The 56710-nt window shown below is 67.7% G+C and carries 52 protein-coding genes (1 of these 52 cut by a window edge); 17 read left to right on the forward strand and 35 right to left on the reverse strand.

The window, feature by feature from the left end:
* Positions 1-231, forward strand: a 231-nt coding sequence (locus AB9O74_RS16785; RefSeq protein ID WP_369349975.1) for a hypothetical protein, incomplete at its 5' end; no start/stop codon positions are given.
* Positions 232-504: 273 nt separating this feature from the next.
* Here AB9O74_RS16785 and AB9O74_RS16790 read toward each other — a convergent pair.
* The 6 genes from AB9O74_RS16790 to AB9O74_RS16815 form a co-directional block, all read right to left on the reverse strand.
* Positions 505-3327 carry a TonB-dependent receptor plug domain-containing protein gene (locus AB9O74_RS16790; RefSeq protein WP_369349976.1) on the reverse strand — a complete coding sequence of 941 codons (2823 nt, stop codon included), beginning with the start codon at positions 3325-3327 and terminating at the stop codon, positions 505-507.
* Positions 3328-3411: 84 nt separating this feature from the next.
* Positions 3412-3660, reverse strand: a complete 249-nt coding sequence (locus AB9O74_RS16795) for a hypothetical protein (protein ID WP_369349977.1) — start codon at positions 3658-3660, stop codon at positions 3412-3414.
* Positions 3661-3758: 98 nt separating this feature from the next.
* A complete protein-coding gene (locus AB9O74_RS16800; protein ID WP_369349978.1) occupies positions 3759-5069 on the reverse strand; it encodes an ABC transporter permease in 1311 nt (436 codons plus the stop codon).
* Positions 5070-5079: 10 nt separating this feature from the next.
* On the reverse strand, positions 5080-6240 hold the full coding sequence (locus tag AB9O74_RS16805) for an ABC transporter permease (protein ID WP_369349979.1): 1161 nt from the start codon (positions 6238-6240) through the stop codon (positions 5080-5082).
* A 14-nt stretch (positions 6241-6254) separates the two neighbouring features.
* Positions 6255-6944: an ABC transporter ATP-binding protein gene (locus tag AB9O74_RS16810; protein WP_369349980.1), complete on the reverse strand. Its 690-nt coding sequence runs from the start codon at positions 6942-6944 to the stop codon at positions 6255-6257.
* Positions 6945-7109: 165 nt separating this feature from the next.
* Positions 7110-8345: an efflux RND transporter periplasmic adaptor subunit gene (locus tag AB9O74_RS16815; protein ID WP_369349981.1), complete on the reverse strand. Its 1236-nt coding sequence runs from the start codon at positions 8343-8345 to the stop codon at positions 7110-7112.
* 298 nt (positions 8346-8643) lie between these two features.
* Here AB9O74_RS16815 and AB9O74_RS16820 point away from each other — a divergent pair, with 298 nt between their 5' ends.
* The gene (locus AB9O74_RS16820) at positions 8644-9870 is read left to right on the forward strand and encodes a sensor histidine kinase (protein WP_369349982.1); all 1227 of its coding nucleotides are present in this window, start codon (positions 8644-8646) and stop codon (positions 9868-9870) included.
* On the forward strand, positions 9867-10469 hold the full coding sequence (locus AB9O74_RS16825; RefSeq protein ID WP_123731154.1) for a response regulator transcription factor: 603 nt from the start codon (positions 9867-9869) through the stop codon (positions 10467-10469). The genes AB9O74_RS16820 and AB9O74_RS16825 overlap by 4 nt, the downstream gene beginning before the upstream one ends.
* 99 nt (positions 10470-10568) lie before the next feature.
* Here the strand turns inward: AB9O74_RS16825 and AB9O74_RS16830 are convergent, their stop codons facing one another.
* The 10 genes from AB9O74_RS16830 to AB9O74_RS16875 form a co-directional block, all read right to left on the reverse strand.
* Positions 10569-11129: a cytochrome b gene (locus AB9O74_RS16830; RefSeq protein WP_121044183.1), complete on the reverse strand. Its 561-nt coding sequence runs from the start codon at positions 11127-11129 to the stop codon at positions 10569-10571.
* Positions 11126-12238, reverse strand: a complete 1113-nt coding sequence (locus tag AB9O74_RS16835; protein WP_369349983.1) for a catalase family peroxidase — start codon at positions 12236-12238, stop codon at positions 11126-11128. Before AB9O74_RS16835 ends, AB9O74_RS16830 begins: the two co-directional genes overlap by 4 nt.
* 156 nt (positions 12239-12394) lie before the next feature.
* Entirely contained in the window at positions 12395-13762 is a 1368-nt protein-coding gene (locus tag AB9O74_RS16840) for a M17 family metallopeptidase (protein WP_369349984.1), read from the reverse strand.
* A gap of 28 nt (positions 13763-13790) precedes the next feature.
* Positions 13791-14501, reverse strand: coding sequence for an HAD family hydrolase (locus tag AB9O74_RS16845; RefSeq protein ID WP_102788871.1), 711 nt, complete (start codon positions 14499-14501; stop codon positions 13791-13793).
* A 63-nt stretch (positions 14502-14564) separates the two neighbouring features.
* Positions 14565-15041 carry a hypothetical protein gene (locus AB9O74_RS16850; RefSeq protein ID WP_176990930.1) on the reverse strand — a complete coding sequence of 159 codons (477 nt, stop codon included), beginning with the start codon at positions 15039-15041 and terminating at the stop codon, positions 14565-14567.
* An 85-nt stretch (positions 15042-15126) separates the two neighbouring features.
* Positions 15127-16218 carry an AI-2E family transporter gene (locus AB9O74_RS16855; protein WP_176990931.1) on the reverse strand — a complete coding sequence of 364 codons (1092 nt, stop codon included), beginning with the start codon at positions 16216-16218 and terminating at the stop codon, positions 15127-15129.
* A 136-nt stretch (positions 16219-16354) separates the two neighbouring features.
* On the reverse strand, positions 16355-16831 hold the full coding sequence (locus AB9O74_RS16860; RefSeq protein ID WP_369349985.1) for a protein sip-5: 477 nt from the start codon (positions 16829-16831) through the stop codon (positions 16355-16357).
* A complete protein-coding gene (locus AB9O74_RS16865; protein ID WP_176990933.1) occupies positions 16828-17328 on the reverse strand; it encodes a phage holin family protein in 501 nt (166 codons plus the stop codon). The genes AB9O74_RS16860 and AB9O74_RS16865 overlap by 4 nt, the downstream gene beginning before the upstream one ends.
* A gap of 8 nt (positions 17329-17336) precedes the next feature.
* Positions 17337-17702 carry a hypothetical protein gene (locus AB9O74_RS16870; RefSeq protein ID WP_019185548.1) on the reverse strand — a complete coding sequence of 122 codons (366 nt, stop codon included), beginning with the start codon at positions 17700-17702 and terminating at the stop codon, positions 17337-17339.
* Positions 17703-17813: 111 nt separating this feature from the next.
* Positions 17814-19241, reverse strand: a complete 1428-nt coding sequence (locus AB9O74_RS16875) for a Do family serine endopeptidase (protein WP_369349986.1) — start codon at positions 19239-19241, stop codon at positions 17814-17816.
* A gap of 555 nt (positions 19242-19796) precedes the next feature.
* Here AB9O74_RS16875 and AB9O74_RS16880 point away from each other — a divergent pair.
* Together AB9O74_RS16880 and AB9O74_RS16885 are read left to right on the forward strand one after the other, a co-directional pair.
* On the forward strand, positions 19797-20816 hold the full coding sequence (locus AB9O74_RS16880) for a histone (protein ID WP_369349987.1): 1020 nt from the start codon (positions 19797-19799) through the stop codon (positions 20814-20816).
* 241 nt (positions 20817-21057) lie between these two features.
* Positions 21058-21747, forward strand: a complete 690-nt coding sequence (locus AB9O74_RS16885) for a hypothetical protein (RefSeq protein WP_369349988.1) — start codon at positions 21058-21060, stop codon at positions 21745-21747.
* Positions 21748-21759: 12 nt separating this feature from the next.
* Here the strand turns inward: AB9O74_RS16885 and AB9O74_RS16890 are convergent, their stop codons facing one another.
* Together AB9O74_RS16890 and AB9O74_RS16895 are read right to left on the reverse strand one after the other, a co-directional pair.
* Positions 21760-24201: a DPP IV N-terminal domain-containing protein gene (locus AB9O74_RS16890; RefSeq protein WP_369349989.1), complete on the reverse strand. Its 2442-nt coding sequence runs from the start codon at positions 24199-24201 to the stop codon at positions 21760-21762.
* Positions 24202-24362: 161 nt separating this feature from the next.
* On the reverse strand, positions 24363-24722 hold the full coding sequence (locus AB9O74_RS16895) for a DUF1428 domain-containing protein (protein ID WP_369349990.1): 360 nt from the start codon (positions 24720-24722) through the stop codon (positions 24363-24365).
* Between the two features lie 664 nt (positions 24723-25386).
* On the opposite strand from AB9O74_RS16895, the gene AB9O74_RS16900 reads away from it, so the two are divergent.
* Complete coding sequence (locus tag AB9O74_RS16900) at positions 25387-25959, forward strand: Ax21 family protein (protein WP_176990938.1); 573 nt, start codon at positions 25387-25389, stop codon at positions 25957-25959.
* A gap of 128 nt (positions 25960-26087) precedes the next feature.
* On the forward strand, positions 26088-26516 hold the full coding sequence (locus AB9O74_RS16905) for an NUDIX domain-containing protein (protein ID WP_369349991.1): 429 nt from the start codon (positions 26088-26090) through the stop codon (positions 26514-26516).
* Between the two features lie 49 nt (positions 26517-26565).
* On the opposite strand, the gene AB9O74_RS16910 is transcribed toward AB9O74_RS16905, so the two are convergent.
* The 3 genes from AB9O74_RS16910 to AB9O74_RS16920 are packed head-to-tail and all read right to left on the reverse strand — an operon-like array spanning position 26566 to position 29419.
* Entirely contained in the window at positions 26566-27498 is a 933-nt protein-coding gene (locus tag AB9O74_RS16910; protein WP_369349992.1) for an alpha/beta hydrolase, read from the reverse strand.
* The gene (locus AB9O74_RS16915) at positions 27495-28364 is read right to left on the reverse strand and encodes an alpha/beta fold hydrolase (RefSeq protein ID WP_369349993.1); all 870 of its coding nucleotides are present in this window, start codon (positions 28362-28364) and stop codon (positions 27495-27497) included. Before AB9O74_RS16915 ends, AB9O74_RS16910 begins: the two co-directional genes overlap by 4 nt.
* The gene (locus AB9O74_RS16920; RefSeq protein ID WP_369349994.1) at positions 28364-29419 is read right to left on the reverse strand and encodes a sugar phosphate isomerase/epimerase family protein; all 1056 of its coding nucleotides are present in this window, start codon (positions 29417-29419) and stop codon (positions 28364-28366) included. Before AB9O74_RS16920 ends, AB9O74_RS16915 begins: the two co-directional genes overlap by 1 nt.
* 112 nt (positions 29420-29531) lie before the next feature.
* Between AB9O74_RS16920 and AB9O74_RS16925 the strand changes: the two genes are divergently transcribed.
* Positions 29532-30122, forward strand: coding sequence for a TetR/AcrR family transcriptional regulator (locus AB9O74_RS16925; protein ID WP_369349995.1), 591 nt, complete (start codon positions 29532-29534; stop codon positions 30120-30122).
* A gap of 12 nt (positions 30123-30134) precedes the next feature.
* Here AB9O74_RS16925 and AB9O74_RS16930 read toward each other — a convergent pair whose 3' ends face one another.
* Genes AB9O74_RS16930 through AB9O74_RS16955 form a run of 6 tightly spaced genes read right to left on the reverse strand, consistent with a single transcriptional unit; the run spans position 30135 to position 38991 of the window.
* Positions 30135-31238, reverse strand: a complete 1104-nt coding sequence (locus AB9O74_RS16930) for a sugar kinase (RefSeq protein ID WP_369349996.1) — start codon at positions 31236-31238, stop codon at positions 30135-30137.
* The gene (locus AB9O74_RS16935; protein WP_369349997.1) at positions 31235-32416 is read right to left on the reverse strand and encodes a GDSL-type esterase/lipase family protein; all 1182 of its coding nucleotides are present in this window, start codon (positions 32414-32416) and stop codon (positions 31235-31237) included. Before AB9O74_RS16935 ends, AB9O74_RS16930 begins: the two co-directional genes overlap by 4 nt.
* A gap of 30 nt (positions 32417-32446) precedes the next feature.
* Positions 32447-33202 carry an SDR family NAD(P)-dependent oxidoreductase gene (locus AB9O74_RS16940; RefSeq protein ID WP_019185567.1) on the reverse strand — a complete coding sequence of 252 codons (756 nt, stop codon included), beginning with the start codon at positions 33200-33202 and terminating at the stop codon, positions 32447-32449.
* A gap of 43 nt (positions 33203-33245) precedes the next feature.
* On the reverse strand, positions 33246-34538 hold the full coding sequence (locus AB9O74_RS16945; RefSeq protein ID WP_369349998.1) for an MFS transporter: 1293 nt from the start codon (positions 34536-34538) through the stop codon (positions 33246-33248).
* Complete coding sequence (locus tag AB9O74_RS16950) at positions 34535-36748, reverse strand: oligoalginate lyase (protein ID WP_369350015.1); 2214 nt, start codon at positions 36746-36748, stop codon at positions 34535-34537. The genes AB9O74_RS16945 and AB9O74_RS16950 overlap by 4 nt, the downstream gene beginning before the upstream one ends.
* 17 nt (positions 36749-36765) lie before the next feature.
* Positions 36766-38991 carry a polysaccharide lyase 6 family protein gene (locus AB9O74_RS16955; protein WP_369349999.1) on the reverse strand — a complete coding sequence of 742 codons (2226 nt, stop codon included), beginning with the start codon at positions 38989-38991 and terminating at the stop codon, positions 36766-36768.
* A gap of 280 nt (positions 38992-39271) precedes the next feature.
* Here AB9O74_RS16955 and AB9O74_RS16960 point away from each other — a divergent pair, with 280 nt between their 5' ends.
* Positions 39272-42163 (forward strand): TonB-dependent receptor, encoded by a 2892-nt coding sequence (locus AB9O74_RS16960; protein ID WP_369350000.1) that lies wholly within the window; start codon positions 39272-39274, stop codon positions 42161-42163.
* Between the two features lie 89 nt (positions 42164-42252).
* Positions 42253-42996, forward strand: a complete 744-nt coding sequence (locus AB9O74_RS16965) for a FadR/GntR family transcriptional regulator (protein WP_179460437.1) — start codon at positions 42253-42255, stop codon at positions 42994-42996.
* A 21-nt stretch (positions 42997-43017) separates the two neighbouring features.
* On the opposite strand, the gene AB9O74_RS16970 is transcribed toward AB9O74_RS16965, so the two are convergent.
* Positions 43018-43407: a DUF6165 family protein gene (locus AB9O74_RS16970; protein WP_176990945.1), complete on the reverse strand. Its 390-nt coding sequence runs from the start codon at positions 43405-43407 to the stop codon at positions 43018-43020.
* 235 nt (positions 43408-43642) lie between these two features.
* On the opposite strand from AB9O74_RS16970, the gene AB9O74_RS16975 reads away from it, so the two are divergent.
* A complete protein-coding gene (locus tag AB9O74_RS16975; RefSeq protein ID WP_369350016.1) occupies positions 43643-44281 on the forward strand; it encodes a TorF family putative porin in 639 nt (212 codons plus the stop codon).
* Between the two features lie 12 nt (positions 44282-44293).
* Here AB9O74_RS16975 and AB9O74_RS16980 read toward each other — a convergent pair whose 3' ends face one another.
* Positions 44294-45475 carry an MFS transporter gene (locus tag AB9O74_RS16980; RefSeq protein ID WP_176990946.1) on the reverse strand — a complete coding sequence of 394 codons (1182 nt, stop codon included), beginning with the start codon at positions 45473-45475 and terminating at the stop codon, positions 44294-44296.
* A 99-nt stretch (positions 45476-45574) separates the two neighbouring features.
* Here AB9O74_RS16980 and AB9O74_RS16985 point away from each other — a divergent pair, with 99 nt between their 5' ends.
* Positions 45575-46510: a LysR family transcriptional regulator gene (locus AB9O74_RS16985; protein ID WP_369350001.1), complete on the forward strand. Its 936-nt coding sequence runs from the start codon at positions 45575-45577 to the stop codon at positions 46508-46510.
* On the opposite strand, the gene AB9O74_RS16990 is transcribed toward AB9O74_RS16985, so the two are convergent.
* Positions 46476-46946, reverse strand: coding sequence for a DUF1456 family protein (locus AB9O74_RS16990; protein ID WP_176990948.1), 471 nt, complete (start codon positions 46944-46946; stop codon positions 46476-46478). The genes AB9O74_RS16985 and AB9O74_RS16990 overlap by 35 nt on opposite strands.
* Positions 46947-47136: 190 nt before the next feature.
* Here AB9O74_RS16990 and AB9O74_RS16995 point away from each other — a divergent pair, with 190 nt between their 5' ends.
* Both AB9O74_RS16995 and AB9O74_RS17000 read left to right on the forward strand, forming a co-directional pair.
* Positions 47137-47589 carry a hypothetical protein gene (locus AB9O74_RS16995; RefSeq protein ID WP_369350002.1) on the forward strand — a complete coding sequence of 151 codons (453 nt, stop codon included), beginning with the start codon at positions 47137-47139 and terminating at the stop codon, positions 47587-47589.
* 97 nt (positions 47590-47686) lie between these two features.
* Complete coding sequence (locus AB9O74_RS17000) at positions 47687-48436, forward strand: SDR family NAD(P)-dependent oxidoreductase (RefSeq protein WP_176990950.1); 750 nt, start codon at positions 47687-47689, stop codon at positions 48434-48436.
* Between the two features lie 129 nt (positions 48437-48565).
* Here AB9O74_RS17000 and AB9O74_RS17005 read toward each other — a convergent pair whose 3' ends face one another.
* The 5 genes from AB9O74_RS17005 to radC form a co-directional block, all read right to left on the reverse strand.
* Entirely contained in the window at positions 48566-48928 is a 363-nt protein-coding gene (locus tag AB9O74_RS17005) for a VOC family protein (protein WP_369350003.1), read from the reverse strand.
* A 70-nt stretch (positions 48929-48998) separates the two neighbouring features.
* A complete protein-coding gene (locus AB9O74_RS17010; RefSeq protein ID WP_369350004.1) occupies positions 48999-49781 on the reverse strand; it encodes a helix-turn-helix domain-containing protein in 783 nt (260 codons plus the stop codon).
* Between the two features lie 92 nt (positions 49782-49873).
* On the reverse strand, positions 49874-50746 hold the full coding sequence (locus tag AB9O74_RS17015; RefSeq protein ID WP_369350005.1) for an SPOR domain-containing protein: 873 nt from the start codon (positions 50744-50746) through the stop codon (positions 49874-49876).
* Positions 50747-50764: 18 nt separating this feature from the next.
* Complete coding sequence (gene argS / locus AB9O74_RS17020) at positions 50765-52453, reverse strand: arginine--tRNA ligase (protein WP_369350006.1); 1689 nt, start codon at positions 52451-52453, stop codon at positions 50765-50767.
* A 102-nt stretch (positions 52454-52555) separates the two neighbouring features.
* Positions 52556-53245: a DNA repair protein RadC gene (gene radC / locus AB9O74_RS17025; RefSeq protein ID WP_346478396.1), complete on the reverse strand. Its 690-nt coding sequence runs from the start codon at positions 53243-53245 to the stop codon at positions 52556-52558.
* A gap of 194 nt (positions 53246-53439) precedes the next feature.
* On the opposite strand from radC, the gene coaBC reads away from it, so the two are divergent.
* The 3 genes in view from coaBC to AB9O74_RS17040 are tightly spaced (at most 12 nt apart) and all read left to right on the forward strand, a layout consistent with a single transcriptional unit that may run on beyond the window.
* Positions 53440-54699, forward strand: a complete 1260-nt coding sequence (gene coaBC / locus AB9O74_RS17030; RefSeq protein ID WP_369350007.1) for a bifunctional phosphopantothenoylcysteine decarboxylase/phosphopantothenate--cysteine ligase CoaBC — start codon at positions 53440-53442, stop codon at positions 54697-54699.
* Positions 54696-55169: a dUTP diphosphatase gene (dut, locus tag AB9O74_RS17035; protein ID WP_176990955.1), complete on the forward strand. Its 474-nt coding sequence runs from the start codon at positions 54696-54698 to the stop codon at positions 55167-55169. The genes coaBC and dut overlap by 4 nt, the downstream gene beginning before the upstream one ends.
* 12 nt (positions 55170-55181) lie before the next feature.
* Positions 55182-56710, forward strand: partial view of a phosphomannomutase/phosphoglucomutase gene (locus AB9O74_RS17040; protein ID WP_369350008.1) — the 5' portion only. Its footprint extends 814 nt past the window's final position; only the first 1529 of its 2343 coding nucleotides appear in the window; it begins with the start codon at positions 55182-55184; the stop codon falls past the right edge of the window.

Below are 56710 nucleotides of genomic sequence, written 5' to 3' on the forward strand. Positions count from 1 at the left end.
GCAGAGCAGGTCAAAGCAGAGCAGGTCAAAGCAGAGCAGGTCAAAGCAGAGCAGGTCAAAGCAGAGCAGGCCAAAGCAGAGCAGGTCAAAGCAGAGCAGGTCAAAGCAGAGCAGAGCAGATCAAAAGCCCCAGCCGCGGTGCCGCTTTCCCATTGCGCACCAGCCCACTGTCAAAGGGTGGGCACGGGTGGGTTGGCGGGACCATATGCCGCCATGGATGGCGGCATATGAGCTTACATGGACGTACTTGCAGCGGGTCCCGACAACCCACCCGTGCCCGCCCAAGCCAGGGCGAGTCCAGCACTAAAGGCCGTTGCTCTGAGCGCTGTTGCTCCAAGAGCTGTTGCTCCAAGAGCTGTTGCTCTAAGGGCCACTGCTCTAAGAGCCGTTACTCCAATAACGGAGAACAAAAAAAGACGGCGCCCGAAGGCGCCGTCTTACTTCCACTCGACGGCTTGGAGAGAGTAAGCCGTAGATCAGAAAGGGTTGATCAGGCGAACCCGATCAGAAACGCTGCTGGTACTTCATGTACATGTAACGGCCGATATCGAACCCACCGTAGTACGTGAAGCTGCTGTTCGGCTGGCTGTACATGATCGGACCCTGATGGTCGAACACATTGTTCACGCCCACCGACACCGTGCCATTCCACGGCAGCACATAACGCACCTGGATATCGTGGAACGTGTTCGAACCCACCTTGTTGATGCCCTGCTGGCCCGTATAGGCCGAGCTGAAGCCCGGATTGCTGCACTCCGTCGTGTAAGCGCAGTTCTCCTTCATGCTGGAGTAGTAACGCGCCGTCCAGCCCAGGCCGAAGTTGCCGTACTGATAATCCAGATTGAGGTTCGAACGCACGCGGAAGTTGCCTTCCCAGCCCGTGTACTGGCGCACCGGGGTGGTGTCGACGTTGTCGTTCTTGCGCTCCAGGTAATCCACGTACGTGGTGTTCCAGGAGACCGCGAACTTGCCGATCGCCAGCTCCGGCAGACGGTAACGGACCGACAGATCATAGCCGGCCGTTTCCTGGTAGCCCGCGTTCAACAGCGTGCGGTCCAGGCCGTTGACCTGGCCGAGGGTGCGGCCCGACTTGGCACGCGTGAAGCGGTCGCACGCGGCATCCACGCCCAGCACGTAGCACTGGTTGAGCATGTCCGTGGCCGACTCACCGACGATCACGTCGTTGATGCGGATCTTCCACCAGTCCAGGCTCAGGTCCAGGCCCGAGACGAACTCCGGGCTGTACACCACGCCCACGGTCCAGGTCTTGGCGGTTTCCGGCTTCAGTGCGGCGTTGGAGCCCGAGCTGAAGTCCGTGCCACCCTGCTGGCCCGGTACCGTCGCGGCGGTGCCGTCAGCGGCGAGCTGGCGGAAGTTGGCCGGGACACCGTTGGCCAGGCAGCGCGCCAGGACCTGCGGGTTGTTGGCGGCCGCGCCGAAGGTGGTGTCGCACGGATCGGTGTACGAGTCACGCGTGCTGGTGGTGCCGCCGTACAGATCTTCCACGGTTGGTGCACGGAAGCCGGTGCCGTAGGTGGCGCGCACCAGCAGGCTGTCGATCGGCTTCCACTTCAGGCCGAACTTGGTGTTCGTGGTCGCGCCGAAGTTGTTGTAGTCCGAGTAGCGGCCGGCCATGTCCAGCGACAGTTCGCGGGCGAAGGCCATGTCGGCCAGCAGCGGGACCTGCAGTTCCAGGTAGACCTCGTTGAGCGAGTAGTCGCCCTGGGTCGGCTGGCCGGTGGTGCCGGCGATCTGGCCCTTCTGGACCATCAGGTCCGGCGAGTAGCTGGCTTCTTCGCTGCGGTGCTCGACACCCAGTGCACCCAGGATGTCACCGGCCGGCAGGCTGAACAGCGAGCCGGAGATGTTCGCGCTGGCCACCTTGGTGGTGCTCTGCATCTTGTCAGTGAAGCGGGTGAACAGGAAGTCCTGCACATCCTGGTTGCTCATCGAGCCCGGGCCGGTGTACCCCATCGGGGCCAGCGGGTTCCACGGGGTGCAGCCGGCGATCACGTTGCCGACGCTGCCGCAATGGGCAATGCCCTGGCCATCGATGAACGACGGGCCCACGGCCTGGTTCACGTTCGGCTGGTACATGCTGCCCGTGCCGATGCGCTCGCCTTCATTGCGGTTGTACATGTAGCTGACGTTCCAGTCCCAGTAACGCGAACCGGTTTCGAAGCTGCCTTCCAGGCCCAGGCTGGCGCGCTTGGTGGTCAGGTTGTTCTCGGTGCCGCGCGGCAGTTCTTCGGTGCGGTGCGCGAACGCCACGTCACGGCCGAACGGGTTGAACGCGCTGTCCTTGGACAGCAGCGCACGCGAACCGGTGCTCTGGTACGGGTAGCCGGCCAGCTGCTTGCTCGACTCGCGCTCGCTGTACAGCGCATCGGCGACCAGGCGCAGGTCATCGGTGATCGAGAAGCCACCGTTGGCGAACACCGACTTGCGCTGCAGACCGGTGAGCAGGCTCATGTTGGTCTTGGTGTTGGCATCGTTGGCCTTGTCGGCCGGCGTGAAGTTGCCCAGCTGGGTCGGATCGCCGCCCGGGCCCACGCTGAGGTTCCTGCCATCCACGGTCGCGTAGCCCCACGGGGTGACGCCGCTCAGGCCGTCGGCGGTGTGGCGCGGGCCGTTCGGGTACGCGGTGAACTCACGCTCGCCACCCAGGACCGGATCTTCGTCGGTGTACTCGCCACCCACGGTGACCCAGCCGCGGTCGAAGGTCTTGCCGAAGGTCGCGCTGTAGGCGGTCTTCTGGCCGTCGCCTTCGCTGTACTGGCCGACGTAGGCGCTGACTTCCGCGCCGTCGAAGTTCTTGCGGGTGATGATGTTGACCACGCCGGCAATGGCGTCCGAGCCGTACAGCGCCGAGGCACCGTCGGTCAGCACTTCCACGCGCTCCACGATCGAGGACGGGATCGAGGCCAGATCGGAGTAACCGCCGGCGCTGACGCCCATGCGGCGGCCATCGATCAGCACCAGGCTGCGTTCCGGGCCCAGGTTGCGCAGGCTCACGTACATGCCGCCGAAGTCGCGACCGGATTCCAGCGAGGAGGCACGGCTCATGCTCGGCGAACCGGCGGCGGTGACGTCCTGCAGGATGTCGGCGACGTTGACGTAGCCCTTCTTCTCGATCTCGGCGCGGTTCAGCGCGACGACCGGCTGGGCGGATTCGACGCTGGCCTGGCGGATGCGCGAGCCGGTGATCTCGATGCGATCGAGGTTGGTGGTGCCGTCATCGGCACTCTGTGCGAAGGCGGGGGCACTGCAGCTGGCGACAAGCGCGATGGCGATCGCGTTGCGCAGCGGATTGGTCTTCAAATACATCCGTGCGTTTCTCTTTCTCTGTAAAAACATTCGCCCGTTCGGGCGGCGTGGGGAACAACACACCACGACGTGGGGGGCGGGAGTCTAATGACTTTTCAAAATTTTTACTTTCATTTGAAAGCGTAAAAAGCGCTGTAAATGAACGATGGCTGACAAATCCACGCATTCAGACGAAACCTTTTTCGCATCGTCGTGTGGTGCGGAGAAAACAGCACCATCGCGGTGGGCCGAGGCAGCAATAGCGGCGATGCGCGAAGCAACTTGAGTGCGTGACGCGTGGCGTCGCAGCGTGCGTACAGCTGCGCGACCGACAGCTAAACGTGCAGTGAACACGCACGCACAAAAAAAGAACCGCACTCTTGCAAGTGCGGTTCCAGACTTGCTATTCCGCGTGCGCGATCACGCGCACGCGCGTTGTTCAAACGTATCGCTCAGGTCTCGCGCAATGCCGTGGTGATCGGCAGCCGCGCCGCGCGCAGCGCCGGGAACAGGCCGCCGACCAGTCCGATGCCGAGCGCCCACTTCAGGCCCGTCCACAGCAGCTGCGGGGAAACCTGGAACTGGAACACCACCTGGCTGAAGTTGTTGCCCAGCGTGGAGACGGTGTAGTTGTTGAACACCAGCCAGGCCACCAGCCCACCGAGCAGACCGCCCAGCAGGGCCAGCAGCATCGTCTCCAGCATCACCGCCGTCACCACCGGCACGCCGCGGAATCCGATCGCGCGCATGGTGGCGATCTCACGTGCGCGCGTGGCCACGGCCGCATACATCGTGTTGAGCGCACCGAACACCGCGCCGATCGCCATGATCGCGCCGATCACCGTGCCCAGGATGCTGATCAGCTTGCTCAGGCCGCCGGATTGCTTGCGGTAGTAGTCGCGGGTGGTCTCGACATCCAGTTTCAGGCGCGGGTCGGCCTCCATGGCTGCCTTGAACTGCTGGAAGCCCGCCGCCCCTTCGGTGCGCACGTTGACCGACTGGTAGGCACTGCGGTTGTACGTGGTCGACAGCGTCTGGGTGTCCGACCACAGCTCCGACTCGTGCACATCGTTGGAGGCGAACACGCCCACCACCGTCCATTCCTGCTTGCCCAGCTGCAGGGTCTTGCCGATCTCCAGGTCCTCGAACTGCGCCTGCGCGCCCTTGCCGACCACGATCTCGCGCAGGCCCGGTTTGAACCTGCGGCCGGCGATGATGCGCACGTTGTCGCGCACCGCCCACGCCTGCTCGCCGACACCGCGGAACTGCACGTTGGTATCGCTGTGGTCGCTGCGCGAGAGCAGGCTGATCACCTGCGACAGCTCGGCGGAGATCAGCGGCTTGCCGTCGCTGCCGCGGGCCACGCCGGGCAGGTTCTCGATCAGCGGGACCTGGTCGCGCATGATCACCGAGTTGGTTTCGGCCTGCGAGCCGCCGCGCAGCACGATCGCCACGTCATCGCTGCCGCTGCGCTCCAGGGTGGCCTTGAAGCCATCGCCCATCGCCAGCATCGCCACCAGCACGCCCACTACCCCGGCGATGCCGACCACGATCACCGAGGAGGCACCCCAACGCTGCGGCAGGCTGGCGATGCCGATCCGCGCGGCCGCCAGCGACAGCCGGCCAGTGCGGGTGAGCACCAGCCAGGCAGCCAACAGCACGGCGATCGCCAGCACCATCCACCACGGCAGCACGATCCACACCACCAGGGCGACCAGCAGCGCCACCACCGTGAGTACGTTCCACATCCATTGTTTGTTCATGGTGGTCTCCTCAGCGCCCGGCCAGTGCATCGACGATCTTCAACCGCTGCGCGCGCAATGCCGGCAGCAGGCCCACCACGATTCCGATCACCGCCATCAGGCCCAGTGCCATCACCCACGTCTGCGCCGGCACGCCGGGCAGGCTGATCATGCCCTGACTGCTGGCGCTGATCACCGGCATCACGACCGAGGCCAGGCCCATGCCGATCAGCCCACCGAGCACGATCAGCAGCACCGACTCGACCATCACCAGCACCAGCACCGTGCCGTCCTTGAAGCCCAGCGTCTTGAGGATCGCCAGCTCCGGGATGCGCTCGCGCACTGCCTGAGCCATGGTGTTGCCGGTCAGCAGCACCAGGGTGAAGAACACCGCCGCCATGATGCCGGTGACGATCAGGCCGATATCGGCGAACTGCTTGGCGAAGGCCTGCGAGAACGAGGCTTCGGTCTGCGACTTGGTTTCGTGGTCGGAGTTCAGCGACAGCGCGTCGATCGCCTGGGCAACGCGTGAGGCATGCGCCGGGTTGTCCAGCTGCACGGTGTAGAAGCTGACCTGGTTCTTGATGTAATCGTTGGACTCGTCGAAGTAGCTCCAGTGCAGCAGCAGCTGGTTCTCCGCGCCGGCGTTGTTGCGGTCCTTGGCCCGGTAGATGCCACTCAGCTCCAGCGGCCAGTCGTTGCTGCCCTTGCGCGGGAAGATCGTGGCCTGCATCGGAATGGTGTCGCCGACCTTCCAGCCGAAGCGCTTGGCCAGCGCTTCACCGACCAGCGCGCCGGTCCGGGTGTTCTTGAACGCCTCGGCCTGCTCGGGGGGCAGTTCGAACTCGGGGTACAGGTCCATGTAGTTGTCCGAGACCGAGAAGCTCGGGAAGAAGTTCTTCTGGTCCTGGTAGATGCCGCCGAACCACATCGCGTAATTGACCTTGCGCACCCCCGGCGTGGCTTCGATGTCGCGCAGCAGCCGCAACGGCAGGCTCTGGGTGATCGACAGCTTGGAAGACACCACCAGCCGCTTGGCGCCTTCGATGGTGTCACCACCGGAGTTGAAGGCCACCCGGACCGAATCGAGCATGCCGAACAGCAGGAAGGCCGCCACCACCGACAGCAAGGTGAGCAGGGTGCGGGTCTTGCTGCGGAACAGCTGTGCCCAGACCAGCGAGAAGTATTTCATCGCCGCATCCTCCGTCAGTGGGCCGCTGGCGCGTCGGCCAGTTCGCCCTTGTCCAGGTGCACCGTGTGCGTGGCGTACTCGGCGGCCTTGGGATCATGGGTGACCATGATGATGGTCTTGCCGTGTTCGCGGTTGAGCTGCTGCAGCAGCCCCAGGATTTCCTCGGCGGACTGGCGGTCCAGGTCGCCGGTGGGCTCATCGCAGATCAGGAAGGTGGGGTCGGAGACGATCGCGCGGGCGATCGCCACGCGCTGCTGCTGGCCGCCGGAGAGCTCGTTCGGCCGGTGGCTGCGGCGGTCGGCCAGGCCGACCAGGGTCAGCGCGATCTCGGCGTTGCGCTTGCGCTGCGCCGCGCCCAGGTGGGTCAGCAGCAGCGGCAGCTCCACGTTCTTCTGGGCGGTCAGCATCGGCATCAGGTTGTAGAACTGGAACACGAAGCCGACGTGGTGGCTGCGCCAGGTCGAGAGCTGGCCACCGCTCATGCGGTCGATGCGCTCGCCCTCGATCTCGATCTCGCCCGCGGTGGGCGTGTCCAGCCCGCCGATCAGGTTAAGCAGGGTGGTCTTGCCCGAACCGGACGGGCCCATCAACGCGACGAAATCGCCCGACTGGATGTCCAGATCAATGCCGTGCAGCACCTGCACTTTCTCGGGGCCGCGCTGGTAGGTCTTGGTGATGTTGCGGAGCGAAACCAGGGTGGACATGGGTGGTTCTCCGTGGATCAGTGAGAAAAGGCATGCGGCGCGTCCTGGCGAAGGCCGCCGTGTTCCGCGGTGACGGCCAGCCGCCACCGTGCGCGCCGTGACGGCACGAGGGAGTCGCACTTGCCGCGAGCGTGGGGCGGCTCGCGTGACGCAGCTGCTGGCCCGTCAGGGGGTTTCGGTGACCTTGCTGCCATCGTGCAGTTCGGCCGGTGGTGAGGTCACCACGACGTCGCCGGCACTCAGGCCCTGCGTGACCTGGCGGTCGTTGTTGAGCGTGGTGCCCACGGTGATCGCGCGCTGTTCCACCCGCGCATCGTCCTTGACCACGAAGGCGACCGTCTTCTGGTCGCGCTCCACGATCGCCGCCGCCGGTACGCGCACGCCCTGCGGCTTGGCGGCTTCGGTGGGCTGGGCGCTTTCCAGGAAGCTGACCCGCACGCCCATCTCCGGGACGATGCGCGGGTCCTTGGTCTTCAGCGCCACGCGCACCTTCACGGTGGCCTTGCCGCGGTCGGCGGTCGGGATGATCGCGATCACCTCGGCCGGAATCTTCCAGTCGGGGTAGGCATTAAGGGTGGCTTCGACCGGCATCTTCGGCTGCACGCGGCCGATGAAGGATTCACCGACCTCGACTTCGATCTCCAGCGAGTCCATGTCCACGATGGTGCCGATGCCGGTGCGGGTGAAACCGCCGCCGGCTGACAGCGGCGAGACGATCTCGCCCGGCTGCGCGGCCTTGGCGGTGACCACGCCGGAGAACGGCGCGCGCACGATGTTGTTGTCCACGCCGAGGTCGGCGATCGCCAGCGAATCGCTGGCCACGGTGGTGTTGCGTTGAGCGGTTTTGAGCTGGGCGCGGAGGTTGTCGCGCTGGGCGATGGCCAGGTCGTACTGCGAGCGCGAGACCAGCTGCTGGCCGACCAGTGCCTGCAGGCGGCCGGCTTCGGCATCGGCCTGGGCGACCTGCGCCTGCAATCCGGCCAGCTGGCTGCGCGCGGCTTCCAGCTGCGAGGCGGAAAGGCTGCGCTGCGCGTTGGCATCGATCGGGTCGAGCGTGGCCATGATCTGGCCTTCTTCCACGCGCATCCCTTCCTCGATCATCACCTCGCGGACCTTGCCGGTGATCTTGGCCGAGACGGTGGCCATGCGCCGGGCGACCACATAGCCGCTGGCGTCGAGCACCGAGCTGCTGGCACCGCCCTGCTGGATCGCCACCACCGGGGCAGTGGTCACGGTGATCGGGCGCTCGCGGCCGAACACGAACCAGGCCAGCCAGGCCAGCACGATGAGAAGGACGATCGCCAGCACGATCCAGCGGCCACGTCGCGGGGGCGACGGCGGCGGCGAACCGGCCTTGCGGTCGATGCGGAGTTCCTTGAGCAGTTCAGCGGATGCGTTCATCAGTGAGTCTGGACGGGGAATCGGGCCGAGTGTGACCGCATCGGCGGCCGGGGGGCAAACCGGCACGGTGGCCGGGGTAGTGCACAGCATGCCCGGCGGCTTGGCGCGGCGGCAGTGACAGCTGTCACCTGCATGGGCTGACGCCGGCCACTGGGGCTGGCAGCGCGGATGACGGACGCTGTGGGTGTCTTCTCTGGGAGTGCGTCATGACCGAGCCTTCTGTGTTGTCCTTGGCCAGTCTCCAGGACGCCGAGGTCCACTACGGCAGGGTCGCCTGCGACGTGTTGGCTGAAGTGGCATGATCGCGCCTGATCGCTCTGCTTTGGAATCGCCCGTGTCCTCCAGTCGGCTCGCCTCCCTGTTGCGCCCCGCGCCGGATTCGGCCGTGGCCGAGAACCTGCGGCGCGGCAGATCGCCATGGGTCGATGCGATCCACCTGCTGTGGACGCTGTGGGTGTTCCTGACGCCGCTGTTCGGCGGTGGCTACACCTGGCGCTGGGCGGCGCTGACCCTGCTGACCTACCCGGTCTTCCTGGTGCTGTACGCCGGTGTGCTGCTCGCACCGCGTTGCCACGCACCGCGCTACGCCCTGTCGATGGTGGTACTGGGGCTGGTGCCGCTGGCGTGGTACCCCTCGGCGGTGAGCTACTTCATTTTCGGCTGCGTCACCCTGCGCGTCTCGCGCCGCAGTGGGTATGGGCGTTATCTGCTGCAGCTGGTGGGATTGAACGCGCTGTTCGTGGTGGTGGGACTGTTGGCCCACTATCCGTGGCAGGCGCTGATCTGGATCCCGAGCATGGCGATGATCATCAGCCTGGTGGTCAACTTCGAGACCGCCAGCCATGAACAGGATGCGGCGCTGCAGCTGTCGCAGGACGAAGTGCGTCGGCTCGCGGCGACCGCCGAGCGCGAGCGCATCGGCCGCGATCTGCACGATCTGCTGGGGCATACGCTGTCCTTGATCACCTTGAAGCTGGAGCTCTCGCGCAAGCTGGCCGACCGCGATCCGGTGGGCTCGCGCCGCGAGGTGGACGAGGCCGAGACCATCGCGCGCCAGGCGCTGGCCGAAGTGCGCAGTGCAGTCACCGGTATCCGCGCCAGCGATCTGGCGGCCGAACTCGCCTCGGCCCGGTTGCTGCTGGAGTACCAGTATGTGCATCTGCACTACGCGCCGCCGCCGCCGATGCCGGTCGATACCGAACGGGCGTTGTCACTGGTCCTGCGCGAGGCGGTGACCAATATCGCCCGCCACGCACAGGCGCGGCAGGCGTGGATCACCTTCGAGCAGGACGGGCGCAGCCTGTTGATGCAGATCCGCGACGATGGGCGCGGTGGTGTCCACGTCGACGGCAACGGGCTGACCGGCATGCGCGAACGCGTTGCGGCACTGCGCGGCACCCTGGTGATGCAGTCGGCGAAGGGCGAGGGCACCTGCGTGACGGTGCGGGTCACGCTGCCGGCGGCAACTACGCCGGTCGTGGCACCGGTCACGCCCGATGCCCTCCCGGACGGAGCCACGTCATGATCCGCATTGTGCTCGCCGAAGACCAGGCGATGGTGCGCGGCGCGTTGTCAGCGCTGCTCGGGCTGGAACCGGATATCGAGGTGCTGGGCAGCGCCGCCGATGGCGAAGCCGCGTGGCGGATGCTGCAGCAGCTGCAGCCGGACATCCTGGTCACCGATATCGAAATGCCCGGTCTTTCCGGGCTGGAACTGGCGCAGCGGATCGCCCGTCAGGGACTCCCGATCAAGGTGGTGATCGTCACCACCTTCGCGCGCTCCGGCTTCCTGCGCCGCGCGCTGGATGCCGGCGTCTGCGGCTATCTGCTCAAGGATGCCCCGGCCGAACGCCTGGCCGATGCACTGCGCCAGGTGCAGCACGGCGGCCGCGCGATCGACCCGCAGTTGGCGCTGGACGCCTGGTCGCAGGCCGATCCGCTCAACGACCGCGAGCGCCAGGTGCTGCGGCTTTCCGGCGACGGACGCTCGGCCAGCGAGATCGCCACCCAGCTCGGGCTCTCGCACGGGACGGTGCGCAACTACCTGTCCGAGTGCATCGGCAAACTGGGTGTGGCCAACCGCATCGAGGCGTATCGGCTGGCGCGGCAGAAAGGCTGGCTGTAGTGCCGGCCGCTGGCCGGCACTACCGGGGTGCCAGCGATGCATGCGATCCGATCCCACCGACCAACGGTCGGTGGCTACCAGGATGACAGGCAGCCTGATTTAACCGGCATCGTCGTTGCGCTCTTTCTCCGGTCCCTTCGCCATCGCCTGGAATACGCCATCGCGGCGCACCCACAGGTGGAACAGCGCAGCCGACAGATGCATCACCACCGTGGCGAACAACACATAGGCCAGCAGGCTGTGCGCGTTGCGCAGGGCCGCGTACAGCGCCGGGTTGTGCGGCAGGATCGCCGGCAGGTGCACGCCGCCGCCCATGACGATCGGATAGCCGCCGGCGGAGAGCATGCCCCAGCCGACCAGCGGCATCGCCAGCATCAATCCGTACAGCACCCAGTGCGAGGCATGCGCGGCCGCGGCCTGCCAGGCGGGCAGGTCGGCCGGCAGCGGCGGCGGACGGTGGCGCAGGCGGTTGTACAGCCGCACCAGCACCAGCAGCAGGATCGCGATGCCGAGTGGCCGGTGCAGGTCGATCAGCATCGGCCGCCAGTGCAGCGAAGCGACCATGGTCACGCCGACGAACAGCATGGTCAGGATCATCGCCGCCATCAGCCAGTGCAGGACGCGGGCGAGAAGATTGAAATGGCCGGCATCACGGTTCATCGCGCACCTTCCTTGCCCGTGGCGGCGGGCGCTTTGCCGCGGGCGATTTCGCGCTCACGACGATTGAACGATTGCGAATACACCGCCGAACGCGCGGCCAGGATCGGATCATCGGTGCCGGCCACGCCGCTGGGCAGGATCAGCGGATCGTAGTTGAGGTCGCGGCAGGCGCCGGTGGCCTGCGGCTGCATGCTGCTCAGGGTCAGCGTGCCGGCCTTCACCTGGCGGCGGTCTTCCGGCCACACCTGCGAAGGATCATTGACCGGGTCGCCATCGTTGGCGACGGTCACCCACATGTCCCAGCGCACCGGGCCCTGCGCCAGCCGCTGCGCGAACTCCTCACTGAGGAAATCATCGTCGGACTGCGCGCGCTGTTCCGGCGTCATGTCCTCGAACGGTGCCTGCGGGCGCATGCTCCAGCGCACGAAGCGGTGGCTGCCATCGGCGGCGGTGAAGCGGAAACTGTTGACGCCGTTGTAGGCGGTGTTGGCCCAGCTGTTCGACCACGGGGCGGTCTTGGCCCACTGCTGGAAGGCACGCGCAGAAGGGTATTTCTCCAGCACGGCCGCCATCTTCGCCGGATCCGGTTTACCGGTGGCCGGGTCCGGGATGCCCGCACGGGTCTGCTCGAGGAAGGCCTCGGCGGTGGGCACCGCGAAGAACGGGAAGCTGTTCATCGCCATGCGCCATTCCTGGCCGTCATCGCTGACCAGCTGCAGCGCCATGCTGCGCACGCGGGCCTTGTTGTCGGCGCCATGCGGATCGCCGCCGCCGATCGAGAGCCGGCCCAGCACGGGCACCCGGGGCTGGCGGAACACGCGCGCTGAACTCAGCGCCGCGCCCTCCGGCGTGCCCTGGAACACGCCGCTGACGCAGACGCCCTTGGTGTGCGCGCGACGGAAGCCCGGCTGTGGTGGGCCGGTCGCTTCGATGGCATCGGTGAAGGTCTGTGCGGTGACGCGGTCGCGACCGATCCAGCCGGCCAGCCAGGCGAAGGCCAGCACCAGACCACCCGCGATCAGGGCGATCAGCGCGATCCACAGCAGCGGTGATGGAGGGCGTGGGGCGCCCGGTTCGCGACCAGCGCGGGTATAGCCGAAGAGCGACATGTCCGGATTCCTGCCTTCACGATGCGTGTGGGTGGGCGACAGGGGCATGGTGTCAGAACCCGGCGCACGCCGATATTCACATTTTCGACAACTCTTCAGAAACGACGATCCCCGCCGGAGCGGGGATCGTCGGGGTCACACGTGAGACGCGGCGCCTCAGGCGTAGCGCGTCTTCAGCATCGCCCACGCCGAACGCAGCGCCAGCGCTTCGCCACCGGCCGGACGGCCCGGGCGTTCGCCGTCGTTCCAGGCGTAGACATCCAGATGCGCCCAGGTCTGGCCTTCGGCGATGAAACGCTCCAGGTACAGCGCGGCGGTGACCGAGCCGGCCATGCGCGAACCGGCGTTGGCCAGGTCGGCGATGTTGCTGTGCAGGTAGCGCAGGTACGGGCGCCACAGCGGCATGCGCCAGACCGGATCGCGCACCGATTCACCGGCCTCCAGCCACTGCTGGGCCAGGGTGTCGTCGTTGCTGAACAGCGCCGGCAGATCCGGGCCGAGCGCGATGCGGGCCGCGCCGGTCAGGGTGGCGAAATCGAGCACGATCTCCGGCTGCTGCTCGCTGGCATAGGTCAGCGCATCGGCGAGGATCACCCGGCCTTCGGCGTCGGTGTTGTCGATCTCGATGCTCAGGCCCTTGCGGGTGGCGATCACTTCGCCCGGACGGAACGCATCCGGACCGATCGCGTTTTCCACCGCCGGGATCAGCAGGGTCAGCTGCACCGGCAGCTGCTGGGCCATGATCAACCCGGCCAGGCCCAGCGCGTGCGCGGCGCCGCCCATGTCCTTCTTCATGTTGCGCATGCCATCGCCCGGCTTGATGTCCAGCCCGCCGGTGTCGAAGCACACGCCCTTGCCGACCAGCGCCACGTGCGGCTGGCCTGCGCTGCCCCAGCGCAGCACGATCAGCCGCGGCGCGCGATGCGAGGCGCGGCCCACGGCGTGGATGGACGGGAAGTTCTGCTCCAGCAGCGCATCGCCGGTGATCACCTCGATCTGCGCGCCGTGGGCCGTGGCCAGTTCACGTGCGGCATCTTCGAGCTGCTGCGGACCCATGTCCTCGGTGGGGGTGTTGACCCAGTCGCGCACGCGCAGGCTGGCCGCGACCACGTCGCGCACTTCGGCCGAGGGGGTCGTGGCCAGCTGGGCCGGCGCGCGGTTGGGCTTCCGGTAGCGCGCGAAGCGGTAGCTGCCCAGGCCCCAGCCGATCTGCAGCAGGGTCTCGATCTCCGGTGCCAGGGCATCCGCCAGTGTCCAGACAGTGCCTTCCGGCAGCGCGAACGGCGCATGCGCGTAGCTGTAGACATCGCCCGGGTCGCCGACACCGACGATCGCGCCGGCCAGGCCGTGCTCGCCCGGCAGCAGCACCACGCTGCCACCGCTGCCGTTGAAGCGCTGCGCGTCCAGCCACGCGCCGAGCGCGTCGGACTGCTGCGCACGCCAGCCGGCGTACTGCTCGCGGGTCATCACATGCAGCGGCAGCGCATGCGAGGTATCGGACGTGAAACCGTTGATCTGGGACATGGGACTCGAGTGCTCCTTGGGCGGCGGCTTACGCGTGCTGGGCGGATGCGTTCGCATCCAGCCAGTCGGCCAGCCCGGTCAGGGTGTCGAACTGCAGATCGGGCTGCAGTGAAGGATGGGTCCAGGGGTGTTCTTCGCGGTTGATCCAGCAGCCGCGCAGGCCGGCCTGCATCGCACCGACCACGTCCATCTCGGCGTGGTCGCCGACGTGCAGTACGTGGGCCGGAGCCACCGCGAGGCGCTCGCAGGCCGCATGGAAGATGCTCGCCGCGGGCTTGGCGGCGCCGTGCTCGCGCGAGCCGAGCTGGAAGGTGAAGTGGTGGGACACGCCGATCCGCTGCAGGTCGGCATTGCCGTTGCTGAGCGCGGCGACCGGCACGCGCGCGGCGATCCGGGCCAGCGCGTCCATCGCATCCGGATAGAACTCGACCTGGTTGCGCGCGGCGTAGAACGCCTCGTAGGCCGGTTCGAGCAGGGCCGGATCGGCGCCGCTTTTCTCCAGCGCCTCGCTCAGCGTCAACCGGCGCAGCGCGCTCAGGTCGTAGTGCAGGTGCGGGTTGTCATGGAAGGAGCGCTCGCGCAGTTCGCGCATCGCGGCCACCGGGTACATCGCGGCGGTCGCGGGGCTGTGCTGGAGCATCCACTCGTACAACACCTGGTCGATGCGGGCGCCGATGGGGGCGAACGGCCACAAGGTGTCGTCGAGGTCGAGGGTGATGGCTTGGACTGGGAAATTCACCCCGCCATTCTACGCCTGCGCGCGCGGGCTTTCATGGCGCGCGCAGGGCCGAGGTGAGGTGCTTCAGCGCAGGTCGTAGGAGCAGGCGATGGAGGCTTGGCCCTCGTCCTGCCGCACGCTCAGGTCGTGGCGGCCTACTTCCAAGGTGTAGTCGCCGGCTTCGTTGCGCGGAATCTTCGCCAGCGTTGCGATCTGTTCGATACCGGCTGTGCTGAAGTAGGCGGTATAGCTGTCGATGCTGTCCTCGCCGTTGGCACCGTCGTACAGGTGCAGGCGGTTCACTGGCTGGCCCAGCACGAGCAGCGGTGTGGTCAGCGCATACTCGCCATCGGACAGCTCGCCGTACGCCTGAAGCTCGGTCGGCTTGAGCACCTTCGCCATCGCGGCGAACTGCGCAGGCGTCAGGTGACGCTTGCAGGTGACCGCCTCGACCAGCTGGCGGCTGGCCACCTCGGCGCTGGGCGGGGGTGCGGCCAACGTCGGGGCAGCGAGGGTGACAAGGCCGGCGAGGGCCAGGCAACGGGTAGCGAGGGAAGACATCAGGGCCGGGATCCATCCGAAAAGGTGCCGGTATTCTGGCAGCACCGGGGATCGCGCGGCCAGCCGTATCCTTGGCCTTGACTGCTTATTCCAGCAGCTTGGCCCAGCCCTGGGTGCCATCCAGCCGCGCCAGCACCAGCTTGATGCAGACCAGCAGCGGCACCGCCAGCAGCAGGCCGACCATGCCCCACAGCCAGCCGAACACCATCAGGGCCAGGATCAGGATCAGCGGCGAGATCGCCATCTGCCGGCCCAGTACGATCGGGGTCACCACCTGGCCTTCGATGGTGTGCAGCGCGAGGTAGCAGGCCGCGGGCAGCAATGCCTTGAAGGGATCGCTGAACTCCACGAAACCCATCAGCAGCATCAGCGCCACGCCGATCAGCGGACCGACGTAGGGCGCGAAGTTCAGCAGGGCCGCCACGGTGCCCCATAGCAGCGCCTCCTGCAGCGAAATGCCGAGCAGCAGCAGGATGCCGGAGAACACCAGGCCGACCAGCGTGTTGATCACGGTGATGGTCAGGACGTACCGGGAAACCTCGCGCTCGATCGAGCGCAGGATGTCCGTGGTGAAGCGTTGCTGCTGGCGGTTGGGAAACAGCGCGATCGCATGCTTCTGCAGGTTCTGCCCGTAGATCATGAAGAACAGGGTCAGCAGCACCACCGCCAGCACCGAGGCGGCCAGGCGTGGCGCGCGAGTCAGCACCTTGTAGGGATCATCGAGCTGGGTGCGCACGATCTGCACGCGGCGGCTGCCTTCGCCACCGGCGACGCGCGCGAAGTTCTCGGCGGCCTGGTTGGCCTGCTGCACCGGCTTGGTCAGGTTCTGCACCTGGCGGGCGACCTTGCGCAGCTGCTGCGGTGCTTCCTGGGCCCACTCCATCGCCGGGCCGACCAGCTGCACGCCGAGCGCGGCGGCGCCACTCAGGCCGACGCCGAGCACCAGCACCGCACCGAGGAACCGGGGAATCCAGATCTTCTGCAGCATCCGCAGGATCGGGTTGCCGACCAGCGCGAAGAACATCGCCAGCAGGATCGGCAGCACCACGTCCTGTGCCGCCCACAAGGTGAAGGCGACGGCCAGCGTGGCCAGGATCACCAGCGACATCGGGGCGCGCGGGCGCGGCGCGGGCGGTGCGACGACGGCTTCGGCAGACGGGGGAACCGGGACGCTCATTCGGATCGCACACTGGAAAGGAGCGCCATTATTGGGCAAGCCGGGTGCGCATGGCGTGTGGGGTGCGTGCAGACGAAGAAAGGCCCCGCGACGGGTGCCGCAGGGCCTTCGGATGTTGCGGCCGACCGCGCTGCGATCAGCGTTCGGACAGGTCCGTGGCGGCTTCGGCCGGTTGCGGCTGATGCGGCGAGGCCGGATCCGCGCGGCGTTCCGGGCTGAGCCGGGCCGTTGCCGGGGCCGTAGGCGTCGGAGCCGCCTGACGCGGCGGCTCATCGGTGGCCTCATCCACCTTGTCAGCCGCCTGCTCGGCGGTATCGGCCGCTTCGCTGGCCTGCATCGAGGCGAACGCGGCCTGGGTACTGGCCACCAGATTGGAGACCGAGCCGATCATCTGCAGCCACCGCGCGCCCTGCACCTTCGCGCCCAGGCCGGTGGGCTCCAGCTTGCCGGCCAGGAAACCGCCGGCCAGACCCACGGTAATGATGCGCAGCGGTGTCCATCCGGTACGCCAGACGGTGCTGAGGGTGGACCAGTTGCTGCGGGTTTTCTCCACCCGCACAGCCACCACCAGCTCGGCGCGCTGGACGCGTTGCCGCAAGGCTTCGAAGTTCATCGCTTCACCCCCGTGGTGTCGACGTCGGCATCGGGATCTTCATCGCTGGGCTCGTCATACAGCCCCAACCGCGACAGCTGGCGGCGTGTGGCATGCATGCCGGTATGGCGGAAGAAGAACGACACCCGCCACATCGCATAGCCGGTCACCAGCAGGCTGACGATCGAGGTGATCAACAGCGAATGGAACCAGGACAGGCCCCAACGCTGCATCAGGGCGATCAGCGTGCCGGCCAGCAACAACCAGGCCGATGCGCCGAACACGATCGCCACGCCCGCCCAGGCCAATGCCCGGCCAAATGCGCTGCGCGCCAGTGCGAAGTCGGCCGAGGCCAACCGTCGCAGGGAGCGCAGGGTGTGCTTGGCCGAATCGACCGTCTCACGGCCGGCCTCACCGACCTGGCGGATGCTCTCGTCCAGGCGCGGTGCTTTTTCACCGCTGTCCGGTGGCGGGATATCCGCGCCACCGGCAGCGTTCGACTGGGCTTGATCGCTCACGCCGCTGCTTACTTGTCGCCGCCACTGCGGGCCAGCTTGGCGATAATCCAGCCGGCCGCGAAGGCCACGCCGAACGATGCCAGCGGACGCTCACGGATCAGTTCGGCAGCGCTGTCGACCAGGTCCTTGCCCTTGTCCATCAGTGCATCGACCTGTTCCTTGGCAGCGGCGCCACCGAACTCGGCAGCCGCCAGGCCGGACAGCGCGGTATCGGACAGTTCGGCCTTGACGTTGGCCTTGCCGATGCGCAGCTCATCACCGGCAGCACCGGTGGCGCCCTTGATCGCACCGCCGGCAGCGGTGGCGGCCGACTTCAGGTGCGAGCCGGCTTCGCCCAGGTGTTCCTTCAGGTTCTCGGTATTGGTGGGGCTCATCGTGTATCTCCTGCTATGCGATGGGGAAGGTGACCGCGGACGATCCGACGGCAACGAACACAAGGTAATAGCACCGGCCGGGTGTAAGCGACGTTACGGCAGCCGCTGCGTTCAGCGCATCACCAGCTGGCCACCGCCGTTGCCCCTGATGATGCGCAGCACCAGCTGGGCCGGACGCTGCTGGAAGTTGGCGCGCCAGCTGGCGAGATCGGCAAACTCACCTGCCGTTGCCGCGGTGATCACATCGCCCTGCTGCAGGCCGGAGTTGGCCGCGCGGCTGCCGCGTTTGACGTCACTGACCAATACCCCGCTGACACCGGCCTGGCGCAGCGACTCGGGCAGATCGACGAAGGTGGCGCCGCCCAGGCGCGGATCGAGCGACTCGCCATTGACCGCCCGCGCCTGCTCCTTGAGCGTGGCCTTGATCTGCAGCGGCTTGCCCTCGCGGCGCACATCCAGGGTCAGCGTGCTGCCTACCGGCTGCAGGCCTTCCACGTTGTGCAGCGCCTGCGCGCTGTCCACGCGCTGGCCGTTGGCCGACACCACCACATCGCCCGGCTTCAGTCCGGCAGCGGCGGCACTGGAACCGGCCAGCACGCGGGTGACCAGCGCGCCCCGCGTCTCGGTCAGGCCCAGGCCCTGTGCGATCTGCTGGGTCAGGTTCTGCGTCTCGATGCCGAGCGTGCCGCGCACCACCACGCCGTGCTTGACCAGCTGATCGACCACGTCGCGCGCCAGGTTGGAGGGAATCGCCAGGCCCAGGCCGATGTTGCCGGCCATGCTGCCCTGCGGATTGAAACTGGCGGTATTGATGCCGACCAGCTGGCCCTGCAGGTTGACCAGTGCGCCGCCGGAATTGCCCGGGTTGATCGAGGCATCGGTCTGGATGAAGTTCTGGTAGCCCAGCCCGCGGATGCCGCTGCGGCCCACCGCCGAGACGATGCCGGAGGTGACCGTCTGGCTGAAACCGAAGGGGTTGCCGATCGCCACCACGAAGTCGCCCACGCGCAGCTGCGCGCTGTCGCCCAGCTTGATCTCGGTCAGGTTGCCGGTCGGAATACGGATCAGGGCAACGTCGGTATCGGCATCGGAGCCGATGAATTCAGCCTTCACCGTCCGCCCATCGGCCAGCGTCACCTGCACGTCGTCGGCGTTGTCGATGACGTGGTGGTTGGTCAGCACCAGGCCTTCGGCAGCATCGATGATCACGCCTGAGCCCAACGATTCGTTGATGCGTTCCTGCGGCACTTCCGGGAACAGGCGGCGGAAGAACGGGTCGTTGAAGTAGGGGTTGCGCACGCGCACCACCTGCTTGGTGTTGACGCTGACCACCGCCGGCATCACCCGCTCCAGCATCGGCGCCAGTGACGGTACCGCCTGGCCGGCGACCGCCGCGGGCAGCGCGGCCGTGGTCGGGATCGTGTACGCGGCCGGTGCCGCTTCGGCACGGTTGTCCAGGTGCGCGTTGATGGCCGTGGCGGTGAATCCGCCGAAGGCAGCGGCGAGAGCGAGCGTGAGCAGGGTCGGGAGCGGTCGCATGTCCGGCGGTTCCGTGTCGGAGGGGGCGGGGGCAGGGAAAACAGGTATACGGTAATTCAAGCTGAATGAGTGTGTCCGCAACCGGCTAAACCCGGGATGAAACCCGACGCGGCCGCAGCGTTCCCGACGACGTCGGCAGGCCGACGGTCGGGGTGCAGAGGCAGCCGATGTGGAGGACCGGACGTGGCTGCCGCGATGCATCCGGTGACGCCCGATCGCACCCTCGTCGTGCGTCGGCAACGCGCACCACTGCCATCGAAACCAGCGCAAATGCCGGGTGCGGAGGCGGGGAATGGATCAGGTGCGACGATCAATTGTCGAATCATCGGATGCGGCGGAGATGCGCATCCAGACACACGGCGTGCACCACGCACTGGAACGGCAATGCTGTTTTCAAGGGGTTTCGTGCAAGCGCCTGGTGCATTGCTTGCTGCCGCCGATGGGGGTGCTACTGTCGGCTTGGCACGTGCATCGCATCAAGACCGTTCCACGATGGACCGCGCCGGTATAGCATCGCCAGCGATTTGACTAACCAGGCCCCTTAGGAGGCACTCAATGAGCAACGGTAATGGTGTGACCACGGTTCTCTCGCAGACCGTCGAAGATGCAAAAGAAACCGCCACCAACGTCGGCGAGACCATCGCACACGTTGCGGAAGATGCCGTCGCTTCGGTGAAGAAGACCGCCAAGCGCGCACGCAAGGCTGCCACCACCCAGGTCGCCAAGGTCAAGAAGGCCGTGACCAAGGTCGAGAAGACCGTCGCCAAGAAGGCTGACAAGGCGGCCAAGTCGGTCGGCAAGACCCTGGCCACCGCCAAGCAGAAGCTGGAAACGGCCAAGAAGAACGCCAAGGCCGAAGTCACCGCGATCAAGAAGCAGGTCGCCAAGAAGAAGGCCGCCGCTGAAAAGGCCGTGACCAAGACCACCAAGGCTGCCGGCAAGAAGGCCACGACCGCCAAGAAGGCCGTGACCAAGAAGGCTGCCGCCGCCAAGAAGACCGTGACCAAGAAGGTCGCCACCGCCAAGAAGGCCGTCGCCAAGAAGACCGCGACCGCCAAGAAGGCCGTGACCAAGAAGACCACCGCCGCCAAGAAGACCGTCGGCAAGAAGGTCGCCGCTGCCCGGACCGCCGTTGCCAAGAAGTCGGCGACCGCCAAGAAGGCCGTGACCAAGAAGACCGCAGCGGCCAAGAAGGTAGTCGGCAAGAAGACCGCCGTCGCCAAGAAGACCGTCGGCAAGAAGGTCGCCACCGCCAAGAAGGCTGTTGCCAAGAAGTCGGCGACCGCCAAGAAGGCCGTGACCCGGAAGACCGCGACCGCCAAGAAGGTGGCCGGCAAGAAGACCGCCGTCGCCCGCAAGTCGGTCGGCAAGAAGGTCGCCACGGCCAAGAAGGCCGTGACCAAGAAGACCACCGCGGCCAAGAAGACCGTCGGCAAGAAGGTCGCGACCGCCAAGAAGGCTGTGGCCAAGAAGGCTCCGGCGAAGAAGGCTCCGGCCCGCAAAGCCGCCCCGGCCAAGCGTGCTGCCGCCAAGCCGGTTGCCCGCAAGGCGCCGGCCAAGCGCGCGCGCAAGTAAGCAAGTTGCAACGTGCTGCTCCCGCCTGAGGGCGGGAGTGGCATGGCGGGGTCGGCCTGTGCCCGCCCACTGCCTCCTGGCATCCCGGTCGAGTGCATCGCGTCACGCTGCGATCAGACTCCCGGTTCCTGTCCTGACTGTCCCGCCCCTTCGTCAGATCCTGCCCCTGCGGCCAGGTGCTTGACGGTCCCTCCCTGCCTCTCTTGCTAACCTGCTCCGCGGACGTCCACGGGAAGATGCAATGCGCGGTCTCGACTTCAGTTCCTGGCAGGCCATGCTCTCGACCCTGGTCGGCCTGGCGGTCATCACCCTGATCGGCGTCGGCATCCGGCTGCTGGTCATGCAGACCATGCAGCAGCGCCGCGAGCGCGAGAACCGGCAGATCAACGAGCGGCTGCGCACGCTGATCGCGGCGTACAAGGTGCTCGGGGGCTCATTCACCGGCACGCTTGATGTCGATCCACGCCATCGTCGGGACTTCCGCGCGCTGCCAGAAACAGGCGAAGACGGCGATGCACTGCACCTGCCGGCGGACGCGGAGATCGGCGGCGAGCGTGCGCGTCGCATCCGTGATGCGGTGGAAGCAGCGCTGTCGGACATCATCCTGCTGGGCACCGATGAGCAGGTGCGCCTGGCCGCGCACGCCGCCAACGAGATGGCCCAGGGCCGCCTCGTTCCCACCGCCGAACTGGTGGTGTCGCTGCGCGACTTCATTCGCCAGGCGTTGGATCTCGATCCCATCCCCGCCGCCGTCATCATCCCGCGCCAAGGCCCGGCACGGCCCTCGGCCGGTGCGAAGGGCAAGGGTGATGCGGGTGACAAGGGCGGCGGTAAAGGTGGTGGTGGTGGTGGTGGCGGTGGCGGCATGGGAGGAATGGGCGGCGGTGGCGTGGGCGGTGGCGCGGATGACACCTCGGACGCGCATCGCTGATCGCCGCTCGGCTCACGGCGAGGCGGCCACTCCGATCCGATACGGCGGTGGCGTCGCGCCCATCAGGTGCGTGACGAAGTAGTCCCACATCCGGCGCATGTAGTAGTCGTCGTTGCGGAACAGCTCGTGGTCCTGGTTGGGCAGGTACAGCAGGTCGTAATCCTTGTTGGCGAGCGTCAGCGCCCGCGCCAGTTGCAGGGTCAGCGCCGGCATGGCGTTCTCGTCCAGATCGCCGTAGACCAGCATCAGTCGGCCCTGCAGGCGGTCGGCCAGCGCATCGTTGGCCAGCGGTTGGAACAGTGCGGGCACCGCATCGGGCTGCGGGCGCACCGCGGTACCGTCGGCATAGACCGGTTGGCCGCCGACCAGCCGGTCCATCCCATGGATCGCGCCGCCGTACATGCCCTGGAAGCTGTGGCTGCCGGCCGACGCCACGCCGACCTTGTAGAACGCCGGGTGGCGCAGCAGGGCACGCGCTGCGCTGTAGCCGCCGAAGGAGTGCCCATAGATGCCGACGCGGCTCAGGTCCATGCCCGGATAACGGGTGGCCAGCTGGCGGATGGCCGCGACATGATCGTCCAGCTGCAGATCGGCTGCGGTCAGGAAGCTGGCATCGTGGAAGGCCTTGGAACGCCCGGGCGTGCCGCGCGCATCGATGCTCACCACGACGAAGCCGAGCTGGGCCAGGCTGGAACGCGCGACCGGATTCATCGTGGCGGTGGCGTCGACGAAACCGACCGGGGCGTTGGTGATATGCGGTCCACCGTACATGGCATCGATCACGGGATGGCGTCCGGTCCCGCTGTAGCCGGGCGGCAGGTACACCGTCGCCTGCAGTTCGGTACGGCCGTCGGCGGCCAGCACGCTTACCCGCTGCGGCGGCACCCAGCCGGCCGCACGCACGCTGCGGTCATCGGCGTGTTCCAGTTCCAGCACCACGCGCCCATCGGTGGTCGAACGCAGCACGCTGATCGGCGCGAGGTCCACCCGCGAGTAGCTGTCGACCACGTAGGCGGCCGAGGGTGACAGCAGCGTGGACGCACGGCCCCCCATCAGCACGCCGGCGCCGCCATCGATCGCATGGTCGGCCGCTTCCGGTGTGAGCAGGACCGGGGCGCCGCCGTCCAGCGACACGCGGTACAGGCGGCGCTGATACGGATCGCCGGGCTCGCGCCCGCCGGCGGTGAACAGCACCTGGCGACGCGCCTCATCGACGCCGACCACATCACGGACCAGCCATTCGCCGCGGGTCAGCTGGCGGACCACGCGGCCATCGCGGCGGTCGATCAGGTATAGATGGCCCCAGCCATCGCGCTGCGAGAACCAGACGATGCCGTCGCCGCGCTGCAGAACGTGCACGGCTGGCCGGTTGTAGGGGTAGGTGTTGAGCTGCACGCGGGTATCGCTGGTCTCCTCATGCACGGTGCGCACGCGGCCGGTGCGCACGTCCACCTCGACCAGGCGCAGGCGTGCCGGCGCGTCATGGCGCATGATCGCCGTGTAGACCTTGCCGGCATCGGCCGACCAGCCCAGCACCCCCGCCTCGGTCAGCGTGTGCCAGCCATCGGGAACGGCGATGTGGCGCGTGCCGCTACCGTCCACCTCGGTGACGAACCAGGCGTCGCGCACCTGCTCGGCGTCCCCGAGCAGGCCCAGGCGCACCTCGTGCACGACCGGGCGGAAGCCATCGGTCGGGGCCGTCGCCAGATAGGGATAGGGCAGCACCTGGCGCTCGTCATAGCGCACGCCGAACAGGCGCTGGCTGTCCGGCGACCACGTGACCGCGAAGGGCGGCATCTGCAGCCGCCCTTCCCGTTGCGGAATGCCGCGCAGGGCGAAATCGGGCAGCACCCCGTAGCCGTGCGACGCTTCACCTTCCACGGTCAGTGCTCGTCGGCTGCCGTCGGAAACGCTGCGCAGCCACAGGTTGTGCTGCTCGACCCGCACGCTGTGCCGCCCATCCGGTGCCGGCAGATCACGGGGATCGGCGACTGCTGCCGACTGCAGTTCGCAGCCCGCAGGCAGCACGCACGCGACCCGCCGCTGTGGATCCACGCGCAGGGTGATCCGCACGTCATCGCCGCTGCGGGCGACCGCCTCCACCTGTTGCATCACCCTGTCCGGATCGACGATGCCGGCGGCCGCCAGCGTGCTGCGCATCGTGTCGCTGTCGAACAGTTCGGTGCGCGTGGACGCGGCAGGGTCGACCAGCAGGTAGCTCGTGCGGCCGTGCTCATCCTGGCGTGGATACCAGAAGCGGCCATCGTCGAGCCAGCGCGGCACCACCGTGGCATTGCGGACCTTGCCGCGCAGCTGCTGGTCCAGCACGCGTTCGGCGCGCTGGTACTGCGCCAGCCCCGGCCCTTCAGCCCGGGCCGGCCGGCTGGCGATCACGCCAAGCCCGAGCGCGGCTGCGAGCAGACAACCAAACATCCCCGGACGTACTGCTGCCATACCGATCGCTCCTTGATGACGGCGGCCCCGCGGGCGGCATCGTCATCATGGCGCGCGCTACCTGCCAGCCTGGAGCACCGAGCATGCCGGTGCTCCAGCGCCGACTCAAGCGGCGTTGCGCCAACAGGTCCGCCTGGCCCGGGCCGACCCCGGCGCCCGTATCACTGCTTCAATTCCATCACCGGCACGAAGCCGCCGTAGATCATCCGCTTGCCGTCGAACGGCATCGGATTGTTCTCCGGGTTCATCTGCGGGTCTTCCATCATCTTCTGCATGCCGGCATCGCGCGTGGCCTTGTCCGGCCATTCGATCCAGGAAAACAGCACCGCCTCGTCCTCCTTCGCTTCGACCGCGCGATGGAAGTCGGTCTGCTTGCCGTGCGGAACATCATCCCCCCAACACTCCACCACGCGCAGCGCACCGTGTTTGATGCAGATCGCATCGCCCATGCGGGCGTGCTCGAGGAACTTGTCTTTGTTCGCGGTCGGGACGGCCAGTACGAAACCATCGATATAAGCCATGACAACGCTCCGGATGGCGCGCCAGGATGGGCGCCTTCAAGGCATACGACGAACCAGGGGGCGGACGATCGACACTGCGCTCGAGGCCCTTTGCGGCGGGTGAACACTCTGGGCGGACCCGGGTGATCCCATTCAGCGGGGCCGGCCCCGCACCCGGCCGAGGGTCCGGGGGGGTCAGAAAAATCCGAATCAGAGTGAGGAACTTCCTGATGGTTCAGCTGACGCATCCAGCCCATGATGGCGGTGCCGGGCAGGACGCCCCATGGCGCCCTGCGGTCCAACGCCCCACGGCACGGACCTCGGTGCATTCAGGAGGATGGACGCGTTAGCCGATTACTCCCCAAGAGCGGCTTCCCCAGCGCGTGACGCCCCGCAAGGGCACCGTCGTGACCAGAGTCCTTTCCCGCACGGCTCCCGTGCGTGGCCTTTCCCCCGCATCTGCTGCCCGCGTGACGATCGCGCGCTACGGGCATTCACGCCTTCATCGCCTGGAAAAAGCCACGCGCGTATGCCAGAGCGCGTCTGAACGCCGCCCCAAAATTCACTTTTGTGCAGGCGGTCAACTTCAGGGCGGGTTGTGTCGAATAACGGAGAATTTACATTCCCGATGCAGTCCGGCCTCCATGCCGGGTGCAAGTAGTCCAAGACATAAAGGTGTACCCCCATGAAGACTTCGTTGATTGCTCTGGCCCTGGCTGCCGCCCTCCCGTTCACCGCTTCGGCGGCTGAAGGCCTGTCCTACAACTACGCTGAAGCTGACTACGTCAAGACCGACGCAGACGGCGGCAAGGCCGATGGTTGGGGCGTGAAGGGTTCCTACGCCTTCCACCCGAACTTCCACGCCTTCGGTGAGTACAACCAGCAGAAGACCGACATCGGTGACTTCAAGATCGACCAGTGGCGCGTCGGCGTGGGCTACAACCAGGAAATCGGCAACAGCACCGACTTCGTGGGTCGCGTTGCCTACAACAAGTTCGACCCGAAGGAAGGCCTGGACTTCAACGGCTACAGCGCTGAAGCCGGTATCCGTACCGCGTTCGGCCAGCACGCCGAAGTCTATGCCATGGCCGGCTACGAGGATTACAGCAAGAAGCACGGCGTCAATCCGGATGGCCAGTTCTACGGCCGCCTGGGTGGCCAGGTGAAGTTGAACCAGAACTGGGGCATCAACGGCGACATCAAGATGGATCGCCACGGTGACAAGGAATGGTCGGTCGGCCCGCGCTTCAGCTGGTAATCCCAGCGTGACCGCATCGCCACGCGCCTGATCGGCGTGGCAGGAAAGGCCCGGCATTGCCGGGCCTTTTTCGTGGGCGCGGTTTCCGCGGGGAGAGGGATAATGAGGCACTGTCATGGAGATGCCTGATGTCCGAGTCCCCTGCGCTGCAGCAACCCCGCCTCGGTTGCGGTGCCGTCATCCAGCGCGCCGATGGCGCGATCCTGCTGGTCCAGCGCGGGCGTCAGCCCGAACAGGGCCACTGGGGCCTGCCCGGTGGCAAGGTCGATTGGATGGAGAAGGTCGAAGATGCCGTGGTGCGCGAAGTCCTGGAAGAAACCGGACTCGAGGTGACCGTCGAACGGCTGCTGTGCGTCGTGGATCACTTCGAACCGGCGCTGGGGCAGCACTGGGTGGCGCCGGTGTATGTCGTGCGCACGCGGGATGCATCCATCGCGGCAGTGAAGGAACCGGAAGCGTTGCTTGCACTGGGCTGGTTCCCGCCGGATGCGCTGCCCGCGCCGCTGACCCTTTCTGCGCTGCGCGCGATGGGGCAGCTTTCGATGACTCCACCTTGATGGCAAGGCCCGGCAGTGCAGGACCTCGCCCGTTGAGGTGGTAGCAGGGCTACACCCGCCCAGCCAACAGCGCGGCACTTCGATCCAGCAGCATCCGCGCGGCCGGCGCCAATCCCAGCAGGTGCAGGCATGCGTGGATCATGCCGGGCAGGCGTTCGCAGGCCACCGCTACGCCCGCCTGCCGCAGGCGCGCGGCGTACTGTTCGCCTTCATCACGCAGCGGGTCGTACGCGCACACCAGCACCGTGGCCGGGGGCAGCCCGCGCAGGTCCTTCGCGCGCGCTGGGACGGCGTAGGCGTTGGCGTCGTCGCCGGGGTTGAGATACGCCTCCCAGCAGCGTTGCATCAACACAGTCGTCAGGTAATGGCCCTCGCCGAAGCGCTGGTGGCTGTCGTGGTCGGTGACGGTGTCGAGTGCGGGATACAGCAGCAGCTGGTGATCGATGGTCGGCCCACCTCGGTCGCGGGCAAGCAGCGCCACGGCCGCGGCCAGGTTGCCGCCGGCACTGTCGCCGCCCACCCCCAGCCGTGCCGGATCGATGTCGAGCGTGGCCGCGTGGCGGCTTGCCCAGCACAGGGCGGCGTACACGTCCTCCAGCGGGATCGGGAAGCGGTGTTCCGGTGCCAGCCGATAGTCCACCGACAGCACTACGCAACCGGTCGCGTTGGCGAGCGCCCGGCACGGGTTGTCGTAGACCGCCAGCGAACACTGGAACCAGCCGCCGCCATGGGCGAAGACCAGCCCCGCGCGCGGCTGGCTCTGCCGGTGTCCGGTGGGCCAGTAGGCACGCACGGTGATGGCCTGGCCGTCGCCCGTCTCCACGCTGAAATCGCGGACGGACTCGACGGCCTCCAATGGCCCGTGCAGGGTGGGCAGGGCCATCTCGCTCGCGCTGCGCAATTCCGCCAGCGACATCCCCGCCACCGCCTCCGGCGGCGGCAGGGTGGACAGGAAGCGGGCGATGTCCGGGTCCAAGCTCATGCGGTGATCTCCGGCAGCAGGAACGGCAGCAGCTGCGCCAGGAACGCCTCCGGTGCCTCTTCCATGACGAAGTGGCCGCAGTCGGCGATCATCGTGCCGCGCAGGTCGCTGGCGTGCGCGCGCATGGTGTCCATCGGCATGTCGGCGGTGGCGTGCTCGGCGCCGATCGCCAGCACCGGCATGGCCAACGGGGTGAGCGCGCGCTGCCGGTTCTGACGGATCGTCTCCGGGATCGCCCGGTAGTAGCCGAAGCCACCGCTGAGCCCGCCCGGTGCCGCATACGCCCGGATGTAGACCTCGCTGGCGACCGCTTCGCGGCGATGCGCCCAGCGGTCGAACATGAAGGTCAGGTAGGCCCGCTCGCGGCCGGCGATCAGCGCCTCGGGCAGGTCGCGCACCTGGTTGAACATGAAGTGCCACAGGAAGATGTTGTCCTCCGGCGCCACGAACACCGGCGGTGCATCGGCCAGGCCGGGGATCACCGCTTCGGTGATGGCCAGGCGCTGCACCGCCTGCGGCTGGTCGCTGGCCAGCGCGTAGGCCACCCACATGCCGACGTCATGGCCCACCACCTGGTAGCGCGCGTGGCCCAGCTGCTGCATCACCGCATGCAGCGTGGCGGCGATGTTGCCGGTGTCATAGCCCTGCGCAGGCGTATCCGAATCGCCCGTTCCCGGCGGATCCACGGCGATTGCCTGGAACCCCTGCGCGGCGAGTGCCTGCATGACATGGCGCCAGGCATACCAGGTCTGCGGCCAGCCGGGGATCAGCAGCACCGGCCGGCCCTCGCCGAGCAGGGCGCAATGCACGCTGCGCCCGTCGATACGCACGTGGCGGTGGCTGACGCCTTCAAGTTCCAACATCATCAGAGGATCCCCAACATGCCGTGGATCTGCGCACGACTGACCGGTGCGCCCGCGAAATCGTCGAAGATGCGGTCGGTGACCTTGATGATGTGCGCGTTGATGAAGGCCACGCCCTCGCGCGCGCCGTCTTCCTGGTTCTTCAGACAGCACTCCCATTCCAGCGTGGCCCACCCGTCGTAGTCGTACTGGGCCAGCTTGGAGAAGATGCCCTTGAAGTCCACCTGCCCATCACCGAGCGAGCGGAAGCGCCCGGCACGCTCGGTCCAGCCGCTGTAGCCGCCGTAGATGCCCTGGCGCCCGCTGGGGTTGAACTCCGCGTCCTTGATATGAACCATGCCGATGAAATCGCGGTAGATATCCAGGAAGTCCAGGTAATTGAGCTGCTGCAGCACGAAGTGGCTGGGATCGAACAGGATCCGGCAGCGTCGGTGGTCACCGACGGCGGCATGGAAGCGCTCGAAGCTGGTGCCATCGTGCAGGTCTTCGCTGGGGTGGATCTCATAGCAGAGGTCCACGCCATGGGCGTCGCACACCTCCAGGATCGGCAGCCAGCGCCGCGCCAGCTCCTCGAACGCGGCCTCGATCAAACCGTCCGGGCGCTGCGGGAAGGGGAACAGGTAGGGCCAGGCGAACGAACCGGAGAAGGTGCCCATGCGGTCCAGGCCCAGGCGTTGCGAGGCCTGGGCGGCCAGCTTGATGCGCTCCACCGCCCACGCGCTGCGCGCGGCCGGATCGCCCTGCAGGTGCGCGGGAGCGAAGCTGTCGCACAGTGCATCGTAGGCCGGGTGCACCGCCACCAGCTGGCCGAAGATATGCGTGGTGAGTTCGCTGATCACCAGCCCGTGGCCGGCCAGCATCGCGATCATGTCATCGCAGTACTGCTGGCTGTGCGCGGCTTTCTCCACATCGAACAAGCGTTCGTCCCAGGCCGGGATCTGCAGGGCCTTGAAGCCCTGGCTGGCCGCCCAGGCGGCAATCGAGGGCAGGTCGTTGAACGGGGGTTGGTCTGCACTGAACTGGGCCAGGTGCAGGCTGGGGCCTTTGATGGTGCGCATCGGATGTCGCCTTATTGTTTGTCGAGCGACAAAGAATAGGCGCACGGATGATCCCGGTCAACGCCGGGTATCGTTAGAATCGCCGCAACGTTTCTTCCCGTAGTGATGCCCCATGGCCGGACGCCCGCGCGAATTCGACAAAGACCACGCCCTGAAGCAGGCCATGCTGCTGTTCTGGGCGCGTGGCTATGAAGGCACGTCGATGTCGGCGCTGGTGGAGGCGCTGGGCATCGCATCGGCGCGGATCTACGCCGCCTTCGGCAGCAAGGAGCAGCTCTTCCGCGAGGTCGTGGCGTTGTACGAGGCCGGCGACGGCGGCTTTGCCGACCGTGCCCTGCGCGAACAGGCGGTGCGCCCGGCGATCGAACGCCTGCTGCATGACGCGGTCCTGACCTACACCCGGCGTGGTCGCGCGCAGGGCTGCCTGGTGGTCTCTGCGGCGACCAGCACCGCACCGGAGAATGAAGCGGTGATGGACTGGCTGGCCGAACACCGCCGCCAGCGCACCCAGTCGATCATCGCCCGCCTGCAGCAGGCCGCCAGCACAGGTGAGCTTGCCGATGGCGTCGACGTGCAGGCGATCGGCGACTACTACGCCACCGTGCTGCATGGCATTTCGACCCAGGCCCGCGACGGCGTGGGGCGGGCGCGGTTGCTGGCGGCGGTGGCGCTGGCGATGCGCGCGCTGCCGACCCGGGACTGATCCCGGGCAGGGTCAACGTTTCGCGGCGGCGCTGTCGCCCCGGGCTACGGCCTCCACTTCCGCCAGGCTGGTGATGGCGTAGTCGCCCGGCGTGGACATCGCCAGCGCGCCATGCGCGGCGCCCAGGTCCACTGCCGCCTGCTCGCCCTTGCCGCTGAGCAGGGCATGCACCACGCCGGCGACGAAGGCATCGCCACCGCCGACCCGGTCGAGCAGGTCCACTTCGCGCGCGTCGGAGACATACAGCTGCGCCCGCGTGCGCAGCGCACCCGCCCACCCATGCCGGGCCGCCGTGGCGGCGTCGCGCAGGGTGAAGGCCACGGCCTGCAGCGTGGGGAACCGGGCCAGTGCACGTACCGCGGCGGCCTCGGCCGGGCCGACATCCATCGGCGTGTGGCGACGCCCGAGATCGCTCAGGTCCATGCCCAGGCACGCGGCGAACGAATACTCATCACCGATCAGCAGGTCGCACTCGGCAGCGATCGCACAGTTGGCGTGGCGCGCAGCGTCCGGATCGGGATGGCTGTTCCAGAGGCTGGCGCGGTAGTTGAGGTCGTAGGAGACCGCCACGCCGTGGCGCCGCGCGGCACGCACCGCCGTGATCGCCGTCTCCGCGCTGTGCTCGGACAGGGCGGCGAAGATTCCACCGGTGTGCAGCCAACGCACGCCGTGCTGGCCGAACAGTGCATCCCAGTCGAACGCCTCCGGCTGCAGCTGCGAGGCGGCCGAGTACGCGCGATCGGAGATCCCCAGCGGCGCACGTGCGCCGAATCCACGCTCGGTGAAGTTCAGCCCCATGCGCGTGTTGCGGCCGATGCCGTCGTAGTCACGCCAGACGATCTGGCCGGCATCCACGCCACCGGCCTGGATCAGCTGCCGGGCGAGCAGGCCGAGCTCATTGCGCGGCAGGGCGGTAAGCACGCCGGTGCGATGCTCGAAGGTGCTGCACAGGCCGCGCGCGACGTTGTACTCGCCGCCGCCTTCCCACACGGTGAACTGGCGCGCGCTGCGGATCCGGCCTTCACCGGGATCGAAGCGCAGCATCACCTCGCCCAGCGCCAGTGCGTCCCAGCGCTGGCCCCTGTCAGGCGCAACCCGGAAGGCCTGGGCACTCATCGCGCCGGGCAACCGAGCAGGGCCAGATCGATGCCGTCGGCCATCCGCCGGTAGCCTTCATCGTTGGGATGCAGGTGGTCGCGGGTGATGTCCTCGGGCAGGTTCTCCGGGTTGGCCGGATCACGCAGGATCCGGTCGAAGTCGATCAGCCCATCGAAGCCGCTGCGGCCGCCGCGCATCCAGGTGTTGAGCGTGGTGCGGGTGGCGGCGGCGATCGGCTCGTAGCGGTCCGAATCACCGAAGGGGGTGATCGTGGCAGCGATCGGGCGGATGCCGTTACTGTGCAGGCGCTCCGCGATCTGCCGGTAGCCCAGCACCATGTCCTCGGCGTTGCGGCCGGCCATGGGCGGGGTTCCACCGTCGTGGCGGATGTCGTTGATGCCTTCAAACACGATGACGCGGTCCACGTTCGGCAGCGCGATCACATCGCGGTCCAGCCGCGCCAGCGCGCTGTGGCTGCGGCCATGGTCCATCACCTTGTTGCCACTGATGCCGGCGTTGACCACCACCACCTGGTCCGGACAGGCCTGCTGCAGGCGGGCGGACAGCAGTGCGGGCCAGTCACCGTTGCTGCCGCGGGTGGCCGTGGCGCCTTCGGTGATCGAGTCGCCGAGGGCGACCACCACGACAGGCTTGCGGGTACGTTCGGCCAGCACGGCGGAAACCACGTTCTGCCGGTAGGCGAGTTTGACCGCATCGCCCACGGTGGCAGCGCGGCCGTCGGCGATGCGCAGCGCGGTGCGGCGCACGGCAGGGCGGGTGGCATCCGGGAAGTACACGGTGAGCGAGACGTCGGCCAGCGCCGGTGCGGTGATCGCGACCGGGTCGCTGAGCAGGGCGGCGCCGACCGGCACCACGACATCGCCACGTCCATTGAAAGTGACCGGCTTGGCCGCGGTGGCGGTGCCGGTGAGATGGGCCGAGGCACTGCCGATATGCAGCGGTGCCTGGCCGAGTTCATTGCTGATGCGGAAGCGCAGGGCGCGGGCCGAACTGGCCAGGCGCATGTCCTGGCGTACGGTCTGGTTCGCGAACTGCACCGGGGCCTCGGGGGTGCCATCGAGACGGTCCGGGGCCGGCGAAGCGGTCCAGGCCGGCACCCAGACCTGGGCCTGGGCGGGCAGCGCCGCAGCGCTGGTGGCAAGTGCAAGAGAGAATGCAGTGATCCAGCGCAGCATGGCGGCCCTCCCAGGCGGTCAGCGGGTCAATCAGGAGAAGTAGGTGCCGCCGTTGACGTCGACGTTGGCACCGGTGATGAAACCGGCCGCATCCGACGCGAGGTACACGGCGGTATCGGCGGCTTCCTGCGGGCGGCCCTGGCGGCGCAGCGGCGTATTGCCTGCCACCGCGGTGCGCACTTCCGGCTTGGTGAACTCGTCATGGAAGCGGGTGGCGATCATGCCGCAGCACAGCGCGTTGACGCGGATGCCGCGCGGGCCCAGCTCCTTCGCCATGGCACGGGTAAACGTCATCACCGCGGCCTTGGCGGTGGCGTAGATCGCCGCGCCCGGGCCACCGCCATCGCGGCCGGCCTGCGAAGCGAAGTTCACGATCGCGCCGCCTTCGGGCATGTGCGGTACCACCGCATGCGTGGTCAGGTAGACCGAACTCATGTTGAGGTCCATCACCTTGTGGAAGAACGCCTCGTCGATCTCGGCCAGCGGACGGCGCTGGACCATGCCACCGGCCACGTTCACCAGTACATCGATCTGCGGGCCGAACGCGGCCTGGGTCGCGGCGACCATCGCCGCCACCGCCTTGGCATCGGTGACATCGGCGCGATGCACGATCGCGGTGCCGCCGGCGGCTTCGACCTGCTTGAGGGTCTCCTGCGCGCTGGCTTCGTCGTTGGCGTAGTTGATGCACACCTTGGCACCGGCCGCGGCCAGCTTGAGCGAGATCTCGCGGCCGATGTCACGGCCGCCACCGGTGACGATCGCCACCTTGTCCTTGAATTGAGTCATGAAACACTCCTGTGATGCGTTGGGGGAAAGGGAAGAAGGGGGCTCAGCGGCGCTCGACCGGGCCGTGGATTTTTTCCACGCGACCGGTGACCAGCCACAGCGCCAGCAGGGAGGCCGGCACCAGGGCCGCCACCAGGATGAAAATCGGTGCGTAGGATTCGTGGGTCATCGCCGGCACCAGCCAGGTGGTGATCAGCGTGCCGGCCACCGCGGCCATGCCGCCCAGGCCGGCGACCGAACCAACCGACTTGCCACTGAAGATGTCGCCGGGCAGGGTCTGGATGTTGCCGATGGCGATCTGGAAGCCGAGCAGCACGAAGGCGATGGTGACGACCGCCCAGACCGGATCGGTGGCCAGCACCGCGCCGATCAGCGCCGGGGCCATGATCGCGCCGCCCAGGGTGATCACCACCTTGCGCGCCTTGTCCACGCTCCAGCCGGCGCCGATCAGGCGGCCGGACAACCAGCCGCCACCGAGGCTGCCGATCATCGCGCCGACGTAGGGCACCCAGGCGAAGATGCCGATCTGCTTGATGTCGAAACCAAAGGTGTCGGCCAGATAGATCGGCAGCCAGGACACGAACAGCCACCAGATCGGGTCCAGGAAGAACCGCGAGATCAGGATGCCCCAGGTCTGGCGGTGGCCCAGCAGCTGGCGGACGTTCGGTACGTACTCGGCAACCGGCACCGCAGGCTGCTCGGCCGGCGCATCCAGGATCAACGCACGTTCGGCCGCGCTCACCCACGGGTGCTTGTCCGGTCCGGCGCGGTAGATGATCAGCCACGGCAGCAGCCAGATGAAGCCGATCGCACCGATCAGGATGAAGGTGCCGCGCCAGCCCAGCCACAGGAACAGCACGGCGATCAGCGGCGCGGAGATGATGGCGCCGATCGAGGCGCCGGCGTTGAACACGCCCTGCGCCAGCGCACGCTCACGCGCCGGGAACCACTCGGCATTGGCCTTGACCGCGCCCGGCCATGCACCGGCCTCGCTGATGCCGAGCATGGCGCGCACGATGCTGAAGGACAGGATGGAGTGGGTGACCGAGTGCAGCGCGATCGAGACCGACCACACCGCGATCGACAGCGCGAAGCCCAGCCGCGTGCCGATGATGTCGAACAGGCGCCCGAACACGAACTGGCCGGCGGCGTAGAACAGCATGAACACCGTGACCAGCAGCGCGTAGTCCTCCTTGGTCGCGCCGACATCCTGCGAAATCTGCGGCCACATCACCGCCAGGGCGTTGCGGTCGATGTAGTTGATCACCGTGGCCACGGCGATCAGTGCCACGATCAGCCAACGGACATAGGTGCGGGTCTGCGTGGTGACTTTCATTTGCCGTCCTTGCCAGTGCTGGTATCGAAGCGCTTCCAGCCGCCGTCCCAGCGCCAGCTGTGTCCGCCGCCGCTGACTTCATGCGCGCCACCCTTGGCCGGGTCATCGGCGATGCCCAGCGCCAGGCGCTTGCCACCGGCCAGGTCGAGCACCAGCACGTCCGCATCCTTGCCGCGGTAGTGGGTGAGACGGTCGATGCGGCTGTTGGCGCCGCGCACGGTTTCGGCGGTGCCGTCGTACTGGCCGTGCGGTTCGAGCACGCCGTAGAACGTGGTGTCAGCCTGGCCATCCACGCGCTGCAGCAGCATCGGCTCGCGGCGCAGATTGAACGAGGGATCGTTCGCACCGCTCTCGCCGATCAACGCGCGCGAGGGTGCAGTGCTGGCGAAGCGGTACGTATAGAAACGGCCGTCGAGCAGCCAGGTCAGGCTGCGCGCCTCGCTGGTCGGCTCGCTGGCCGCATCGATCCACACATGCTGGTAGCCGTTGGCCTTGCCCAGCACCGGACGCGCGGCAACCGCGGATTGGCTCTTGAAGCCCACGTCCATGATGTGCCCATTGAAGTGCAGCGGCAGGTCATAGCGCGCGGCCTTGGCGCCGGTGACGCGCAGCAGATCCAGCACCACCGGTTCGCCCAGCGCAGGATGCGAGAGCAGCGCCTGGGTGCGGGTGAAGCTGACGCCGTCATAGGCCCCTTCCATCCGCGCCGAAGCGATCTGGGTGTCGTCGCTGACCGCGAACAGCAGCGGGGTCGGTGCCAGTGGCTGGCCCTTCTTCCAGTCGCCACCGAAGTGGCTCTGCTCGTTCACCACCAGCGTGTTGTGCGCGATGGTCTGCCGTGCCCAGCTGGCGTTCTCCGGCAGGTAGATGCCGCCGGCCTTCGCCTCGATGTTGAGGAAGCGCGCGGCGCCGTAATCGGTGACCACGCGCTGGCCGTTGTCGTAGAACAGCCAGTTGAGCTTGTCGAAGTGGCCGTGGCCCATGCCCTGCTTGGTGTTCTTCATCACCAGCGCCTGGCCGTCCTCGCCGCCCATGCGCAGGATCGCCAGCGCGCCTTCGGTGCCGTCCGGGCCGTCACGCAGCAGGGTGGGGACGAAGGCGAATGGCTTGGCCTTGTTCCCGGCCAGCGCCTGGGCAACCTGCAGGCCCTCCGGCGAGAGCAGCACGCGCTTCTGTGTCTGGGCCACCGAAAGCAGGCGGGCATCGCCGGTCTGCGCGTACGCGATATCGATGCCGGCCACCAGTTCCTCGGTGTCCAGGCCCTTGTCGAGGATGGCGTCGTTGATCGGGAAGAAGTAGCCGCCGTAGCTGCTCTGCACCAGCGCATCCACGGCCTTGAGCAGCACGCCGTCGCGGCGCTGGAAGATGCCGCGCTGCGGTTCGTTGCGCTCGATGGCATTGGCGAACAGGATGAACGGGGCCAGCGCATACCGCTGGTAGTACGGGCCTTCTTCGTAATACCCGTCCGGCGAGAACAGCTGATCGACCTGTTTCAGGAAGCCGGCGCTGCCATCGCGTTTGCTGCCCTGCAGGGCTTTGTCGACGTAGCCGGTATCGCGCAGGACGTAGCCGGTCATGCCCACGGCAGCGACGGCCCAGGTGGCGTGGTTGTGGATCTTGTCGAAGTTCTCCGGCGTGCCGGACAGGAAATCGGCCATCGCGCGGAACACCTGCGTATCGATGGTCTCGCGGTCGGCGGCACTGAGCGTGTCGCGGATCGCGTCGTAACCCTGCGCGGCGCTGACCAGCCAGACCGAATCGTTGAGGGTCTGCCAGAACAGCCGGCCGGGGATCTGGCCGCGGCCCTGCGGGTGCGCGCCCAGGCCCGGGTAGAGCTTGGCGTAACCCAGCAGCAGGTCGCGGGCGAAGGTGGCATACGCCTTGTCGCCGGTCAGGCGGTACAGCGCGCCGGCCGCCTGGATGGCCTGGTAATTGCGCTTGTGCTGTTCGTGGGTGTAGCCGCCGCCCTTGTCCTTGGGCACCGGCACGTCGATGCCGGCCGTCATCATCGCGCGCACGCGCTGCTCCGCCCGCTGCTGTTCCTTGGCGAACAGCGGCGAGCGCGCGCCCTCGGCCCGCATCTGCGTCCACTGCGCGGCGGTGACCAGCACCGGCGCGGTGGCGGCGTCGGCGGGCGCCTGCCGGGCGGCGGGGGCGGCCTGCGCCGCGGGCAATGCGGCCCCACCAAGCGTGGCGGCGAGCAGCAGCATCAGGGGCGGGGCGTGATTCATGGCAGGGCCTCAACAGGGGTATCGGACAGCAACGGCGCGGTGGCCGTCAGCGGGTTGTCGCCCATGCGCAGGGTGGGTTCCCCGACGCGATGGCTGAAACGGATGCGGCCGCTGCGGTCGAAGCGGTTGTCGCGGATGCTGGCGAACTGCACGCCATGCAGGCGCAGGCTGGTGTCATCTGCCACGCCCACCTGCTCGAACTGGTTGCCGCGCACCTGCAGCGCCGGGCCAAAGGTGCTTTCGTCGGTGCCGCCGCGATACAGGTTCAACACCGGTCCGCCGATGCGGCGGAAGCGGGAGTCCAGCAGATCGACCTGCTCGGCGTTGTAGGTGCCGAGGTCATCGGTCTCGGCGGCCGCGGCGATCACGCTGCCGCTGATGTCCTCCACCGTGACGTTCGATAGCGCGATCCGCGCGGCCAGGCTGCCTTTGCCGGTGGCGATCACGTCGAAGGCCTTGTTGGCGGTCAGCCCGTGGACGCGGCTGTCTTCGATAAGCAGCGTGTAGTTGAAGGCCTGGCTGCCGGGCGGCACGCGGATCACTGCGTTGCCGGCGGCGTCCGGTGCGAGCGCGCCGTCGATGTCCAGCCGCGCCAGGCGCAGCGAACCGCCCGCGCCGATCTCGAACAGGCTCGGCCGCGAGAACTGCACGCTGGCTTGGCCGCGCGCGGGGCCGAGCACGCTGAGCGGATGGTCCACCGCCAGCACCTGGCTCACGGTATAGCGGCCGCGCTGCAGCTGTAGCCGGTCGCCCGGCGCGCTGGCGGCCACGGCGGCGGTCAACGTGTCCTCGCCCGGTGCGACCTGGCGCACGGCGCCACTATCCAGTGCGGTGGCCGGCAGGGTCTTGGGGTACCAGTCCACGCCGACCTGGTCGCGCGCGATCGGCGTCAGGTCGCGCGGAGCACCGGCATCGACCGCGGTGGTGGGGTAAAGAAGGCCGTTGGCCGCGCGCTGCAGGGTCAGGGACTGAGCGCGGACACCGCCGGGGAAGCCGGGTGACACGGCAGGGCTCTGCACGTTGCCGGCGAAGGTGATGCCGGAGAGGTCACCCTGCGTGCGCAGCGGATCGCGTTTCCCATCGCCGATGAAGAGGTTGCCGGCCATGCGGCTGTTCACCGGCATCGCATTGCGCTCCTCATCCAGCCCCGCGCCCAGCAGCAGGGTGCCGACCTGGATGAAGCTGTTGCGTTCGATCACCGCATGGTCGATCTGCTCGTAGCGGTTCAATGGCGCGTTGTGCGTACCGGCCATCACGCTCAAGGCGGCGGCGAAGTTGTCGCCGGCGATGCCTTCGAAGTAGTTGTCGCGCACGGTCTGGTTGCGGTTGATCACGCGCACCCCGCCGGTATGCGCCTTGCCATGGCCGAAGAACACATTGCGCTCGACCAGATTGCCATGGCCGTGGCGCAGCACCAGTGAGCCGCGCGAATCCTGGAAGACGTTGCCGCGGTACGTGTTGCCACCGGACTTGTTGGAGACGATCTCGACCTCGCCATCGCACTGCTCGAACCAGTTGTTCTCCACTACGGTGCGCGAATCGGACTGCGAATCGTGGCTGGTGCCGATGCGCATCGTCTCGCCGCCGTTGGAGCCCAGGTTGGGTCGCGGGCCGAACCAGTTGTGGTCGATGCGGTGCTGGTTGTCCAGGCCGCTGGTGGCGTTGCGAACCACCACCAGGGTGGTGCCGGCATTGGTCTTGCCCACCAGCTGGTTGTGGTCGAAGCGGTTGTGCTGGCCGTACAGCGCCACCCAGTGATCGGACTGCTGGCGGTCGGGCTTGTTGTAGCGGTCGATCACGATCCCGGTAACGCGGCTGTGGTCGGCCCACTCGCTGGCCGACCGCCGGAAGGAGATCACTTCACCGCCGGGTGCCCAGCCATCGCGGAACACAAGGTTGGAGACCTCCAGATGCGCACCGGCCAACCTCAGCTGGGACTGGCCGCTGAGAATCACCTTGCCGGGGGTCTGGGCCGTCAACTTAATTGGTTGACCAATTTTGCCGGTACCCCGGAAAAGCAGGTCGACGTCGCGCCAGACGCCATCCGCCAGGACCACCGTATCGCCGGGGGCGAGGGCGCGTACCGCAGTGGCGTATGCAGCAGCATCGCGCACCAGGTAATCGGCCGCCACGGCAGGGAACGTCGCCAGCGACAGGCTCACCAGCAGGGCCTTGGCCATGGGGCGCAGCGCCAACGGCGCATGCGAGTGTTGCAAAGTCACGGGTTACCCTCCCAGATGAACCGTAGCGACCAACGCGAGCCACGATCCTAACAGGTTGCCGGACGTGCACGTCAACCACAATCGCATACCACTTTAGGTGCATGTGGTATGCGATCTGCGCATTTTTCTGCTGCGTGCGCACATTAAATCCGTGCAAAGTGGTCTGGACGGTAGTGCGGGGTAGACTTTAGTACCAATTCATTGACATTGGTCCATCAGTCGTGAATCTTCCGGATCGAATCCGTGTAATCGGACGATCCATCCTGGGAGGGAGATCACGATGTTGCATGACCGCCGTACGGCCTCGCCACGAGGCCTCCGCCACACCGCGCTGCACAGCGCGCTGTTCTATGCCCTGTGTGCCACCGCGGCCCTGCCGCTGGCCCACGCACAGGACGCCGATGCCCCGGCCACGCCGCCGGCTGAAGCCACCACGCTGGACCAGGTCCAGGTGACCGGCATCCGCGGCACCATCCAGACCTCGATCGACAAGAAGCGCGAGGAGACCGTGGTCTCCGACGTGCTGGCGGCCGACGACATCGGCGATCTGCCGGCCCTGTCGATCGGTGAAGCGATCGAAACCATCACCGGGGCGTCCACCCATCGCGAGAAGGGCGGTGCCTCGGAAATCTCGATCCGTGGCCTTGGGCCGTTCCTCGGCTCGTCCACCTTCAACGGTCGCGAGGCCACCAATGGCAGCGGCGACCGCTCGGTGAACTTCAACCAGTTCCCGTCCGAGCTGATCAACACCGTGGCGATCTACAAGACCCAGCGCGCCGACTTCGTCGAAGGCGGCGTGGCCGGCACGATCAACATGGAGACGGTCAAGCCGCTCGAATACGGCAAACGCACGTTCCAGCTCGACGGCCGCGGCACCTGGCAGGAGTACGACGATCGGCTCAAGGACAAGGACGGCGTGGGCTGGCGCGGTACCGCCAGCTACATCGACCAGTTCGACATGGGCAACGCCGGCAAGCTCGGTGTCTCCATCGGCGTGCAGGCGCTGGAAGGCAGCAACCCGGAAGAAATGATCTCCAGCAGCTCCACCTGGGTCGCATGCGATGGCCGTGAAGTGGTCGGCGCGACGCGCAACTGCACCCAGGTCAACGGCAAGGACGTGGCCAACGGCGTGCCGTACTACCTGGTGCCCAGCAGCCGCATCTACCGCCAGTTCATCGAGCACGACAAGCGCGATTCGCAGTTCGCCGCGCTCCAGTGGCGGCCCAGCGATACGGTGGAAGTGAACCTGGATTACCAGCACTCCAAGCGCGACTACACCGAGGACCGCTCGGATCTGTCGCTGTCCTCGATGATGCGCAACCTCAACAACCGCGTGGTCACCGACGATGGCGCGCTGCTGCACCACACCGGCAGCACCACGATCGATTCCACCGGCAACTTCCTGGAGCGCCAGGAGGAATACACCGGTGGCGGGCTCAACGTGATCTTCCGGCCGAGCCCGGCGTGGACGCTGTCCACCGATCTGTCCTACTCCAACACCCTGCGTGACCAGATCGAACGCAGCACCCGCCTGCGCGCCGGTCGCACCGACGTCAACGGCCAGCCGGTCGGCGGCATCAAGAACACGCGCTACGTCGATTACACCTACGACTACAGCGGCGATGTGCCGAGCATCTATCTGGATCCGGCGTTCGATGTGAACAACCCGGACAACTTCACCGATTCGGCGCTGGTGCGTCGTCGCCAGCAGAACCGCGAGCACACCATCCGCGCGGGACGCTTCGATGCCACGTTCACCCCAGAAAGCGGCTTCTTCACCGCGATCAAGGGCGGCCTGCGCCGGTCCGAAGCCACCTACACCGATTACACCGACACCGTGGATGTCACCACCACCAATGTCGCCGCGATCCGCGCTGCCAACCTGGCCTGCCGCCAGGCCTTCCCGCAGGACGATTTCCTGGACAACGCCAGCGGCAACACCATCGACCAGTGGGCCAGCTTCGACAGCCGCTGTCTGTTCAAGGCCTTCACCGGCGTGGACGACACCGGCCTCAGCGCGGACCTGCGCAACCCGGCCAACAACGATGTCACCGAGAAGACCAGCGCGCTCTACCTGATGGGCGACTACAGCGCCGAATGGTTCGGCCTGCCGGTGACCGGCAACATCGGCGTGCGTGGCGTGCGTACAGAGGTGCGTTCGGTCGGCCTGCGCAGCGGCCTGGATGTGATCAACAATCCCGACGGCACCGTGACCCTGGAGCCCACCGGCGATTTCACCTCGCAGGTGCTCAAGTCCAGCAACACCGAATGGCTGCCCAGCTTCAATGCCGCCTTCGAGCTGCGCCCGGACCTGCTGCTGCGCGTCGGTGCCTATCGGGCGATGTCGCGCCCGGACCTGGCCGCCGAAGGCTTCGGCCGCACCTTCAACCTGGGCGAGGTGGATACCGAGTTCAACAGCGTCGGCGATGCACTGCGCAGCATCACCGCCACCGGCAATCCGCGCGCCAAGCCGTTGATGTCGTGGAACGGCGACCTCTCGCTGGAGTGGTATGCCAACGAAGACACCATGCTGTCCGGTGCGCTCTACTACAAGCAGTTCAACGGCGGCTCGATGCCGGTGATCGTCAACGAATCCTTCGATATCGACGGCCAGAGCGTGACCGTGCCGGTGGAGCAGCTGGCCACCAGCGACCAGAAGAGCGATCTGTTCGGCGTCGAGTTCACCGCCTCGCACAGCTTCTCCTACCTGCCGGGCATCTTCTCCGGGCTGGGCGTGAAGGCCAGCTACAACTACGCCGATTCCAACTTCAAGACCGAAGACCTGCGCCTGGGCGAGTCCACCGACCCGACCACCGGCGTGGTGACCCCGGGCATCGTCGAGCCGGCCAACATCTTCGGCCTCTCCAAGCATGTGGCCTCGGCGCAGGTGTACTGGGGCCTGGGCAAGCTCGACCTGCAGGCGATCTACAAGTACCGCTCCGACTATTACCAGCAGTTTGTCGGCGACCCGTCGCAGAACCGTTATGTGCGGGACAATGGCTCGCTGGACTTCCGCGCCACCTACAAGGTGAACAAGCACCTGTCGCTGTCGCTGTCGGCCAGCAACCTCACCGATGAGCCGCGGGTGTCGGATATGCCCATCCTCGGCAGCTTCCGCGAGTACACCACGTACGGGCGGCGGTATTATCTGGGGGTGCGCTACCGCTTCTGAGGTCAGTGGCGCGGTTTTTCCGACCGCGCCGCTCTCTGAAGGCGCGGTCGCGTGTCGGTCCCCAGCCACCTGTCAGCAGGCCTTTGATGATGTCCGAACCCCGTCTGTACCAGTCCATTGCCGCCGAAATCGTCGCGCTGATCGAGAAGGGCGAATTCCCGCCGGGCTCGCGCCTGCCGGGCGAACGCGACCTGGCCGAACGCCTGGGCGTGAGCCGGGTGACGGTGCGGGAGGCGGAAATCGCGCTGGAAGCGCAGGGCCTGATCACCATCAAGACCGGCTCGGGCGTTTACGTGAAGGCCAAGCCGTCGCAGGCGCCGGGCGCACTGCCCGACGTCTCGGCGTTCGACCTGACCGCCGCACGCGCGGTGATCGAGGCCGAGGCCGCGGCGATGGCCGCCAGCCGCATCACCGATGCCGAACTGGAGGACCTGGCCGGCCTGATCGCGGCCATGGTCGATCCCAATTCGGGCGAAGCGGCGGCCAGCGAGGCCGACCGCCAGTTCCACCTCTCGATCGCACGCATCGCCGGCAACCCGGTGGTGGAGCACTGCGTGCAGCTGATCTGGCGGATGCGCAACGAGCTGCCGCGGGTCAAGCAGGTCTACGCCAACGTCTGCCACAACGACGATGACACCCGCGACGAAGAACACACCCGGATTCTCGATGCGCTGCGCCAGCGCGATCCGGCGGCGGCGCGGCTGGCCATGCGCAACCACTTCCAGCGGCTGTTCGAATCGATGCTGGAAGCCACCGAGAATGAAGCGCTGGCCGAAATCCGCCGGCGGACCCAGCAGGACCGCGAACGCTTCAGGGCCGCGACCGGGCACTGAGCCCGGTGTAAAGCGGCGGGATCACTCGCCCTGGTACTGCTTCTCTTCGACCAGCTGCGAGCCGGCGATGCGGTTGATCTCGTTCTTCACTTTGACCCGCTCGCCATTGGTGCCATAGACGCCGCGGGCCAGCTGGATGAAGGCATCGTCGAAGACCTGCGCTGCTTCCTTGTCGCGCAGCTGATCCTGGATCTCCCACATGCGCTCGTTGATCGCCTTGAGCTGCGTCTTCAGCGCCTCCAGCCCGGGCTGAGCGCCCACCTGCTGCTGCCACAGCGGCCACAGACCGTCGAGTTCCTTGCGGACGTTGGCGTTCTTGCCGGCATCGGCAATGCGTTCGGCCTTGATTTCCAGGATGGTGATCTTGTCGATCAGCTCGCCAATCGATACCGGGGTCAGGATCGCGTCCACGCCATTACTCGCAACAGGTCAGAGCGGCCATGATACCGCGCACCCCCGGGCACCACCCTGACGCAGGATTTACAGAAACGTTGCGCCGATCGGGTGGCCACGCCATGGCGGCTTTACGCCGGTCCTGAGGACACTGTCGCTCTCGACGGCGCGGCCGTCATCTGGAGCGGGACACGTGGTGGGTAACTTTTCGAAACAGCGCCTGCGCTGCGGCGTGGTGCTGGTGGGGCTGGTCATGAGCGGTGCGGCCGCGGCCGCGGTGGAAGGCAATGCGACGCTGACCTCGGACTACGTCTGGCGCGGCAGCTCGCAGAGCGACGGCGATCCGGCCGTGCAGGCGGGCGTGAAGCTCAGTACGGTCAACGGCTGGTATGCCTCCGCGTGGGGCTCGGGTGTCTCGTTCCGGCCGGACAACGGCGCGCGCAGCGAGTTCGATCTCGTCGCCGGGTGGAGCGGGGCGGTGACGCCGGACTGGAGCGTGGACGTCAACCTGACCCGCTACGTCTATCCGTCCGCCACGGTCGATCTGGACTGGACCGAGCTCAACGGCACCGTCACCTGGCGACAGCGCGCCTGGCTGCAGGTCGGCGTCTCCGACAACGCGCTGGCCGGTGGCCATGGCGGCACCTACGCCCAGCTCGGTGCGCGCCTGCCGCTGGGGGAGCAGTGGCGTATCGAAGGTGCGGTGGGCCACTACTGGCTGGACAGCGCGCAGGCCGATGACTACCTGCACGGCCAGCTCAGCGTGGTGTGGCGCGTGCACGGTCCGTGGGAGCTGCGCGTGACCGGGCATGACACCGACGGCGCCGCCAAGCAGTTGTTCCCGGGCAACGCGGGATCGCGCGTCGAGGTCGCGGTGCAGACGAGTTTCTGAAGTGCGCGGGCGCTACGCCCGCCGCTTTGTCTGCGACATCGCCCAGATGCCCATCGCCACCACCGCAACGCAGGCACCGGTGACGCACACACCGGTCCAGCCGAAGCGATCAAAGACCTGCGCCGAGACCAAGGAACCCAGCGAGCCACCGATGAAGTAGCCGGTCATGTAGCCGGCATTGAGCCGGTTGCGGGCCTCCGGGCGCAGCGCATACACCACGTTCTGGTTGCTCACGTGCAGCAGCTGCGCGGCCAGGTCCAGCACGATCACGCCCAGCACCAGCGCGATCAACGAGTGCGTGGAAAAGCCCAGCGGCAGCCACGATGCGGCCAACAGCACCAGCGCCACGGTGGTGGCCAGGGCAGCCTTGCCACGGTCGGCCATGCGCCCGGCCACGCCCGCGGCCAGCGTGCCGGCGGCACCGACCAGCCCGAACAGGCCGATCGTCGCATCGCTGTAGCCATAGGGCTCGGCCGCCAGCAGGAACGCCAGCGGCGTCCAGAAGATCGCGAACATCGCAAAGCTCAGCGCGCCCAGTACGGTACGCAGGCGGAACACCGGCTCCTGCGCGAACAGGGTGCCGATCGAGCGCAGCAGCTGCAGATAGCCCAGCCCGGCGGTCTGATGGAAGCGCGGCAGATGCCGATAGAGCATGCCGGTGGTCAGTACCAGCGCGGCCGCGGCGATCCAGTACACCGTGCGCCAATCGCCCAGCGAGGACAGCGCCCCGGCCACGGTGCGTGCCAGCAGAATGCCGAGCAGCAGGCCGCTCATCACCGTGCCGACCACCTGGCCGCGCTCCTCCGGCCGCGCCAGCGTCGCCGCGAACGGCACCAGCACCTGCGCCACCACCGAGAACAGGCCGGTCAGCGCGGTGCCCACCAGCAGCCACACGAACTGATGGCTGAGCGCGCTCAGCACCAGGCCGGAGGCCGACAGCAGTGACATCACCACGATCAGCCGGCGGCGCTCGAACAGATCACCCAGCGGCACCAGCAGGATGAGGCCGGCGGCATAGCTCAGCTGGGCGACGGTCACCACCGTGCCGGCACGTGCGAACGACACCCCGAACTGCCCGGCGATGGTGTGCAGCAGCGGCTGCGCGTAATAGTTGCTGGCCACCGCCACGCCGGTGGCGAAGGCCATCAGCAGGACCTGCCAGCGGCTGAGCGGGGAGGGCGCGTCGTGGGTCATGACGGGCTCCGGATAAGAAGGGGCGCCAGTGTCTGCCTGATCTGCAAATGAGGGAAATGAATAGTTATCATCCGATGCATCTGAAAATGAGATGGTGCGATGAACCTCAAGCAGCTCGAGTTCGCGGTCGCGTTGGCCGAGGAGGGCAACTTCACCCGTGCTGCGCAGCGCTGCCACGTCGTGCAGTCAGCGCTGAGCCACCAGATCGCCCATCTCGAGGACGAACTGCAGGCCACGCTGTTCGAGCGGCTGCCGCGCCAGGTCAGGGTAACGCCCGCCGGTGAAGCACTCTTGACGCACGCACGCCAGGTGCTCGCCTCGCTGCGGCATCTGCGCGATGACGTTGCCGCCGTCGGTGGCCAGGTGCGCGGCATCCTGCACATCGGCCAGATCACTTCGTTGACCGCCGTGGATCTGGTCGCCTGCCTGGCGACGTTCCATCGGCGCTATCCGCAGGTCGAGTTCCGCCTGCGCATGGACAAGAGCGAAGTGCTGATGGCCGATGTGCGCGAGCGGCGGCTGGACGTGGCGCTGGTGGGATTGTCGCCGGGCACGCCGATCGAGGGCGCCCAGCACCGATTGCTGGCCGAGGAATCGATGGTCGCCGTGCTGCCGCCGGCCCATCCACTGGCGACGCGCAGACGGCTCTCGCTGGCGACGCTGGCCGAGCTGCCGCTGGTGGATTTCCCGCAGGGGAGTGGGGCCCGCCGGCAGACCGACGAGGCCTTCGCCGCCGCCGGACTGCCCCATCGGGTGCCGTTCGAGATCAATCACATGGCGCTGGTCGAGCGCTTCGTGCAGCAGGGCCTGGCAGTCGGCATCGTGCCGCAGGCGATCGCCGCCGGTTTCAGCGGCGTTGCCTGTGTGGCGATCCAGGGTGCACCGACCCGGCGCGTGCATGCGGTCTGGTCGAACCTGCCCACGCCGGCGGCGCGGGCCTTCATGGAGGAACTGCTGCAGCACGTGGCCCCGACACCGGCGCCACGCACCAACACCGCACTCAGGCGGCGCGCACGCGCAGGGTCAGGCCCTTGAGGAAATTGCGCAGCATCTGGTCACCGCAGGCGCGGTAGTTCTTGTGGTCCGGCTGGCGGAACAGCGCGGACAGTTCCGGCTTGGAGACCGAGAAACCGGCAGCGTCGAACACTTCGTGCATGTCCACGTCCTTCAGCTGGAAGGCGACGCGCAGCTTCTTCAGCACCAGGTTGTTGGTGATGCGCTTTTCCACCGGGCGCACCGGCTGGCTCTCGTCGCGCCCGCGGAAATGCACGATCAGGCCATCCAGGAAATGCGCCAGGGTGCGGTCGTCGCAGGGCACGAAGCCTTCTTCGTCTTCCTTGCGCAGCCAGCCGGCCACATCGGCCTTGTCGACCACGAAGGCCGGATCGGCCAGGGCACAGGTGTCGGCGATCATGCCGTCGCTGAGGTCGAGCATGTAGCGGATGCTGCGCAGTACATCGTTGTTGATCATGGGACGTCCAATACCGCCGGCGCGGCTGCGCGGCTGGCGGCTATTTTACCCCGTGCCGGGCGCGCGGCCGGCTGCGACCGGTGGTCGCTGTCATCTGGTTGCCATGAAAGTGAAGCACAGTGCCGCGATCAGGCATCGACAGGCAGTGGAGCAGGCAATGCGCAGGTGGCAGGTACTCGGGTGTGTGGGCATGTTGCTGGCGGGCCAGGCAGGGGCGCAGGCCCCGTATGTGGCGCTGGAACAGCGGCTGGATCCGCAGGCGCTGGCCGAGGTCGGGCTGACTCCGGGCCAGTTGCAGACGCTGAACCGCCTGCTGCGCCAGGCCGAGGCCGATGCCCCGGCACCGGTGGCCGTCGCGGCGCCTCCTGCCGCAGGCCCGGGTCTTCCAACGCCGGCCCCGATGTTCCCCGGGCTGGACGATGGCCCGATCCATGCCAAGGTGACCGGCCAGGTGGACGGCTGGGCCCCCGGCACCGTGTTCACCCTGGACAACGGCCAGCAGTGGCAGGTGCTCAAGGGCGAGATGACGCTCAAGACCGCCCGCAGCAACCCCGAGATCGTCGTGGTGCCGGGTATCGCCGGCCGCTGGTTCCTGCAGGTGGATGAGGACCTGCCCAAGGCGCGCGTGTTCCGCATCCGCTGACGCGACGCCCCGTAGCGGCAGGCAGCGGAGCAGCGCCCGGCTCTGCACCGGGCGGGCATCGGTGCGAAAATGGTCGGGATCTTCACGGAGTACCTCGATGACCCGTACCGCTCTGATTACCGGCGCCACCTCCGGCTTTGGCGCCGCCGCCGTCCACCGTTTCGCCCAGGCCGGCTGGCGCGTGATCGCCACCGGGCGCCGGGCCGAGCGCCTGCAGCCGCTGGTCGATGCCTACGGTCCCGAGCGCGTGCATGCCGCGGTGTTCGACGTGCGCGACAGCGTGGCGATGGAAGCGGCCCTGGCCGCCCTGCCGGCCGGGTTCGCCGACATCGACCTGCTGGTCAACAATGCCGGCCTGGCCCAGGGCACCGCCCCGGCCCAGAGCGCCTCGCTGGAAGACTGGCGCACCATGATCGACACCAACGTCACCGCCCTGGTGACGCTGACCCATCGCCTGTTGCCGCAGCTGGTCGCGCGCAAGGGCGCGATCATCAACATCAGCTCGGTCGCCGGCGTGTACCCGTATCCGGGCGGCAATGCCTATGGCGGCACCAAGGCCTTCGTCAGCCAGTTCTCGCTCGGCCTGCGCTCGGACCTGCACGGCAGTGGCGTGCGCGTGACCACGATCGAGCCGGGCATGGCGGAAACCGAGTTCACCGTGGTCCGCACCCATGGCGACCAGGCGGCCTCGGACAAGCTCTACACCGGCGCCAACCCGATGACCGCCGAGGACATCGCCGAACAGATCTTCTGGGTCGCCTCGCTGCCGGCCCACCTGAACATCAATCGCCTCGAAGTGATGCCGGTCAGCCAGTCGTTCGCCGGCTTCCAGGTCGCGCGCGACTGATCGCAGGCCCCGGAGATTCCGGCCGTCGGTCATTCCGCCCCGCCGGCGATTCCAACCCGCCGGCGATTCCGACCCACGGGCGATTCCGACCCACGGTAGCTGCCGACCGTTGGTCGGCAGGCTCCCCGATCATCCCTCCCGCGCCGTCCACACCGCCAGCTCATACCCATCCGGGTCGCGGAAATGAAACCGACGCCCGCCCGGGAAATCGAACGCGGCCCGGCAGATCGCCGCGCCGGCCGCCTGCAGCCGTTGCTGCGTGGCGACCAGGTCATCGGCATACAGGATCACCAGGGGCCCACCCGGTTGCACCGCATCGCCGGTGGTGAAACCACCGGTCAGGCGTCCATCGCTGAACTCGGTGTAGGCCGGGCCGTAATCGGTGAACGTCCAGCCGAAGACCTCAGCGTAGAACGCCTTGCTGCGCGCGATGTCGGCCACGTTGAACTCAATGTTGTCGATGCGGCGATCGTTGCCGTGTGCGGTACTCATGGACGCTTCTCGTTGAAAGGAGCCCCAGCATCGCCACCCCGGCCGCGCCGGTCTTGAACAAAACGGCCAGTCAGCTACGCCACTGCGCGCATAGGGCCGCCGCCCCGATCCCCGCCAACGCCCGCACCTCGCGGCTCAGGTGCGACTGGTCGGCGTAGCCCACATCCGCCGCCAACCCCGCCAGCCCCTCCCCCGGCATCGCCCGGGCCAGCGCCAGGAACCGCTGCAGCCGCAGAATCCGCTCCAGCATCTTCGGCCCATAGCCGAACTGCTCATGGCACAACCGGCGCAGGCTGCGCGTGCTTACCTGCAGCGCCGAACCGATCGCGGCCAGATCGTGACCACCGGCCCGCACCTGCCCGAACACCCGCGCCGCCACCGCGTGGCGGCCACCGGTAGAGCGGGGCAGCCCAGCCAGCCCCTGCGCGAACAACCGCTGCCGCGCATCGCCATCGCCCACGTCATTCAACCGCGCCGCAAGCTGCCGCGCCTGGGGTCCCAGCACCGAATCCAGCTCCACGGCGGTGCCCACCAGCTCGTCCAGCGGCACCCCCAGCCAGGCCCGCGCCGCGCCGGGCTGGAAGCGCGCCCCCAACACCTGCGCGCCGGGCATCAACTGCGGGTGTGCGGCCACCACATCCGGGCCCACCACATACAGCCGCCCATCGCGCCACAGGATGTCCACGCAGCCATCAGGCAGTACCGCGACCTCACCGCTATGGCCCACCGGCAGATCGCTGCGCCACAGCTGTCCGAAACAGCCCTGCAGAGGAGCAGGTGCCGCCCATTCGCGGTAGCGACCGGTCGCACCGGCAACGCCGGGAAGGTCATCAGAATCGGGGCGGGAAGACATGTTTGAACGATAGCGGATCAATCGAAAGAAACGCGCTTCGACAAAAAAAACGCCGGGCAAGCCCGGCGTCCTTTAAAACACTGCAGCGCCACTTACTGCGCCTTGATAGCCATCGCCTGAAGCCCCGTCCCATCCAGCTTCTGCTTGGCTTCGGCCAGCTCGCCCGCGCTGCCATACGGCCCCATGCGCACGCGATACACCGTCTTGCCGTTGATCTGCGCCGATTCCACGCGCGCGGCCAGGCCGATCATCGCCAGCTTGGCCTTGGTCGCCTCGGCATCGCCGGAAGCACCGAAGGCGCCGGCCTGCAGGATGTAACGCACGTTGCTGGCCGCAGGCTCAGCCGCTGTAGCAGCAGGCGTCGTCGCCGCAGTAGCCGCCGGCTTCGGTGCCGCCGGAGTGGCCGCAGCCGTCTGCGCCGGCGTTGCCGCCGCAGCCGTGGTCGCCGCCGGGCGTTCCGCTACCGGGGCGGGCAGCGGGGCGGTGCTCACCGGGGCCGCCGACGTGGTCGCCGCGGTGCTGGTCGGCGCCGGTGCGGGCGGCAACGGGCGGCCTTCCAGCGCCGCCTGCGCGCGCTGCGCTTCCGCCTTGGCACGTCGCTGGTCTTCCGCGCGTGCGCTGGCCGCCAGCTCGGCATCGGACATTTCCACTTCCTTGCCGGGCAGCAGGGTGTAGAAGTCGTACTGCGTCGTCGCCGGCTTGGCCGGTTCGGCGGGCGTAGCGGCGCCCGGCTTGGGCAGCTCGGCACCGACGTCGGTCTCGGCGTCGCTCACCGGGGCCGGCTGGGCGTTCGGATCCGGCTGCGGGCCGACCCGCAGGAAGCCATCACCCTCGTTCTTGAACAGGTTCGGTGCCGCCAGGAACACCACGGCCGCAATCGCCACACCCGCGACCAGCCACACCCATCCCGGGGTGCCCTGGTTGCTGTTGCGCCGTGCCTGGCTCTTGCCGCGTCGTGCTGCCATTTACTGCTTCTCCACTGCTTACATTTTTTCCGGGGCGGATACGCCCAGGATGTTCAGACCATTGGCCAGGACCTGGCGCGCGGCGCAGGCCAGCGTCAGCTTGGCGTTGCGTTCGCTTTCGTCGGCCACCAGTACCTGCGTGCCGTGATACCACGTGTGGAAGGCGTGCGCCAATTCACGCAGATACTGCGCGATCAGGTGCGGTTCCAGCGCCAGTCCGGCCGCTTCGACGACTTCCGGGAAGCGCGACATTTCCACCATCAGCCACAGCGAGGCGTCATCGCCCAGCGAGGACAGACCGGCCAGGCCCGCGGCCGGCGTGTAGCTCAGGCCCTTCTCCTGCGCCTGGCGCAGCAGGCTGCAGACGCGGGCATGCGCGTACTGCACGTAGAACACCGGATTGTCATTGCTCTGCTGGCGGGCCAGATCGATATCGAAGGTCAGCTGCGAATCGGGCTTGCGCGCGATCAGGAACCAGCGGGTGGCATCGCGGCCGGCTTCTTCGATCAGGTCGCGCAGGGTCAGGTAGCTGCCGGCACGCTTGGAGAGCTTCACTTCCTCGCCACCGCGCATCACCGTCACCATCTGGTGCAGCACGTATTCCGGCCAGCCTTTGGGGATGCCGACGTCCAGCGCCTGCAGGCCGGCACGCACGCGCGCCAGCGAACCGTGGTGGTCCGCGCCCAGCTCGGTGATCGCGCGCTCGTAGCCGCGCTGCCACTTGGAGAGGTGGTAGGCCACGTCCGGCAGGAAGTAGGTGTAGGTGCCGTCGGACTTGCGCATCACGCGGTCCTTGTCGTCACCGAAGTCGGTCGAGCGCAGCCACAGCGCGCCGCCTTCCACATACGTATGGCCGGCCGCGTTGAGCTGGGCGACGGTCTCTTCGACCTTGCCATCCTTGTACAGCGAACTTTCCAGGAAGTAGATGTCGAAATCCACGCCGAACGCGGCCAGGTCCTGGTTCTGCTCGTTGCGCAGGTAGGCCACCGCAAAGCGACGGATCGCATCGAGGTTGTCCGGGTCGCGCTCGCCGACCACCGAGTGGCCTTCCAGCTCCACCGTGGCGCCGGCCAGGTAGGCGTTGGCCACGTCCTGGATGTAATCGCCGCGGTAGCCCGCTTCCGGCCAGCCGGCGTCGTCGGGCTTGAGGCCCTTCGCACGCGCCTGGGTGGACAGCGCGAGATTCTCGATCTGCACGCCGGCGTCGTTGTAGTAGAACTCGCGCTTGGCGTTCCAGCCGTTCACTTCCAGCAGGCGCGCCAGGCAGTCACCGATCGCCGCCGCGCGGCCGTGGCCGACATGCAGCGGACCGGTCGGATTGGCCGACACATATTCCACGCCCACGGTGCGGCCGTTGCCGCTCAGGTTGTGGCCGTAATCGGCGCCTTCCTTGAGCACGCCGGCCGCTTCGCGCTGGTAGGCGCTGGGGGCGAGGTGGAAATTGATGAAGCCCGGGCCGGCGATCTCGACGCGGGCCACGTCATCGCTCTTGGGCAGCGCATCGAGCAGCGCCTGGGCCAGGGCGCGCGGGTTGCTGCGCGCCGGCTTGGCCAGCAGCATCGCGGCGTTGGTGGCGAAATCGCCGTGCTCACGGGTCTTCGGGCGTTCGACCACGAATTCCGGGGTCAGGGTATCGGCCGGCAGAGTGCCGTTGGCGCGCAAGGCTTCGATGCCTTGGCTGATCAGGGCGCGGAGGAGATTTTTCACAAGGCCTGCTTTGGGACTGGAGCGGCGGAATCGGCAATTTTAGCCCAGAAGCCACCCCGATCCATTGAACCGGGGCCGAGCGGCGGCCTTTCCCTCGCCGGATCAGGCCGTTCCGGTGCCCATCCAGCCGCGCGCGGCCATCGATACCGGGGCCCCGTCGCCGATGACGACATGGTCGAGCAGCCGGATATCCACCAGCGCCAGTGCCTGTTGCAGCAGCGTGGTGATCCGGCGGTCCTCCAGTGAGGGCTCGGCGCTGCCCGAGGGATGGTTGTGGCTGACGATCACCGCGGCAGCGTTGTGCAGCAGGGCGCGGCGGACCACTTCACGCGGGTAGACCGCCGCCGCATCCACCGTCCCGCTGAACAGCTCCTCGCAGGCCAGCGTGCGGTGCTGGTTGTCCAGGAACAGCGCGGCGAACACCTCGTTGGGCCGCGCCCGCAGCCGCTGTTTGAAGTAACGGCCTGCGGCGGCGGGGTCGCGCAGGCTTTCGCCCCGGGCCAGCTCGGCAGCCAGATGCCGATGCGCGAGCTCCAGCCCGGCCACCAGCTTGCAGCTGCGGGCCGGCCCAAGGCCGGGCAGGGCCGCCAGCGCGCTGGCCGGCAGGTCGAGCAGGTTGCGCAGGGGGCCGTGGGACTGCAACAGATCGCGGGCGGTTTCGACCGCATCCCGGCCGCGCAGGCCTGAGCCGAGGAAGATCGCGAGCAGTTCGGCATCGGACAGGGCGCCAGCGCCTTGGGCGAGCAGCTTTTCGCGGGGACGCTCGGCGCTGGGCCAGTCTCGGATCGACATGGCCCCAGTGTCTGTGGGTGGCGGCGGATTCACCATCGGTGAACCGGGCGCCATCGTGTCGGTAAATGCAGGGCAACGTGCCACGTCCGGCGATTCCTTATGACGAAAACCTGCCTCCTTATGCCGCTGGCGCATCAGGCGGTTTACGGACCATCGGGTAAGCTAATCGCCTCGGTTCGACAGGAACACCCAAGGTGGCTGACTCCCCCCAGGCTTCTCCGGCGGCCGCGCGCCCGCTGGAAGGCCAGAAGCTGTTGTTGTGCGTTGGTGGCGGGATCGCTGCCTACAAGTCGCTGGAACTGGTGCGCCGCCTGCGCGATGCCGGTGCCCAGGTGCAGGTCGCGATGACCGCCGGGGCCCAGCAGTTCGTGACACCCCTGAGTTTCCAGGCGCTGTCCGGCCAGCCGACCCGCACCACCCTGTGGGACAGCGCGGCCGAGCAGGCGATGGGCCATATCGAGCTGGCCCGCTGGGCCGACCGCATCGTGGTCGCACCGGCGACCGCCGATCTGCTCGCGCGCCTGGCCCAGGGCCACGCCGATGACCTCGTCACCACCCTGTGCCTGGCCACCACCGCGCCGCTGACCGTGTGCCCGGCGATGAACCATCGCATGTGGCTGCACCCGGCCACCCAGGCCAACATCGGCCTGCTGCGCGAGCGCGGTGCCCAGGTGATCGGGCCGGAAGACGGTCCGCTGGCCGAAGGCGAGTCCGGCCCGGGCCGGCTCACCGAACCGCACGCGATCGTGGCCGCGCTGGCCGGGCTGCGCGCATCGGCGGCTGCCGAGCCGCCGGCCACCAGCGAACTGAAGGGCCTGCGCGTGCTGATCAGCGCCGGCCCCACCTATGAAGACATCGATCCGGTGCGCTACGTCGGCAACCGCAGCAGCGGCAAGATGGGCTACGCCTTGGCCGCCGCCGCCGCCCGCCTGGGCGCGCAGGTGGTGCTGGTCAGTGGCCCGGTCCAGCTGGCCACGCCCGCCGGCGTGCAGCGCGTCGACGTGCGTTCGGCCGCGCAGATGCGCGAAGCGGTGCTGGGTGCGCTGCCGGCCGACATCTATATCGGTGCGGCCGCGGTGTCCGATTACACCCCGCGCCAGGTCGCCCCGCAGAAACTCAAGAAGACCGCCGGCAGCCAGAGCCTGACCCTGGAACTGGTGCGCACCCCGGACATCCTGGCCGAGGTCGCCGCGCAGACCAACGCGCTCAAGCTGGTGGTCGGTTTCGCTGCCGAGACCCACGACGTGGAGAAATACGCGCGTGGCAAGCTGGTGGACAAGCGCCTGGACCTGGTGATCGCCAATCAGGTCGGGATCAGCACCGGCGGTTTCGAAAGCGATGAGAACGCGGCCACGGCCTACTGGCAGGGCGGCGAACAGGTGTTCCCCGGCACCTCCAAGGCCGTGCTGGCCGAACAACTGTTGTCCCTGATTGCCCAGAGGTTGCACGCATGACCATCGATTCCTCCCTGCAGCCGCTGCAGGTCAAGCTGCTGGACCCGCGTTTCGGCGACGAATGGCCGCTGCCGGCCTACGCCACCGAGCACAGCGCCGGGCTGGATCTGCGCGCCGCGCTGGAGACCGAGCTCACCCTGCAGCCCGGCGACACCGCGCTGATCCCCAGCGGCATCGCGATCCATATCGCCGACCCGAACCTGGCCGCCGTGGTGCTGCCGCGCTCCGGCCTGGGCCATCGCCACGGCATCGTGCTGGGCAACGGCACCGGCCTGATCGACGCCGATTACCAGGGCCCGCTGCTGATCAGCGCCTGGAACCGCGGCCGCGAACCCTTCACCCTGCAGCCCGGTGATCGCATCGCCCAGCTGGTGGTGCTGCCGATTGCACGCGTGGCGCTTCAGGTAGTGGATACTTTCAGCGACAGCGCCAGGGGAACGGGTGGATTCGGCCATACCGGGGTGCGCTGACAGGGGAGTTTCATGAGCAAGGCGAAGGCGGAAGGACGGCCGCAGTGGACGACAGGGCGCTCGGTGCCGCTGCTGTCCGTGCTGCTGGTGCTGTTGGCGGTCTGGTTCGGGTGGAGCGGTGTGCGCCAATGGCGCCAGGCCGCCGTGGGTGCCGAGCTTGAGCAGTCGCGCGACCGTGTGGTCGAGGGCCTGCAGACGGCCCTGACCGGGCAACTCGGGAAACTGGCCACGCTGCTCAAGACCGAGCGCGTCGCCAGTGCGCTGGCCGGCGGCAATGCCCAAGGTGCCGCCGTCGCCATTCGCGAAGGCTGGCCGGGCGTGGAAGACGTCCAGATCCTCACCGCCGATCTGGATGCGGCCTACGCCGATCCAAAGGCCTTTGGTTACTCGCGCCTGGCGCTGCTCGAAGCGGCCATCGCCGATAACGCGCCGGTCGCCCGCGTGGTGCGTGACGCCGGCGGGCAACGTCTTGGCCTGGCAACGGCGGTCGATCTCGGCCCGCAGGGCGCGGCCGTCGTCTATATCCGCCAGCCACTGCTTCGCCTGACCGGCGTGTTCGACAAGGTCGCCGTGCCGGGCGACGGTTACCTCGCCCTGCGCCAGGGGAACCACAACGTCGTCGAACAGGGCAGCCGCGGGCTGTCCGGCGGCGCTGAAGCGCTGGCGCGTCCGATCGGGCGCAGTGGGCTGCGTCTGTCCGCGGCCGTGCCGGATATCGAACCGGGTCCGCTGGGCCTGGGGGCGATCCCCAGTGCGATTGTCGCCGTGTTGCTGCTGTTGATCGCCGTGCTGCTGGTGTTGGGCAAGGGCAAGGTGCCGTTGCCGCGCCGCCGCGGTGCGGCCGAGAGTGCCACCGACACCGGCCCGACCCTGAGCGAAAGCCTGGCCCAGGCCCCGCTGGCGGCGGCCGCCGTCGAGCGCGTTGACGAAGCGACGCCGCCACCGCCCACCGTCCCGGGCGAGGCGGTCGCGGCCGAGATCTTCCGCGCCTACGACATCCGCGGCGTGGTCGGCCGCGAGCTGACCCCCAAGGTCGCCGCGCTTATCGGCCAGGCGATCGGCTCGGTGCTGCAGGTCCAGGGCCTGCGCGACATCGTGGTCGGCCGCGATGGCCGTCTCTCCGGCCCCGAGCTGACCGCCGGGCTGATCGAAGGCCTGCGCCGCGCCGGCTGCAACGTCACCGACATCGGCCTGGCGCCGACCCCCGTGGTGTACTTCGCCAGTTATCACCTGCGCGCGGGCAGCTGCGTGGCGGTGACCGGCAGCCACAACCCGCCCGATTACAACGGCTTCAAGATCGTGGTCGGTGGCGAAACGCTGTCCGGCGATGCGATCACCGAGCTGTACCACCGCATCCGCGATGGCCAGCTGCACCTGGCGTCCGAACCGGGCAGCTTCCAGACCCGCGAGGTCAACGCCGATTACATCCAGCGCATTGCCGATGACGTGCAGCTGGACCGCCCGCTCAAGGTGGTCGCCGATGCCGGCAACGGGGTGGCGGGCGAGCTCGCCCAGCCACTGCTGGAGGCGATCGGTGCCGA

It is taken from the genome of Stenotrophomonas sp. JAG2 (genome assembly GCF_041080745.1).
Taxonomy (GTDB): Bacteria; Pseudomonadota; Gammaproteobacteria; order Xanthomonadales; family Xanthomonadaceae; genus Stenotrophomonas; species Stenotrophomonas maltophilia_AA.

Coding starts and splice junctions, on each gene's coding strand:
- AB9O74_RS16960 (WP_369350000.1), top strand. CDS start 39,272: ATGTTGCATGACCGCCGTACGGCCTCGCCACGAGGCCTCCGCCACACC.
- AB9O74_RS16950 (WP_369350015.1), bottom strand. CDS start 36,748: ATGCTGCTGCTCGCCGCCACGCTTGGTGGGGCCGCATTGCCCGCGGCG.
- AB9O74_RS16800 (WP_369349978.1), bottom strand. CDS start 5,069: ATGAACAAACAATGGATGTGGAACGTACTCACGGTGGTGGCGCTGCTG.
- radC (WP_346478396.1), bottom strand. CDS start 53,245: ATGTCGATCCGAGACTGGCCCAGCGCCGAGCGTCCCCGCGAAAAGCTG.
- AB9O74_RS16920 (WP_369349994.1), bottom strand. CDS start 29,419: ATGCGCACCATCAAAGGCCCCAGCCTGCACCTGGCCCAGTTCAGTGCA.
- AB9O74_RS16805 (WP_369349979.1), bottom strand. CDS start 6,240: ATGAAATACTTCTCGCTGGTCTGGGCACAGCTGTTCCGCAGCAAGACC.
- AB9O74_RS16900 (WP_176990938.1), top strand. CDS start 25,387: ATGAAGACTTCGTTGATTGCTCTGGCCCTGGCTGCCGCCCTCCCGTTC.
- AB9O74_RS16905 (WP_369349991.1), top strand. CDS start 26,088: ATGTCCGAGTCCCCTGCGCTGCAGCAACCCCGCCTCGGTTGCGGTGCC.
- AB9O74_RS16875 (WP_369349986.1), bottom strand. CDS start 19,241: ATGCGACCGCTCCCGACCCTGCTCACGCTCGCTCTCGCCGCTGCCTTC.
- AB9O74_RS16790 (WP_369349976.1), bottom strand. CDS start 3,327: ATGTATTTGAAGACCAATCCGCTGCGCAACGCGATCGCCATCGCGCTT.
- AB9O74_RS16885 (WP_369349988.1), top strand. CDS start 21,058: ATGCGCGGTCTCGACTTCAGTTCCTGGCAGGCCATGCTCTCGACCCTG.
- AB9O74_RS16835 (WP_369349983.1), bottom strand. CDS start 12,238: ATGTCGCTCTTCGGCTATACCCGCGCTGGTCGCGAACCGGGCGCCCCA.
- AB9O74_RS16895 (WP_369349990.1), bottom strand. CDS start 24,722: ATGGCTTATATCGATGGTTTCGTACTGGCCGTCCCGACCGCGAACAAA.
- AB9O74_RS17010 (WP_369350004.1), bottom strand. CDS start 49,781: ATGTCTTCCCGCCCCGATTCTGATGACCTTCCCGGCGTTGCCGGTGCG.
- AB9O74_RS16870 (WP_019185548.1), bottom strand. CDS start 17,702: ATGAGCCCCACCAATACCGAGAACCTGAAGGAACACCTGGGCGAAGCC.
- AB9O74_RS16975 (WP_369350016.1), top strand. CDS start 43,643: ATGAGCGGTGCGGCCGCGGCCGCGGTGGAAGGCAATGCGACGCTGACC.
- AB9O74_RS16850 (WP_176990930.1), bottom strand. CDS start 15,041: ATGTCTTCCCTCGCTACCCGTTGCCTGGCCCTCGCCGGCCTTGTCACC.
- AB9O74_RS17000 (WP_176990950.1), top strand. CDS start 47,687: ATGACCCGTACCGCTCTGATTACCGGCGCCACCTCCGGCTTTGGCGCC.
- AB9O74_RS16910 (WP_369349992.1), bottom strand. CDS start 27,498: ATGAGCTTGGACCCGGACATCGCCCGCTTCCTGTCCACCCTGCCGCCG.
- AB9O74_RS16945 (WP_369349998.1), bottom strand. CDS start 34,538: ATGAAAGTCACCACGCAGACCCGCACCTATGTCCGTTGGCTGATCGTG.
- AB9O74_RS16825 (WP_123731154.1), top strand. CDS start 9,867: ATGATCCGCATTGTGCTCGCCGAAGACCAGGCGATGGTGCGCGGCGCG.
- AB9O74_RS16840 (WP_369349984.1), bottom strand. CDS start 13,762: ATGTCCCAGATCAACGGTTTCACGTCCGATACCTCGCATGCGCTGCCG.
- AB9O74_RS16985 (WP_369350001.1), top strand. CDS start 45,575: ATGAACCTCAAGCAGCTCGAGTTCGCGGTCGCGTTGGCCGAGGAGGGC.
- AB9O74_RS16995 (WP_369350002.1), top strand. CDS start 47,137: ATGTTGCTGGCGGGCCAGGCAGGGGCGCAGGCCCCGTATGTGGCGCTG.
- AB9O74_RS16830 (WP_121044183.1), bottom strand. CDS start 11,129: ATGAACCGTGATGCCGGCCATTTCAATCTTCTCGCCCGCGTCCTGCAC.
- AB9O74_RS16930 (WP_369349996.1), bottom strand. CDS start 31,238: ATGAGTGCCCAGGCCTTCCGGGTTGCGCCTGACAGGGGCCAGCGCTGG.
- AB9O74_RS17015 (WP_369350005.1), bottom strand. CDS start 50,746: ATGGCAGCACGACGCGGCAAGAGCCAGGCACGGCGCAACAGCAACCAG.
- AB9O74_RS17005 (WP_369350003.1), bottom strand. CDS start 48,928: ATGAGTACCGCACACGGCAACGATCGCCGCATCGACAACATTGAGTTC.
- AB9O74_RS16990 (WP_176990948.1), bottom strand. CDS start 46,946: ATGATCAACAACGATGTACTGCGCAGCATCCGCTACATGCTCGACCTC.
- AB9O74_RS16815 (WP_369349981.1), bottom strand. CDS start 8,345: ATGAACGCATCCGCTGAACTGCTCAAGGAACTCCGCATCGACCGCAAG.
- AB9O74_RS16860 (WP_369349985.1), bottom strand. CDS start 16,831: ATGAACTTCGAAGCCTTGCGGCAACGCGTCCAGCGCGCCGAGCTGGTG.
- dut (WP_176990955.1), top strand. CDS start 54,696: ATGACCATCGATTCCTCCCTGCAGCCGCTGCAGGTCAAGCTGCTGGAC.
- AB9O74_RS16810 (WP_369349980.1), bottom strand. CDS start 6,944: ATGTCCACCCTGGTTTCGCTCCGCAACATCACCAAGACCTACCAGCGC.
- AB9O74_RS16890 (WP_369349989.1), bottom strand. CDS start 24,201: ATGGCAGCAGTACGTCCGGGGATGTTTGGTTGTCTGCTCGCAGCCGCG.
- AB9O74_RS16820 (WP_369349982.1), top strand. CDS start 8,644: ATGATCGCGCCTGATCGCTCTGCTTTGGAATCGCCCGTGTCCTCCAGT.
- AB9O74_RS16965 (WP_179460437.1), top strand. CDS start 42,253: ATGTCCGAACCCCGTCTGTACCAGTCCATTGCCGCCGAAATCGTCGCG.
- AB9O74_RS16925 (WP_369349995.1), top strand. CDS start 29,532: ATGGCCGGACGCCCGCGCGAATTCGACAAAGACCACGCCCTGAAGCAG.
- AB9O74_RS16935 (WP_369349997.1), bottom strand. CDS start 32,416: ATGCTGCGCTGGATCACTGCATTCTCTCTTGCACTTGCCACCAGCGCT.
- AB9O74_RS16980 (WP_176990946.1), bottom strand. CDS start 45,475: ATGACCCACGACGCGCCCTCCCCGCTCAGCCGCTGGCAGGTCCTGCTG.
- AB9O74_RS16940 (WP_019185567.1), bottom strand. CDS start 33,202: ATGACTCAATTCAAGGACAAGGTGGCGATCGTCACCGGTGGCGGCCGT.
- AB9O74_RS16880 (WP_369349987.1), top strand. CDS start 19,797: ATGAGCAACGGTAATGGTGTGACCACGGTTCTCTCGCAGACCGTCGAA.
- AB9O74_RS16855 (WP_176990931.1), bottom strand. CDS start 16,218: ATGAGCGTCCCGGTTCCCCCGTCTGCCGAAGCCGTCGTCGCACCGCCC.
- AB9O74_RS16915 (WP_369349993.1), bottom strand. CDS start 28,364: ATGATGTTGGAACTTGAAGGCGTCAGCCACCGCCACGTGCGTATCGAC.